At 63.2% G+C, this 57,106-nt stretch carries 50 protein-coding genes and 1 riboswitch (2 of these 51 cut by a window edge); of the genes, 22 read left to right on the forward strand and 28 right to left on the reverse strand.

The annotated features are described in order from the left end of the window. Positions 1-1,449 carry the 5' portion of a RecQ family ATP-dependent DNA helicase gene (locus FO013_RS01870; RefSeq protein ID WP_143920859.1) on the reverse strand. 675 nt of this gene lie to the left of the window's left edge, so 1,449 of the gene's 2,124 nt are visible here — the first part of the coding sequence; it begins with the start codon at positions 1,447-1,449; its stop codon lies beyond the left edge, outside the window. 49 nt (positions 1,450-1,498) lie between these two features. Then, positions 1,499-1,978: a hypothetical protein gene (locus FO013_RS01875; protein ID WP_143920860.1), complete on the reverse strand. Its 480-nt coding sequence runs from the start codon at positions 1,976-1,978 to the stop codon at positions 1,499-1,501. Positions 1,979-2,137: 159 nt separating this feature from the next. Here FO013_RS01875 and FO013_RS01880 point away from each other — a divergent pair, with 159 nt between their 5' ends. Beyond that, positions 2,138-2,728: a TetR/AcrR family transcriptional regulator gene (locus tag FO013_RS01880; protein ID WP_143920861.1), complete on the forward strand. Its 591-nt coding sequence runs from the start codon at positions 2,138-2,140 to the stop codon at positions 2,726-2,728. A gap of 3 nt (positions 2,729-2,731) precedes the next feature. On the opposite strand, the gene FO013_RS01885 is transcribed toward FO013_RS01880, so the two are convergent. Then, complete coding sequence (locus tag FO013_RS01885; protein WP_143920862.1) at positions 2,732-4,192, reverse strand: aminotransferase-like domain-containing protein; 1,461 nt, start codon at positions 4,190-4,192, stop codon at positions 2,732-2,734. A 93-nt stretch (positions 4,193-4,285) separates the two neighbouring features. Between FO013_RS01885 and FO013_RS01890 the strand changes: the two genes are divergently transcribed. Then, entirely contained in the window at positions 4,286-4,990 is a 705-nt protein-coding gene (locus FO013_RS01890) for a pyridoxamine 5'-phosphate oxidase family protein (RefSeq protein WP_143920863.1), read from the forward strand. A gap of 3 nt (positions 4,991-4,993) precedes the next feature. Here the strand turns inward: FO013_RS01890 and FO013_RS01895 are convergent, their stop codons facing one another. Then, a complete protein-coding gene (locus tag FO013_RS01895; RefSeq protein WP_260847915.1) occupies positions 4,994-5,929 on the reverse strand; it encodes an ArgP/LysG family DNA-binding transcriptional regulator in 936 nt (311 codons plus the stop codon). Between the two features lie 69 nt (positions 5,930-5,998). On the opposite strand from FO013_RS01895, the gene FO013_RS01900 reads away from it, so the two are divergent. Beyond that, positions 5,999-6,598: a LysE/ArgO family amino acid transporter gene (locus tag FO013_RS01900; RefSeq protein WP_143920865.1), complete on the forward strand. Its 600-nt coding sequence runs from the start codon at positions 5,999-6,001 to the stop codon at positions 6,596-6,598. Between the two features lie 31 nt (positions 6,599-6,629). Here FO013_RS01900 and FO013_RS01905 read toward each other — a convergent pair whose 3' ends face one another. After that, complete coding sequence (locus tag FO013_RS01905; protein WP_143920866.1) at positions 6,630-6,986, reverse strand: VOC family protein; 357 nt, start codon at positions 6,984-6,986, stop codon at positions 6,630-6,632. A gap of 104 nt (positions 6,987-7,090) precedes the next feature. Further along, a complete protein-coding gene (locus tag FO013_RS01910) occupies positions 7,091-8,149 on the reverse strand; it encodes an aldo/keto reductase (protein ID WP_143920867.1) in 1,059 nt (352 codons plus the stop codon). A gap of 74 nt (positions 8,150-8,223) precedes the next feature. Between FO013_RS01910 and FO013_RS01915 the strand changes: the two genes are divergently transcribed. Both FO013_RS01915 and FO013_RS01920 read left to right on the forward strand, forming a co-directional pair. After that, positions 8,224-8,772, forward strand: coding sequence for a TetR/AcrR family transcriptional regulator (locus FO013_RS01915; protein WP_143920868.1), 549 nt, complete (start codon positions 8,224-8,226; stop codon positions 8,770-8,772). 111 nt (positions 8,773-8,883) lie between these two features. After that, positions 8,884-9,606 carry an AAA family ATPase gene (locus tag FO013_RS01920; protein WP_143920869.1) on the forward strand — a complete coding sequence of 241 codons (723 nt, stop codon included), beginning with the start codon at positions 8,884-8,886 and terminating at the stop codon, positions 9,604-9,606. 89 nt (positions 9,607-9,695) lie between these two features. Here the strand turns inward: FO013_RS01920 and FO013_RS01925 are convergent, their stop codons facing one another. From FO013_RS01925 to FO013_RS01945, 5 genes are all read right to left on the reverse strand, one after another. Then, positions 9,696-11,873, reverse strand: coding sequence for a YhgE/Pip domain-containing protein (locus FO013_RS01925; RefSeq protein ID WP_143920870.1), 2,178 nt, complete (start codon positions 11,871-11,873; stop codon positions 9,696-9,698). 91 nt (positions 11,874-11,964) lie between these two features. Continuing rightward, entirely contained in the window at positions 11,965-12,807 is an 843-nt protein-coding gene (locus FO013_RS01930; protein ID WP_143920871.1) for an ATP-binding cassette domain-containing protein, read from the reverse strand. 520 nt (positions 12,808-13,327) lie between these two features. After that, complete coding sequence (locus tag FO013_RS01935) at positions 13,328-13,909, reverse strand: DUF805 domain-containing protein (RefSeq protein ID WP_186292956.1); 582 nt, start codon at positions 13,907-13,909, stop codon at positions 13,328-13,330. Positions 13,910-14,174: 265 nt separating this feature from the next. Next, positions 14,175-15,485 carry an MFS transporter gene (locus FO013_RS01940; protein WP_143920873.1) on the reverse strand — a complete coding sequence of 437 codons (1,311 nt, stop codon included), beginning with the start codon at positions 15,483-15,485 and terminating at the stop codon, positions 14,175-14,177. A 66-nt stretch (positions 15,486-15,551) separates the two neighbouring features. After that, a complete protein-coding gene (locus FO013_RS01945) occupies positions 15,552-16,028 on the reverse strand; it encodes a MarR family winged helix-turn-helix transcriptional regulator (protein WP_143920874.1) in 477 nt (158 codons plus the stop codon). 175 nt (positions 16,029-16,203) lie between these two features. Beyond that, positions 16,204-16,332, forward strand: a riboswitch (FMN riboswitch). Positions 16,333-16,446: 114 nt separating this feature from the next. On the opposite strand from FO013_RS01945, the gene ribD reads away from it, so the two are divergent. The 5 genes from ribD (at position 16,447) to FO013_RS01970 (ending at position 21,624) form a co-directional block, all read left to right on the forward strand. After that, positions 16,447-17,517, forward strand: coding sequence for a bifunctional diaminohydroxyphosphoribosylaminopyrimidine deaminase/5-amino-6-(5-phosphoribosylamino)uracil reductase RibD (gene ribD, locus FO013_RS01950; RefSeq protein ID WP_143920875.1), 1,071 nt, complete (start codon positions 16,447-16,449; stop codon positions 17,515-17,517). 42 nt (positions 17,518-17,559) lie between these two features. After that, entirely contained in the window at positions 17,560-18,342 is a 783-nt protein-coding gene (locus FO013_RS01955; RefSeq protein WP_143920876.1) for a riboflavin synthase, read from the forward strand. Beyond that, positions 18,335-19,657: a 3,4-dihydroxy-2-butanone-4-phosphate synthase gene (ribB, locus tag FO013_RS01960; protein WP_143920877.1), complete on the forward strand. Its 1,323-nt coding sequence runs from the start codon at positions 18,335-18,337 to the stop codon at positions 19,655-19,657. Before FO013_RS01955 ends, ribB begins: the two co-directional genes overlap by 8 nt. A gap of 75 nt (positions 19,658-19,732) precedes the next feature. Beyond that, positions 19,733-20,203, forward strand: coding sequence for a 6,7-dimethyl-8-ribityllumazine synthase (gene ribH, locus FO013_RS01965; protein WP_143920878.1), 471 nt, complete (start codon positions 19,733-19,735; stop codon positions 20,201-20,203). Between the two features lie 521 nt (positions 20,204-20,724). Then, positions 20,725-21,624, forward strand: a complete 900-nt coding sequence (locus tag FO013_RS01970) for an endonuclease domain-containing protein (protein WP_143920879.1) — start codon at positions 20,725-20,727, stop codon at positions 21,622-21,624. Positions 21,625-21,781: 157 nt separating this feature from the next. On the opposite strand, the gene poxB is transcribed toward FO013_RS01970, so the two are convergent. The 6 genes from poxB to FO013_RS02000 all read right to left on the reverse strand — a co-directional run bounded on the left by poxB (position 21,782) and on the right by FO013_RS02000 (position 31,864). Then, on the reverse strand, positions 21,782-23,497 hold the full coding sequence (gene poxB, locus FO013_RS01975) for a ubiquinone-dependent pyruvate dehydrogenase (RefSeq protein ID WP_143920880.1): 1,716 nt from the start codon (positions 23,495-23,497) through the stop codon (positions 21,782-21,784). Between the two features lie 186 nt (positions 23,498-23,683). Continuing rightward, entirely contained in the window at positions 23,684-24,847 is a 1,164-nt protein-coding gene (locus FO013_RS01980; protein ID WP_143920881.1) for an MFS transporter, read from the reverse strand. Further along, positions 24,844-26,181: a Wadjet anti-phage system protein JetD domain-containing protein gene (locus FO013_RS01985; RefSeq protein WP_143920882.1), complete on the reverse strand. Its 1,338-nt coding sequence runs from the start codon at positions 26,179-26,181 to the stop codon at positions 24,844-24,846. The genes FO013_RS01980 and FO013_RS01985 overlap by 4 nt, the downstream gene beginning before the upstream one ends. Before the next feature lie 15 nt (positions 26,182-26,196). After that, positions 26,197-29,664 carry an ATP-binding protein gene (locus FO013_RS01990; RefSeq protein ID WP_260847916.1) on the reverse strand — a complete coding sequence of 1,156 codons (3,468 nt, stop codon included), beginning with the start codon at positions 29,662-29,664 and terminating at the stop codon, positions 26,197-26,199. Next, positions 29,661-30,404 (reverse strand): DUF4194 domain-containing protein, encoded by a 744-nt coding sequence (locus FO013_RS01995; RefSeq protein ID WP_143920883.1) that lies wholly within the window; start codon positions 30,402-30,404, stop codon positions 29,661-29,663. The genes FO013_RS01990 and FO013_RS01995 overlap by 4 nt, the downstream gene beginning before the upstream one ends. Continuing rightward, a complete protein-coding gene (locus FO013_RS02000; protein ID WP_143920884.1) occupies positions 30,401-31,864 on the reverse strand; it encodes a DUF3375 domain-containing protein in 1,464 nt (487 codons plus the stop codon). The genes FO013_RS01995 and FO013_RS02000 overlap by 4 nt, the downstream gene beginning before the upstream one ends. Before the next feature lie 235 nt (positions 31,865-32,099). Here FO013_RS02000 and FO013_RS02005 point away from each other — a divergent pair, with 235 nt between their 5' ends. Next, the gene (locus FO013_RS02005; RefSeq protein WP_260847917.1) at positions 32,100-33,161 is read left to right on the forward strand and encodes a phosphatase PAP2 family protein; all 1,062 of its coding nucleotides are present in this window, start codon (positions 32,100-32,102) and stop codon (positions 33,159-33,161) included. Between the two features lie 22 nt (positions 33,162-33,183). On the opposite strand, the gene FO013_RS02010 is transcribed toward FO013_RS02005, so the two are convergent. After that, positions 33,184-33,612 (reverse strand): MmcQ/YjbR family DNA-binding protein, encoded by a 429-nt coding sequence (locus FO013_RS02010; RefSeq protein ID WP_143920885.1) that lies wholly within the window; start codon positions 33,610-33,612, stop codon positions 33,184-33,186. Positions 33,613-33,695: 83 nt separating this feature from the next. Between FO013_RS02010 and FO013_RS02015 the strand changes: the two genes are divergently transcribed. Beyond that, complete coding sequence (locus FO013_RS02015; protein ID WP_143920886.1) at positions 33,696-34,685, forward strand: asparaginase domain-containing protein; 990 nt, start codon at positions 33,696-33,698, stop codon at positions 34,683-34,685. 3 nt (positions 34,686-34,688) lie between these two features. On the opposite strand, the gene FO013_RS02020 is transcribed toward FO013_RS02015, so the two are convergent. Next, the gene (locus tag FO013_RS02020; protein ID WP_143920887.1) at positions 34,689-35,711 is read right to left on the reverse strand and encodes an Lrp/AsnC family transcriptional regulator; all 1,023 of its coding nucleotides are present in this window, start codon (positions 35,709-35,711) and stop codon (positions 34,689-34,691) included. Between the two features lie 189 nt (positions 35,712-35,900). On the opposite strand from FO013_RS02020, the gene FO013_RS02025 reads away from it, so the two are divergent. Next, on the forward strand, positions 35,901-37,223 hold the full coding sequence (locus FO013_RS02025) for an Nramp family divalent metal transporter (RefSeq protein ID WP_143920888.1): 1,323 nt from the start codon (positions 35,901-35,903) through the stop codon (positions 37,221-37,223). Next, complete coding sequence (locus FO013_RS02030; protein WP_143920889.1) at positions 37,223-38,665, forward strand: amidase; 1,443 nt, start codon at positions 37,223-37,225, stop codon at positions 38,663-38,665. The genes FO013_RS02025 and FO013_RS02030 overlap by 1 nt, the downstream gene beginning before the upstream one ends. Positions 38,666-38,670: 5 nt before the next feature. Here FO013_RS02030 and FO013_RS02035 read toward each other — a convergent pair whose 3' ends face one another. Next, a complete protein-coding gene (locus FO013_RS02035; protein WP_313900563.1) occupies positions 38,671-39,669 on the reverse strand; it encodes a LacI family DNA-binding transcriptional regulator in 999 nt (332 codons plus the stop codon). Positions 39,670-39,901: 232 nt separating this feature from the next. On the opposite strand from FO013_RS02035, the gene FO013_RS02040 reads away from it, so the two are divergent. From FO013_RS02040 to FO013_RS02060, 5 genes are all read left to right on the forward strand, one after another. Beyond that, complete coding sequence (locus tag FO013_RS02040; protein ID WP_222103561.1) at positions 39,902-41,239, forward strand: MFS transporter; 1,338 nt, start codon at positions 39,902-39,904, stop codon at positions 41,237-41,239. Between the two features lie 5 nt (positions 41,240-41,244). Further along, positions 41,245-41,580 (forward strand): L-rhamnose mutarotase, encoded by a 336-nt coding sequence (locus tag FO013_RS02045; RefSeq protein ID WP_143920890.1) that lies wholly within the window; start codon positions 41,245-41,247, stop codon positions 41,578-41,580. A 76-nt stretch (positions 41,581-41,656) separates the two neighbouring features. Next, on the forward strand, positions 41,657-42,826 hold the full coding sequence (rhaI, locus tag FO013_RS02050) for an L-rhamnose isomerase (RefSeq protein ID WP_143920891.1): 1,170 nt from the start codon (positions 41,657-41,659) through the stop codon (positions 42,824-42,826). A 50-nt stretch (positions 42,827-42,876) separates the two neighbouring features. Next, on the forward strand, positions 42,877-44,919 hold the full coding sequence (locus tag FO013_RS02055) for a bifunctional aldolase/short-chain dehydrogenase (protein ID WP_143920892.1): 2,043 nt from the start codon (positions 42,877-42,879) through the stop codon (positions 44,917-44,919). 11 nt (positions 44,920-44,930) lie between these two features. Continuing rightward, positions 44,931-46,445 (forward strand): rhamnulokinase, encoded by a 1,515-nt coding sequence (locus FO013_RS02060; protein WP_143920893.1) that lies wholly within the window; start codon positions 44,931-44,933, stop codon positions 46,443-46,445. A 151-nt stretch (positions 46,446-46,596) separates the two neighbouring features. Here the strand turns inward: FO013_RS02060 and FO013_RS02065 are convergent, their stop codons facing one another. Both FO013_RS02065 and FO013_RS02070 read right to left on the reverse strand, forming a co-directional pair. After that, positions 46,597-47,619 (reverse strand): NADP-dependent oxidoreductase, encoded by a 1,023-nt coding sequence (locus tag FO013_RS02065; RefSeq protein WP_143920894.1) that lies wholly within the window; start codon positions 47,617-47,619, stop codon positions 46,597-46,599. Positions 47,620-47,696: 77 nt separating this feature from the next. After that, entirely contained in the window at positions 47,697-48,497 is an 801-nt protein-coding gene (locus tag FO013_RS02070) for a ribonuclease FAU-1 family protein (protein WP_143920895.1), read from the reverse strand. 105 nt (positions 48,498-48,602) lie between these two features. Between FO013_RS02070 and FO013_RS02075 the strand changes: the two genes are divergently transcribed. Then, positions 48,603-49,550: an amidohydrolase family protein gene (locus tag FO013_RS02075; RefSeq protein WP_143920896.1), complete on the forward strand. Its 948-nt coding sequence runs from the start codon at positions 48,603-48,605 to the stop codon at positions 49,548-49,550. A gap of 36 nt (positions 49,551-49,586) precedes the next feature. Here the strand turns inward: FO013_RS02075 and FO013_RS02080 are convergent, their stop codons facing one another. From FO013_RS02080 to FO013_RS02105, 6 genes are all read right to left on the reverse strand, one after another. After that, on the reverse strand, positions 49,587-50,126 hold the full coding sequence (locus FO013_RS02080; protein WP_143920897.1) for a DUF421 domain-containing protein: 540 nt from the start codon (positions 50,124-50,126) through the stop codon (positions 49,587-49,589). Between the two features lie 42 nt (positions 50,127-50,168). Beyond that, on the reverse strand, positions 50,169-50,954 hold the full coding sequence (locus FO013_RS02085) for an SDR family oxidoreductase (protein ID WP_143920898.1): 786 nt from the start codon (positions 50,952-50,954) through the stop codon (positions 50,169-50,171). Between the two features lie 115 nt (positions 50,955-51,069). Beyond that, positions 51,070-52,053 carry a hypothetical protein gene (locus tag FO013_RS02090; RefSeq protein ID WP_143920899.1) on the reverse strand — a complete coding sequence of 328 codons (984 nt, stop codon included), beginning with the start codon at positions 52,051-52,053 and terminating at the stop codon, positions 51,070-51,072. Position 52,054: 1 nt separating this feature from the next. Beyond that, positions 52,055-52,699, reverse strand: coding sequence for a response regulator transcription factor (locus tag FO013_RS02095; RefSeq protein WP_009881760.1), 645 nt, complete (start codon positions 52,697-52,699; stop codon positions 52,055-52,057). Continuing rightward, positions 52,687-54,747: a sensor histidine kinase gene (locus tag FO013_RS02100; protein WP_143920900.1), complete on the reverse strand. Its 2,061-nt coding sequence runs from the start codon at positions 54,745-54,747 to the stop codon at positions 52,687-52,689. Before FO013_RS02100 ends, FO013_RS02095 begins: the two co-directional genes overlap by 13 nt. Positions 54,748-54,959: 212 nt before the next feature. Then, the gene (locus tag FO013_RS02105) at positions 54,960-56,237 is read right to left on the reverse strand and encodes a trans-sulfuration enzyme family protein (RefSeq protein WP_143920901.1); all 1,278 of its coding nucleotides are present in this window, start codon (positions 56,235-56,237) and stop codon (positions 54,960-54,962) included. A gap of 217 nt (positions 56,238-56,454) precedes the next feature. Between FO013_RS02105 and FO013_RS02110 the strand changes: the two genes are divergently transcribed. Together FO013_RS02110 and FO013_RS02115 are read left to right on the forward strand one after the other, a co-directional pair. Further along, positions 56,455-56,823 (forward strand): ArsR/SmtB family transcription factor, encoded by a 369-nt coding sequence (locus FO013_RS02110; protein WP_143920902.1) that lies wholly within the window; start codon positions 56,455-56,457, stop codon positions 56,821-56,823. Then, positions 56,820-57,106, forward strand: the 5' portion of a protein-coding gene (locus FO013_RS02115; RefSeq protein ID WP_143920903.1) for an SRPBCC domain-containing protein. 205 nt of this gene lie beyond the right edge of the window; 287 of the gene's 492 nt are visible here — the first part of the coding sequence; its start codon is at positions 56,820-56,822; the stop codon falls past the right edge of the window. The genes FO013_RS02110 and FO013_RS02115 overlap by 4 nt, the downstream gene beginning before the upstream one ends.

Raw genomic sequence — 57,106 nt, forward strand, 5'->3', positions numbered from 1 at the left:
GGGTGTGGGCTCGGGGTCATCAAGTTGGCGAATGAGGAATTCCATTCGGCATTCGCCAGTGGACTCGTAGTCGAGCATCGCCTGCGCCTCAGCAGCGCGCACGGCCGCGACCTTCTCATATCGTTCCCGGTCGTAGGTCCAACCTCGGCCAGTCGAGATGTAACCGCCCTTGATCTTGGTCACGGCGTCTTCGACTTCGAGGGTCTTCAGCAGCAGCTGCAGCCGGGTGCGTTTGGTCCCGACCAGCGTCTCCAAGCGAGCCACGGACAGGGGGCCGTCCGCCTCGGCGAGGGACTGAAGCACGGCATTCGCGTCGGACTGATTGGGCATCGAGGCGGTGGCGAAGTAGTTCCAGATCTCCTGGTCCTCAGCACCGGGCAGGAGCAGGACATCCGCGGAATCCGTGGCACGACCGGCACGACCAACCTGCTGGTAATAGGCGACGGCAGATGATGGCGCACCAACGTGGATGACGAAGCCGAGGTCCGGTTTGTCGAACCCCATTCCCAGCGCAGAGGTGGCCACGAGCGCCTTGATCTGGTTGTCTTTGAGCTGGTGCTCAAGCTCTGCCCGCTCCTCAGCATCGGTGCGGCCGGTGTAGGCATGGACCTCGTAACCCCGGTCCCGCAGAATTCTGGTGATGTCTTCGGCCGCGCTGACCGTGAGTGTATAGATGATTCCCGAACCGGTGAAATCACCGAGGTGGGAACACAGCCATGCGATGCGCGCGCTTGCATCGAGTCCGGGTTGGACCCCGAGCCGGAGGGAGTCACGGGCGAGCTCGCCGCGCACGACAGTGGTGTCGTGGCCGAGCTGTTCGGCGACATCGGTGACGACGCGGGAGTTGGCGGTGGCTGTTGTGGCGAGGACAGGGGTGTTGCCCGGCAGTTCGGCCAGGATGTGTCCGATCCGCCTGTAGTCGGGACGGAAATCATGGCCCCAGTCGGAGATGCAGTGCGCCTCGTCGACGACGATGAGACCAAGAAAGGCCAGGAGTTGGGGCAGGACCTCGTCTCGGAACTGCGGGTTATTCAGCCGCTCTGGCGAGACGAGCAGAACGTCGAGGCTGCCGGCCCTGAGATCGTCGAGGACAGTGTCCCACTCGGTGACGTTGGAGGAATTGAGGCTGGCTGCGCGAACCCCGGCGCGCTGCGCGGCGGCGATCTGGTCGCGCATCAGGGCCAACAGCGGGGAGATGATGAGGCTGGGACCAGTGCCAGCCGCACGAAGCATTCTGGTCGCCACGAAGTACACGGCCGACTTGCCCCACCCGGTTCGCTGGACCACGAGGACCCTCTTCTTCTCCACGACCAGATCGCGGATCGATTCGAGCTGGCCGTCCCGGAACTGCGCTTCGGGATTCGCAGTGAGCTCGGCCAGGATGCGCTGAGCCTGAACGGCGAATTCGTCGGCGTCGATGGTCGTTGCCCTCGGGGTGGATTCGGTCATGGGCACAGTCTAGATGTCGCCGCTGACGCAGCCGCCCAGCCCTGATCCATCACCTCAGAGCGAGTTCGATGCCCAAGGTGGCGAGCACGCCGAACAGCACACCCCACAGGATGATCGAGATGATCTGCCAGAAGGCCACAGCGTTGCGGTCGGCACCGAATCCGACCATGGCCATCGAGGTGATCTGCGAAGGCAGCAGGGTCTGGCCGAGCAGGGAGACGCCGGGGACGCCGAACTTGTCGAACATGCGCTTGAGCCGCTGCCGCTTCGGGGAGGATTCAGCGTCTTTGCCATTGTTCTTCGTCGCTTTGTCCCGGATAGCTCCGGCACCGTAGACGACCGCGAGCATCGAGACCACGTTTCCGATGATGGCCATCATGATCGCGACGACCGGATTCAGGCCGATAGCGACACCGATGACGGCACCGAAGTAGGACTCGACGAAGGGAATCGCGGAGACGAGGATGATGCCTGCCCATTGCAGCCAGTCGGGGATCGATCCGGCGAATTCCTGGATGCTTTCGATCATTTTGGGCTCCATTCTCATTGGTTCGGAGTCTCTGTCGATGCGCTGCATGCCAGGGTCATAGTCGATCTCGACTCAACGACCCAACCTTCTGGCACAGCGTGCTAGTACGTTGTACTATACAGAAGACAGCTATGATGCGCGAGGCCGAGAGGAGCGGACATGTCCCGACGCGATGACATCATCTCTGCGGCGATCCGACTGGCCGAAGCGTCCCCGCCCGGACAGGCCACCCTCAGCGTGCGCGCCGTCGCCAAGGAGGCCGGGATCGGTGCCTCGACGCTGCGCCACTACTTCCCCACTCAGACCGATCTGCACGAAGCCATCGCTCGCAGCTCCATGGACACCGCGGTCCAGGACTTCTCGATTGCCGACCCCACCCTGGATCCGGCCGAGCGCCTCTACGAGTGCTGCGCGCAATTCCTCCCCACACACGAACACCGCGACATGCAGCTCGAACTATGGTTCACGATGCACCTCAGCGCCCTCGGACCCGATCAACGCGCGGTCTCCCGCAGGCTCTTAGAGTACGGCCACGATTTCACATACGTCTGCCTGCAGCGCTGGCTTGGGATCCTGGCCGCCGAAGGTCATATCGACCCCGCCGAGGTGGCTCCATTGTCGACAGCCATGTTCACCATGCTCGATGGCTTGGCCCTGCATTCGATCATCACCCCCGAACGCGTCACCGTCGATGCCGCCCACAACCAGCTCAAGTGGCTCATCGCGAAGGTGCTCACACCACAGGACTGAGGCTCAGCCGAGCACCTCGCTGAGATCGTGGGCGAACTCGCGCGCACGCATGGGCTCGAGGCAGGCGAAACCGACGACCAACCCCGAGGCAATGGACTTCGGCTGACACGGAAACGACGACAAGGTCGAGACTTCCCATCCGAGACCACGTAGGTTCAGCGCCACCTCGGCGTCATCGGCGACCTCCAGGCTCACATGCAGGCCGGCTGCCACACCGAGCACCGGCACCTCCAGGCCGGAGGATTCCATCGCCTGCACGAGGGAGCGGCGTCGATCACGGTAGACCCGACTCGCTCGTGACAGATGCCTGGCAAGGTCTCCACGGGTGATGAAGCCGGCCAATGCGGTTGCGATCACGGGGTTTGCGACCAGGCGTCGATCCCACATGAAATCTGCGAGCTCGTCGAACATTTCTGCAGGTGGGACTGCCCAGGCGAGTGCCAGACTGGGGCTCAGCACCTTCGAACTCGTACCGACATAGACGACGCAGTCACCCGCTCCCCTCATTGACCGCAGCGCCGGCAACGGCGGAACGCCGAATCGGAACTCGCCGTCGTAGTCGTCCTCGATGATGATCGAACCTGTACGGCCCGCCCACGCGATCAGTTCGGCTCGACGCGGCACTGACATCCGATACCCGAGCGGGTACTGATGAGCCGGAGTGACGTAGACAAGACCGGCCTTCGAGGGGAGTTCGCCGACTTGCAGTCCGTCCTCGTCGACACCCACGGGCAGGACGTCGAACCCGGCACGCACCATCTCCTCGTAGGCGGCCCCGTAGCACGGCGCCTCCATATAGCAGCGTCGCAGCCCTCGAGCGTGCGCGAGCTCCGCGATCGCAGCGAAGACATGTGCAGATCCCGGCGCAGTGACGATGGATTCGGCACTGATGCCCCGGTGACGGCGCAGGTGTTCTGCCATCGCCGAGGCGAAAGTCGGGTTTCCGACATCGCGAGGACTCTCGCGAAACGCCGTCTCCACCGCCGCACGCTTGACCGAGGCGGCCCACGCCCTCATGTCCACCAGAGCAGTATCGGGACGCCCGGGACGCAGATTTCGGCTTGCAGACCGCATCGATCTGCCCGACCTCCAAGACAAGTCTTCATGCGAAGTGGGCCCCTTCTCGGCCATAGCCTTGCCACTGAGATGACGGGGACCCCCAGCCGCGCTTGCCGAGCCCGCTTCGACTCCCGCAGCAGCGCCGTTCGCAGCACCCTCGGCCACTCTGGTCCCCGATCCTGGAAACGTCTCCAGATAGCCTGCGGCGATGAGTTCGGCATAGGCGGTTTCGACCAGGGTCCGCGAGCACGACAATTGGTGCGCCAGCGCCCGCGAGGATGGCAGCCAGTCCGCATCACCCAGCTGCCTTTCGGAAATCAACTCGATGACCGCGTCGACCAGCGCGGCCGATCGCGGCTGGTCGAGGACGATCGGCAGATGGACCTCGCGGGGTGCCCTTGGCATGAGGGAATTCTATCGGAGACCATTCAAACTGGCTTTCAAGTTTCGTGAATTCTGGCTGTCCTTGACAGTCCGGATAGATGGTTCGATGAAGACATGCTTCATATCACCAGGAAACCAGAACGTCAGTCCACCGACCTCGAGAAGCTCGAGGGGCTCCTCGACGAACAGTGGTGGGGTGTCCTCAGCATCAGCCGAGACGCCGCTACCGGCCCGGCGGTCATCACCATTCCGACGCTCTTCGTGCGCGTCGGCGACCGAATCCTCGTTCACGGATCCACGGGGGCCGGAGCTCTGGGGACAAACAGCACGACGACCCATGCCGACACCGCTGCGACCATCTCATCAGGCTCCCCCGAAGGCGAGGGATCGACTCCGCCTCCTGCCTCGCTGCCGCTGTCATTGTGTGTGACGTCGATGGACGGTCTCGTCCTTGCCCATTCGACGTTCGACTCCTCGGTCAACTATCGCTCGGCCGTCGTCTACGGGCACCTCGAATCAGCTGCACCCGCCGACCGCGAGGCCCTGCTCCTGAGCTTCACGGACCGACTGGTCCCCGGGCGCAATGCCGAGGTCCGAGCCATGACCCGGAAGGAGATCGCAGCCACGAACGTCTCGGTTCTGCGGATCACGGACGGTCAGTGGGTCTACAAGGAAAGAACCGGCGACGTCGGAGTCCCTGATGAGAACACCAAGGCATGGGGTGGCGTCATTCCGTTCACCACGAGCTATGCCGAGCCCCAGACCGCCGAATGGGCGCGAGGACGCGAGATCCCAGATTCCGTGCGTCAGCTCCGGTGACATTCACCGCATCCCAGCCGCGGCACGGTGAAGGGCCTCGGTGAGTCGGCCGAGCTTCTCCGAGGCGAGATTCCAGTGGTGCCAGTAGAGCGGGACATCGATGTTCGGTTCAGATGAGAGCGGGACGAGGTCTGTGCTGAGATCGCCCAGCTGCATGATGGGGATCAGCCCCCACCCGACTCCCGCCTCGACTGCGGCCGCGAACTCCCACGAGCTGGGCACCACCGACATGGGCGGAATCGTCGAAACTCCGGCGCGCCTGAGATAGGCGAACTGGAGGTCATCGTCCTTGCCGAAGTTCACCATCGGCAGGGACCCGAGGTCCACCTCGGCGATTGATCCGCGACCACCGCTCATACCGTACTTCGCGAGCAGGTCCCTCGCTGCGACGGCGACATAGCGCATCGTGCCGAGCTTCTGCACCTGGGTGCCGTAACCGCCGACTTCCGCCGAGGTGATGGTGCCCAGCACCTCCCCCGAGGTCAGCAGCGGCAGGGCCTTGTCCTGGTCCGCGACCTCGATGCGGATGGCGATATCGTCCCAGTTCGCCACCTCGGCGAAGATGGGACGAAACCATGTCGACAGCGAATCGGCGTTGACACCGATGCGCAGCACCGTCGGAACTCGTCTTCTCTGGCCAGGCGATTCACCAGCGGCCATGCCGATGCCGTCGGGAGCGTCGACGTCGATGCCGTGCAGGCGGTCCATGGTTTCGGACTCGAGAAGCTCGATCTCCCGCGCATATTTCAGGACCGCCTCCCCCGCCTCGGTGACGGTGATGGGATTCGTGCGGCGGATGAGCACCTGCCCGATGCGGGATTCGAGCGTGCGGATGCGCTGGCTCGTCGCCGACGGCGTGACGCCCAAGACGAATGCTCCCCCTTCCACAGTCCCCTCGTCGACGACGGCAGCTAGAGCCTTGACGTGATCGATGTTCATGAAGCAATTGTGCATCAGATGAAGATTATGTTGTTTTTCTTATCTCTTCGCGCGTCATAGTCTGTCTCCGTGCTCACTCATCTCATCAGCGGAACCCTTGCCGGTTGGTCGCTCATCATCGCCGTCGGCCCGCAGAACGCGCTCGTCCTGCGCCAGGGGATTCGGCGTGAATACCTTGGCGTGGTGCTCACGATCTGCATTCTCGCCGACATCGCACTCATCGCGGCGGGCACGGTGGGCATCGGTGCGATCGTACTGTTGGCACCCTGGGCTCTGGAGATCCTGCGGTGGCTGGGAGTGGCATATCTGCTCTGGTATGCGTGGGGAAGCCTGAAATCTGCGCGCGAGGCATCGGGGCTCGAGGCGGATACACATCAGCGCAGCCTGAAGTCCATCATCGCGACGACCCTGGCTCTGACGTTCCTCAATCCCGGGGTCTACCTCGACACCGTCGTCATGCTCGGCAACCTGGCGAATCAGCAGGGTCCGGACGGAACATTGCCGTTCACGCTCGGGGCGATGTTCGGATCTCTCACCTGGTTCCTCGGCATCGGCTTCGGCGCCCGAGGTCTCTCGCGTTATCTTGCCAAGCCGCGGGTGTGGCAGGTCCTCGACATCCTCATCGCGGTGGTGCTGGTGATCCTGGCGCTCCGGCTGGCCTTCGGATGACGGCGCACTGACCCAGGCAGAGTGGAGGTCATCAGACTCGGATGCAGAAGGGGCGGCCGGCCGGATCGCGCAGAACACGCGAGCGCTCCGGACTGGGCTGCTCAGCTATCCTTGTCGCTCCAAGCCGAACGGCCTCCTGCTCACCAACGTCCAGATCATCGACTGCCAGGTCGAGATGGATCTGCTGCGGTCTTTCATTCGATGGCCAGGTCGGAGGAGTGTACCCATCGACTCGCACGGCACCGATGAAGACCTGTTCCGTCTTGACGGCGCAGAAGTCCGGGGTTTCCAAAGCGACTTCTCCCGCGAGCATCTCGGCCCAGAAGCGAGCGAGGACGGCCGGCTCTGCGCAGTCGAGATTGATAGAGGAAATTCGAGCTGAAATCATTGTTTTCTCCTGAGCAGACAATTGGTGACTTCGGCGGCGACTGCCGAGGGAAAATGAGATTTCGCGGACAGCCCCCTAGACATGTGACCGGTACGACCGGGTAGTCATGTCACCGGTACGATCGGGACGTCGAGCTGATCCCGATCTCCATCAGACCCGTGCTCCAATGCCGCGGCAACGGCCTCGTGGGGTGCGCCCAGTCGGATCCCACTTGCCCTGTCCAGCATCTCGTAGTGTTCTGAGCCGAGGTTGACGTCCAGCGCGGCAAGATAACCCTCGAGATGAGCTGGCGTGCGTGGCCCCACGATGGGGATCAGAGCGGTCCGAGCACGCTGCGCTCGATGCCGCAGCCAGGCAATTGCCGTCTGGACCGGACCCGTTTCCGCCTCATTCGCTACGGCCAGCAGAGCGTCCAGTATCGACTCGCTCCGGTCACGGCCCGCGCTTCCGTTTTCGGCGGCCTCCCGTTGCCCGCTCAGTCGCCCCGACTCTCCCAACCGGTACTTCCCGGTGAGCAGACCACCGGCCAGGGGAGAATAGGCGAGCATGCCGAGACCATGCGCCTCGGCCATCGGGATCAATTCACGCTCGGCGGAGCGCTCGACCAGACTGAACTCGGACTGAAAGCCCGCCAGCGGCACCCTGCCGTTGAGCTCGGACCGCGTCGCTGCTCCGGCAATTCGCCAGGCCGGAAAGTTCGACAAGCCCGCGTAGCGAACCTTGCCGGCCTGAACCAATCCTTCGAGCGCGTCCAGGATTTCGACCGTCGGAGTGAGCCCGTCGGGAAAATGGGGCATGAACACGTCGACATAGTCGGTGTTCAGCGATTTGAGGGTCCGTTCGAGTGAGCGAACCATCGTCTTCCGAGAATTGCCAGCGGCCCCGGGGTGAACCTGCTCCCCTCTGGTTCCACCGTACTTTGCGATGATCACGTACTCCTCGCGGTCCTGTCCCAGAAGGCCGCCGAGAACAGCTTCGGCTTCGCCCTTCTGATAGATGTTCGACACGTCGAAGGTTGTACCGCCGGCTGCCGTGAACGCGTCGAAGATCTCTTTCGAGCCCGCGAGCCCTGCAGAAGACACAGATGAACCGAAGTTGGCTGTGCCCAACACGTATTCCGAAACTCGCAGTCCAGTTCTGCGGCCGAAGACCTTATATCGCATCCAGAATTCCTCACGTGAGTCATGATCGGGTACAGTCGGGAACGTTATCATATAAAACGAACGGTCACTCTTTTATGCCCAAGGTCAGTCAAGCCCACCTCGACGCACGCCGCCAGCAGATCCTCAATGCTGCCCGAATACGTTTTGCCAACCATGGATTCGCTCGAACATCCATGACCGACCTCGTCGACGCCTCAGGGCTGTCCAACGGAGCGATCTACAGGTACTTCAAGAGCAAGAATGAGATCATCTCGGCGATCTGCGATGAGTCGAGCCAGACTCTGCCCACAGAGTTGTCTGCCGATTCGATACGCGACTTCCTGAACGACATCCGCACCCTGGCTCGAGATCAGGATCATGCACGGCTAGTCGCACAGATCTATGCGGAGGCGGTCGTCTCCCCCTCCCTCGCCGCAACCGTGCAAAGTCAGCTTCACGAGCTTCGCACTGCCATCGCAATCGCACTGCCGATCCGGGACCAGGCCACGGCGGATCAGACCGCCGCAGCATTTGTGGCCCTCTGCCACGGCTACACCCAACAGCTCGCAGTCCGCGGCGACCTCGACCCTGAACCTTACGTCACAGCACTGATCGCACTCGTGGAGGCTGCTTCAGACAGCTGACGCAATGCCGGCAGGCGACGGCTCCTCCACGCACCCTGGCGTAGGTCAACCTGGCACCGGTCACCCTGCCGTCTCCGTGCTATGTCCATGCCGTTGTGTACGGTCACTCCCATGGACCCTCGTGTCGACTTGCCGCTGCGATCCGTCACCAAACATGTGCACTCCCCACCCACACTCAGCCCCTGGCTGCGTGACCTGCCTGCTGCCCGTGACTTTCTCGACGGCTTCGAGTTCGAGCGCACAACCGTCTTCGTCGGCGAGAACGGCTCGGGCAAATCGACACTCATCGAAGCACTGGCCACCGCCCTCGATCTTCCGCACGGAGGCGGCACGGGATGGGAGGTTCGAGACCACGCCGAGGAGGTCCCGGAGTTGAGCGAGCACGTGCAGATTGTGCGCGGTGCGGCTTCCAAGCGCGGCGCGTTCTTCCTCCGTGCCGAAACTATGCACGAGAACATGGCCTACCTGATGGAGATCGGTGCTGGCCGCGGCCAGCACTACTCGCAGCAGTCACACGGTGAGATGTTCATCGAGATGCTGACGGGGAAGTTCATGGACTTGGGGCTGTGGGTCCTCGACGAACCGGAAAGCGCCCTGTCCTTCACCGCCTCACTCACCCTGCTGCAGCTCATCCGAGCGCGAGATCGCGCGGGGCTGCAGACCATCATGGCCACCCACTCCCCCGTCCTCGCCCGTGCAGAGGGCGCCAAACTCGTCGAAGTCGGGGAATGGGGGCTGCGCGATTCCACATGGGATCGGCTCGACATGGTCGACCACTGGAGACGCTTCCTCCAGGAACCACAGCGATACCTACGGTATTTCGACGACGATTGACCAGTTCGCCACCCCGGACGACGGAGACGACGCGACGACGGGGACGACGGTGCGCGCCGACGCACCGCCGCCTCGGCGAGGATGGGGCCTTATAGCGAAAGGCTCGGGTGCAGCTGGGTCAGCGTGACCGTGCGCTTCCGGCCGCAGACGAACATGGTTGCCACCAGACAGATCGCGGTCATCAGCAACAGGACGACTGCCGACTGAGCGGCGATGAACATGTCCCCGCCGGCGATCAGAGTCCGCAAGCCGTTGACTGCGTGGGTCATCGGCAGGAAGGGCGAGATGATCTGGAAGATGCCAGGGGCTGTCTGCACCGGATAAGTGCCTCCCGCCGAGGCGATCTGCACCATGAGCAGGACCAGAGCGACCAGTCTGCCGACTCCGCCCAAGGCCGCGACGCAGAGCTGATGGACCGCGTGGAAGCTGGCTGCCACGAGGATCGAGAACAACAGGGTCCACAGCCAGGCGCCGGCGGAGAAGTCGAGAGCAAACGTGAGCACTCCGTAGAGCACCGCGACTTGGGCTATCCCGAACAGGAGACCGGGCACATAGCCGGCCCAGGCGATTCGGGAGGATTTCGCTGATGACATCAGTGCACGGTACGGGATCGCATTGATGACCATATAGGTGATCATGCCGCCGATCCACAGTGCCAGGGAGACGAAGAACGCGGCCAGGCCCTCGCCGTAGGCGTCTACGGAGTTGTCCTTGAGCTTCTCGGCGTCGACTGGCACAGCAACGACGTCCGAGCGATTCTCGCGGTCGGACTTGTCATAGGTTGGGATCTGCTTGAGGCCATCGGCCAGCTTGTCGGCGAGGTCCCCGGAACCGTCGACGAGCTTCTTCGCGCCCTTGTCGAGTTCGTCCGAGCCGTCAGCCAGCTGTGAGGATCCGTCCTTGAGATCTGCGGCGCCCGTCTTGGCCTTCTCGGTGCCGTCCTTGAGCGCGATAACGCCGTCGTTGAGGTCGCCGGCGCCCTTGGCCAGGTCGCCTGCACCGGCGTCGAGTTTGATCAGCCCGGAGTGCAGGTCGTCAGCTCCCGTGGCCACCTTCTGTGCGCCGTCGTCGAGTTTGCCGATCTTCTTGTCGGCCTCCCTGATCTTGCCCATGACGTCGTCGACGGCGTTCTTGACCGGATCCTCGAGATCCTTAGCCTCATCTGCCGCCTTCGACGCTCGCCCGTGGGCCTTATCCAGATCCCCGCCGAGGTTGTCCATATCGTCGGCGAGCTTCGCGACATTCGGATCGTCGGGGTAGTCTTCGCGCAGCTGTGCGACCCGGTCATCCATATCGCCGTTGACCGTGTTCCGCGCCGAGTCGAAGTCGTCCTCTGCCTGGTTCAGCTTGGGTCGTGTTCCGTCCACGAGGTCGTCAGCCTTGTCTTTGAGGTCCTCGGCCTTGTCCGTGGCCTCGTCAGCTGTATCGCGCAGCTGGCCCGTTCCATCGGCGACCTGCCCGGCACCGTCGGCAACCTTCTTCGAACCGTTCTTCGCCTCGGTCGTGCTCTTGGCCAGCTTGTCTGCGCCGGTCTTCAGATCGCCGCTGCCCTTTTCCAGCTCACCAGCCCCTTCGTCGAGGTCACCGATGCCGTTCTGCAGCGTGCCGACTCCCTTGTCAAGAGCATGAGCGCCGTCGGAGAGCTCGCCCGTTCCGTCGTGAAGATCGACGGCACCGTCGTTGAGCTGCCTCGCCCCGTCGACGGCCTTTTTCGTCGAGGAGTGGATGTCATTGAAACCGAGGTAGACCTCGGAGACGTATTCGGCCGTGGTGGTCTCGTTCAGTCCTGATTTGATCTCGTTGAGGATGGTTCCCGCCATCTGGCCGACGATGAAGTTGTGCGCGTCATCGGTGCGCAGGTTCAGTCCTGCCTGCTCGGGATCGTCTCCTCCAGTCGACACGAGTCGCTCGGAGAAGTTCTTCGGTATCTCGAGGACGGCGAAGTACTTGCCTTCGGCGAGGCCGTCGTTGGCTTCCTGAAGCGAGGTCTCCTGCCAGTCGAATCCACCTTCGCCTTTGGGAGTGATCTGGTCGACGAGCTCATCGCCTGCGTGGAGTTTCTCGCCTTCGGAGCTGGGCTTCTCAGCACCTTCGTCGGCATTGACCACGGCCGCCTGGAGCTTGTCGAGGTTGTCGGTCGGCGCCCAGTTCGAGGCCAGGTACAGACCGCCGTAGATCGCGGGGATGACGGCAACGACGATGATCGCCAAGCGAGTGATCGTGTGCCGTTTGAAGCGAGAGAGTTCGAGCCAAGGCAGAGAGAACATCGCAGAAACACCTTATTGTCGGATCAGATTCGGAAAGCTTGTGGAGGCGGCGACTGCTGAGTCGCCGACCTCTGCCGTTGAGGTGGGTGCCTCAGTGCCGGGGATGCCGGGTGAGCTGCAGTGTGCTCACCGAGGCGGGCGAGACCTCCGTACGCAGCGCGTCGAGGACGAGGTCGACATCGGAGGAGTCCTCACAGGAGGCGATCACCGTGAGTGGACTCTCGGGGTCGCGTTTGCGGCGCACCTCCTGGTAGATGAGGATGGCCGCCCAGGCGCGAGCACGGTCTTCGCGTTCACGCAGATAGTCGATGTTGTCGAGGACGACGACCGGGGCCTGGGCGAGGCTGGCGAGGCCGAGTTCGAGAAGGAACTTCTGCAGCTCGCTGAGTTCCGAGACGAAGGCCTTGCCCTCGTCATCGATGAGGAAGTCGGCATCCTTGACGTCAGATGGGGAGAAGTTCCCCTCGGGAAGACGGTCGATCACCTCGGTGGCGGACGTGAAGGTCTCGCGGATGACGTCGATGACCTCGTGCAGGGAGGACTTCGAGACCCAGGGTTTGTACCAGGGCTGAAGCATGATGAGCCGCTCGGCGAGGTGCTGGGCGAGAGTGAAGTCGTTCTCGAGGTCGGTGAGGCCGGCGACGTGGCCGACGGTCACCTGTTCACGCACGCGACGGGCCTGTTTGCGAATGTCGAGGTCGCCCACGTGCCCCTCGCCGGTGTCCACGTGCATGCGTCCGGCGATCGAGAGCAGGAGAGATGTTTTGCCGGACCCAGCTGCGCCTTGGATGACGGTGACCGAACCGCGCGGCACGTCGAGGTCGATTCCGGAGAACACGTCTCCCTGCTTTCCCGACATTCCCCAATCGCGGAGGCTGACTTGGCTGATTGCCCGATCCGTCTCGTCGACAAACGCCTGTGACGTGCTCTGCATTTCCACTGCTCCCAAGGTGTGCGACTATGTCGACCGTTTGTGCTGGCCACTGACGCCGGGAACGCGGTTGAGACACGCTCCGCTGCCAAACACACTACGCCGTAAGGGCTCTGACAAAGCCGCTCTGTCTGACGCAGGTCAAGTTACTCCCAGGTAACTATACTGGCCGAAGCTGAATATTCCGCCTAAATTTCCTCGAATGTCTCGAATACCACAAAAAATCGCCCTCGGCCGCTGCGAGGGACTCAACTCTGTCCCGGGGAGCAACACACCCAGCCAGTCTCACGACATACAGTTGCAGCGGTAGGTTTCAGCATCCCCGGGGCCTCTTGCGAAACGGACTGGATGAGTTAGCGGGAGCTGTGCGAAACGGCACGGAGTGTATGACTTGGCGACGTACCTACGGACGGCGTGGCATTGAAAAAGCTGCCGCATGCAGGGTGTGCATGCGGCAGCTTCAGGTCGTTCAAGTGGCGGGCCGTGTGATCAGAGCCCAACTCAGCCGAGAGCGCTCAGACGATCACACGTCGAAGCGCTGGCCTTCAGGCTTGGAAGGCAGGAGCATCAGAACGAACACGATGATTCCCCCGACGCCTGGGATGAAGGAGAGGAACCAGAATGGACCAGCAAAGTTTGCATCGTGGAGACGACGCCATGAAAGGGCCAAAGTCGGAACGATAATGGCAAGGCCGATGAGGAGCATCAGAATTCCACCGATCGCAGTGAGTGCAAGCGCCCCACCGGAAGGTCCTGCCGACATCTGAGCACCGTAAGGGTCCGCTGCGGCCATCGAGGCGGCCCCGGCCGTCATGCCGAGACCAATCGAGTAGAGGATGCTGGGAATGAGCTGGATCAGGAAGAGGAACAGTGCCGCCCACCAATACTCGCTGCGCGATGCACGTCCGGAGAACTTGGCGTACTTCTTGAAGAAGCGCTTGACGGCCTGACCGAATGATGCGCCGTAGAGAGGAAGCGAGAGATCATCGGGGCTGGCCGCCCCACGGATCTGGCCACCAGGACCCATAGCACCTGGGCCAGCGGCACCGGAACCAGCAGGATAGGCGTTGTTCGCGTTGTAGGCGCTGTTCGCGTCGTAGGACATGGTGACCTTCGTGTAGGAAAAATATCGTCTCTGCACAGGGAGTGCAATACCAATTGTGCTACAGAGTGGCCGGAATCCGCGCATTCGCGGTGTTCCAAATCTGGAACGTGAAGTGAACAACTGATTGAACTGTTCGATTGGACCAACCACAACGGCACTTCCACGCAAGAAGCGCCCGAGAAGACTCACCTGTTCGAACGCCGCTGCCGGATCATCTCAGACGAAAATTCGGAGCGCGCGGCTCTTCGCCGCCAAAGCTCTCAATTCAGGCATCTCCGCCGGTCAGCGCATAGGCTTCGTCAACCGGTGCTTCGTCGATGTGGCCATCGACGCGGCGCAGAGTCTTCCAGCCGACGGCGATGACGACGACGGCCAAGAACACCACTGCAGTGCCGAAGAAGTACGGTGCTCCGGTGCCGATCGATTCGGAGACGATGCCGGCCACAATCGGTGCGACGGCGCCGCCGATGAAGCGCACACCCGAGTAGGTCCCCGAGGCCACAGGACGAGGCAGGTCACTGACCTCCATCGCCGATTCGGTGAAGACAGTATTGAGCACGCCCAGAATCAGACCGGCCACAATGACGCAGACGATAATGCCGACGAATGACTTGACGAGGATTCCCATCACTGCCAGCAGCACAGCCAGTGCGATCAGCGCGACGACGAGGCTGCGGCGACGTCCGATGCGCTTGGTCAGAAGCGGCGCCCCGAAAACGGAGGTGATTGCCACGCACATGCCCCAGCCGAAGAAGACATAACCGAGGCCCATGGCCCCGAAGTCCTCGATGCCGGCCGTCGCCGCGGCCGCCTCGACAGGGAATGGGCTGTAGGCCAGGAGGATGAAGAAGCCGAAGTTGTACAGCAATGCGGCGATGCCCAGCACGAGAACGCCGGGACGCGCAAGCGCCCGGAAGGTGGCACTGAGCTTGATCGGCTCGGGCGAGGTCTTGATGCCGGTGTCGGTCTTCCCGCCGGGCAGCAGGATCACGATGGCGATGAAGCCGATGGCCATGAGGACAGCGGTGCCGAAGAACGGTCCGCGCCAGGAGATTCCGCCCAGCAGGCCACCCAGCAGAGGTCCGGTCGCAATGCCGATGCCCAGAGCCGCCTCGTAGAGGATGATTGCCTTATCGGCACCACCGGAGGCAGCACCGACGATGGTTGAGAGCGCGGTGGAGATGAAGAGGGCGTTGCCCAGCCCCCAACCGGCTCGGAACCCGATGATCTGGTCGACGCTGCCAGAGAAACCGGCCAGGGCAGAGAACGCGACGATGAGGATGAGGCCGATGAGCAACGTGGTCTTCGCACCAATCCGGGAGGACACGAAGCTCGTGAAGAACATCATGCCGCCGGTGATGAACAGGTAGCTGGTGAACAGCAGCATCGACTGCGACGGGGATGCGTGCAGTTCGGCGGAGATCGCAGGCAGAATCGGGTCGACCAGACCGATACCCATGAATGCGATGACCGCGGCGAACGCGACTGCCCATACTGCTCGTGGTTGACGCAGAATAGATGGTTCCGCGCCCTCCCCATCCTTCGTCTGTGGTTCGTTACCTGGTGACACGCTCATTGCTGTTCCTGCGCACCCTTTCGTCGATATTTCGTGTTTCGCTGTTGTTGGCCTGATGTATGTTCGTCAGTCGGTGTGCGTCTCGTCTTGTTGGACTTCGTCAACATCCACGGGATGCTGTTCCTGCAGATACTTCGAGACCAGTCCCAGCGCCCGATGGACGCTGAGCCTGTCGTCGGGAGTCAGAGCCTCGAAGTAGGGCTCCATCCGCTCGACCAAGATGGTGCGGTTCTCGGCCAATCGTGCACGGCCCGCCTCCGTCAGTGAGAACTGTGAGGCCCGCCTGTCACTCGGGCTGGCTTCGCGAAGGACGTATCCGGCCTCTTCGAGTCGGCCCAGGACTTTGGTCGCAGCAGGCTGCGAGCACAGGTATCCCTGCGCGAAATGCCCCACCCGGACAGGCTGATACTGCTCGACTACGCTGAGCGCACGCAATGCGACAAGGTCACTTTCATTGCCGACAACTCGCCTCATCGCTCTGGTCAGACGCGAGGAGACAACGACAAGGTCAGTGACGAGCTCCGCCGAATCAACATCATCCATAACTCCTTTATATACCTTAGTTATGCAATTCCACAAGGATTGCATCAGCAGCGACGGTGCCGCCGCCCACGACCGCACCCGCGATGCTGGCCCGGCAGAACTGCGGCAGGGCACCTGCGCTTCTCATGTGACGGACATCATGGCCACCTCGGCGAGGGGCATGCTAATCTGTGGTCACATGTTCCGGGGACGGTGAAAATCCGTACCGGCGGTGATAGTCCGCGAGCCGACTGCATTCGTGCAGGAGGTTGACTTGGTGAAATTCCGAGACCGACAGTCAGAGTCTGGATGGGAGGAGCATGGCGACCGCGGTCGCTGTGATTCGGTGCATCCCAGTGCACTGTCGCACACGTCCGCACGCCCTGATAGTTGCACCCGCAATATCCTCCCTCCCGGCATCAGTTCGGGAGGTTTTTTCATGCACGCGGGGTTCACCGATCTCGAAACGACCGCGATGTCCGCTGCCCTGCAGGCCGCGCGAAACGGTCACCGGGGCGCGAATCCTCTCGTTGGAGCCGCAATTCTGACGAGGGACTCGCAGATCGTCGTCGGCCATCATGCAGGCGCAGGCAGTCCCCACGCCGAGGTGGACGCCATCACCACGGCCATCGACCTCGGCGTCGACCTCGCCGCATCCACCCTGTTCGTGACCCTGGAGCCGTGCAATCACACCGGCCGGACCGGGCCGTGCGCCCAGGCGATCATCGAGGCCGGCATCCCCGACGTCGTCTTCGCACTGCCCGATTCCAACGGCGTCGCCGCCGGTGGTGGGGCCACCCTCGCCGAGGCGGGGGTCCGGGTCCGCTCGGGCCTTGGCCGTGACGAGTCCTCGGCTCTCAACGCCAGGTGGCGTCGTGCCGTCGATGCCGAGCGTCCCTTCGTCACAGTGAAGATCGCGCAGAGTCTTGATGGCATGGTCGCGGCCTCCGATGGGACCAGCCAGTGGATCACCTCGGCACAATCGCGAGAGCATTCACATGAGTTTCGGTCCCGAGTCGACGGGATCCTCGTCGGCTCCGGAACGGTTCTGGCCGATGACCCCCGACTCAATGCCAGGGGACCGAGCGGTGAACCGCTGGAAACCCAGCCGATGCCCATCGTGCTCGGGCTGACCTCCCTGCCGCCGGAATCTTTCCTCGCACTCAATCCCGACACGATTCACCTTCGCACACGCAACATCACTGCAGCACTGGGCGAACTGCATGCCCGCGGTCTGCGCCACATCCTTGTTGAGGGTGGGCCCAGCGTGCTCGGCGCCTTCTTCGCCGCCGGTGCAGTCGACGAAGTCTTCTGCTATCAGGCTCCACTGCTGGTGGGCGCGGGGAGATCCAGCTTGTCGGGCCTGGGCACGTCGACGCTGAGTGAGGCGGTCGGTCTGGTTCCCGACGAGACCGCCGAACCTGCAGTCGCGCAACTTGGACCCGACGTACTTCTCCACTTCGTCACCGGCGACACCAGTTTCGGCACCACTGACAACTACACCATCTGACGCACCATCTATTCACTGATCGCACACTCACTCGGAGGGCACATGTTCACCGGCATCATCGAAGACCTCGGCATCGTCGCGGCCATCGACCGTAGGGACGATTCGGCTGTCATCACCATCGACGCCAAGGGACTCGTCGACGACCTCGGCCTCGGCGGTTCACTGGCCGTCAACGGCGTGTGCCTGACCTCGGTCAGGGACGAAGCATCCTCACCGCCCGACGGTGCGCCTTCCGAGTCGCCGGGTGCCTTCACCGGCGAGGTGCAGGGACCCTTCACCGCCGAGGTGATGGGCGAGACCCTGCGACTGACCGGGCTGGGAGCCTTGCGCACCGGGGACCGAGTCAACTTGGAGAGGTGCACACCCGCCTCGGGGCGCTTCGATGGGCATGTGGTGCAGGGACATGTCGACGGGTGCGGTGAACTGCTGAGCCGCGACGACTTCGATGAGTGGTCGACATTACGCATCGGCATCCCGAACTCCCTGGCTCCCTACACCGCCACCAAGGGTTCCATTGCCCTCAACGGCGTCTCACTGACGCTGACAGCCGTATCAGAACCCAGCGAGACCAGCGCCTGGGTCGAGGTCGGACTCATCCCGGCCACGTTGACTCACACCACGTTCGGCGATCTGGCCCCCGGCGACCCGGTCAACGTCGAGGTGGACGTGCTCGCGAAATACACCGCCCGCCTGCTCTCGTTCCGCACAGAGGTCACCGCTCCTGCGGACCCTGACGCATCCGCCACATCTGCGACATCTGCCGAGACAACCATTCTCTTCAACTCAACTGACAGCAGTACTCGACAAGGAGCCGACAATGCCTGATACCGACCCAACCGCTGCGCGGCTCGATCCGATCGAGGACGCGATCGCTGCGTTCGCTGCGGGCCAGCCCATCGTCGTCGTCGATGATGAGGACCGCGAGAACGAAGGTGACCTCATCATGGCAGCCGAGTTCGCCGAGGCAGCCACCATGGGCTTCTTCGTCCGTTACACCTCTGGAGTCATCTGTGCACCCATGGATGCCGAGCGTGCCGCCGCACTCGAACTGCCGCCCATGGTCTCTGCGAACGAAGACCCGAAGGGAACCGCCTACACGATCAGCTGCGACGCAGTCGGCGTGACCACCGGAATCAGTGCCGCCGAGCGTGCCCTGACCGGACGCCACCTTGCTGCGGCAGTCCCCGATCCGGCATCGATCACACGCCCCGGGCACGTGTTCCCGCTCATCGCAAAGTCCGGTGGTGTCCGTGAACGCCCAGGCCACACCGAGGCTGGAGTCGAGTTCGCACGGCTGGCCGGGGCTACGCCTGTGGCGATGATCGGCGAAGTCGTCCATGACGACGGTTCGATGATGCGCTTTGACTCCCTCCGCGAGTTCGCCGACGCCCACAAGTTGGTCATGGTCTCGATCGAAGGACTCATTGACTACCTCAACGAGACCGATACGAACCCGCGAGCGATCGAAGCCTCAGCAGAAGTTCCGCTGCCGACCAAGCACGGGAGCTTCAGAGCACGTGCATTCACGATCGACGGTCACGACCACCTCGGCGTGTTCTCCCGGATCGAGTCTGCCGCTGTAGCCGACGAACCGAGGGCTCAGGAGTCGTCACCGCGCGGGCCTGCACCTCTGGTTCGGGTGCATTCGGAGTGCCTGACCGGGGATGTGTTCGGATCTCACCGCTGCGACTGCGGGGAGCAGCTGGATCTGGCACTGCAGCGCATCTCCGACGAGGGTGGTGCCGTGATCTATATGACCGGTCACGAGGGCCGCGGAATCGGGTTGAGCAACAAACTCCGCGCCTACGCCCTGCAGGATCGGGGACTGGACACCGTGGATGCGAACCGTGAGCTCGGCTTCCACGACGATGACCGTGACTACCGTGCAGCCGCGGAGATCCTGGGCTCCATCGGCCTGACTCGCATCCGTCTGCTGACGAACAACCCGGACAAGACCCGGGCGCTCGAAGCCCTGGGAATCACGATCGAGGCCGTCGTTCCGCTTGAGATCCCCGCGCGGCCGGAGAACTCGAACTACCTGAACACCAAGCGTGAGCGCATGCACCACTCGCTGACCCTGCCCTCTGTGGTCGGCAGTGCTTCTGCCTCAGCGACCATCGCTGAGAAGCATCACTGCTGAGCGGCCGCTTCAAACACTCCCACTTCTGACCACTGACTCTTCCGGCCACCAGGGCCGGCACGAAAGGACTTACCCATGGCACATTCCGGAGCACCCGACCTCGCCGTCTCCGCGGCCGATACTCGAGTCGCCATCATCGCAGCATCATGGCACACACAGATCATGGACGGCCTGGTCGACGGCGCCCAGCGGGCGGCCACCGAGGCTGGAGCCCAATCCACCCTGGTGCGAGTCCCCGGCAGCTTCGAGCTGCCCATCGCCGCAGCCCGACTGGCACCGCACTTCGACGCGGTCGTCGCCCTCGGCGTCGTCATCCGTGGCGGCACCCCACACTTCGACTATGTGTGCCAAGCAGCCACCGACGGCCTCAACCGCGTTGCCATCGACTCCCGCAAACCAGTCGGCTTCGGGGTGCTCACCTGCGATACCGAGCAGCAGGGACTCGACCGTGCCGGACTCGAAGGCTCTCAGGAAGACAAAGGCCACGAGGCCATGACCGCAGCGCTGGTCACCGCGCAGGCTCTGGCGGAGTATCCGATCGTGTGAAATGTGAATCGTCCGATCGCCGCGGCGAATGTGAGCGCGGCTAGTCAGACCGCAGTGAGCGCGACACGGGCTTCCTGCGCCAACAGGACAGGGGCTTCCTGCGCCAACGGTTGGTAAGTTCGTCGCGATCCTGAGCTCTGGATCGCGACGAACTTACCAACCGTTTCAGCAAAAGTCCGCAGGTATGTCGGGATTCCGTCTCGCCGGACATGCGAAAGTCGACTCATGCGCTTTGCAGTGTGGATGAACCCTGAGCTTTGGAACATTGTGAGACCGAGAGATTCGTGCTGGGGCAGCGAGCAACAGCTACGATCACAGGAGTACCGCTCAGGGTCAGCGGAAATCGCTGCTCGAACCGAGTGCGAATCTGTCCACAGCTGGACCTGACTTGGACGTAATTCCCCTGGGGATGCCGGGTCGTTATCCCCAACACTCCCAAGCCACTTGGAAAGCGTGCCGTTGGCCGCCCGATACTGATCAGCATGTCGTATTGGCGCTCGAAACCGATGACTTTCAGGCAGATGCCGACCCCATTCACCCGCGCCGATTTGGCCGCTCGGAAGATCACTTCGTATGCGTTGCAGCATGATCCGCGCTATATCCAGATGGTCCATGGCGTTTGGATCGACAGTACCGAGGACATCGTGGCTCCCACACCGGTCTGGGCAGGAGCCGAGTGGCAGAGAGTTGCGACGCAGCTGCGAGGCTTTCGTCTGCGACGCCCTGACGTGGCCGGCACATTCTGGACCGCTGCTCGCCTGTATGGTTTGCCGATGCCGAATCGAATCCGGGACCAGGATCTTCACGTTGCCGGAGACACAGCCTGCACCCGAGTCAATATGCGGCAGGTCATTCTTCATCGACATCGTCAGCTCAAGCAGATCGACTTCTTCGACCTGCAATTGGTCACGGTTCCACACCTACTCGTCGAACTCGGCTCTCACCTCAGTCTGCTCGAACTCGTGCAATTCGGCGATGCGGTGGTGTCGAAGCGATTCGGCGGTCCGAAGACCACTGTCGAATCGCTTCACACCGAACTCTCCACTCGTCGCCAAGTCCGCAGCCGCCGAAGGATAGAGAAGGCGTTTTCGCTCATTCGCCTGACCGTTGACTCCCCTCGTGAGACCTGGCTACGGCTATGGCTCATCGACAACGGCTTTCCCGAACCTGTAGTTCATCCGCGGGTTCTCTGCAGGATCAAGAATGTGATCCTGCAGCCCGATCTGGGATATCCAGAGCTCAAGCTGGCAATCGAATATGAGGGAGACCATCATCGATCGTCAGAGGGACAGTTCAACACTGACATCGAACGGCAACAACTGTTGGAAGCCGAAGGGTGGACCGTCCTCCGAGTCACGAAGAAGACAGATATGGCGACCTTTGGGAAGCTCCTCGACACCCACCTGAACAATCCTGCCTGAATCTGCAGCTGGCGGCAGCTGAACTGGCGGCAGCTGAAGAGGTAAACGGTTGGTAAGTTCTTCTCGATCCAGGGCTCCGGGTCGAGAAGAACTTACCAACCGTTGACGCGGACAGGCTTCAGCGACAGCTCGGCAGCCCGACAGTGCCCAGCGACCCTCAGAACAGCTGGCGGATGTTCGTGCGCGCCAGGTCGATGAGTTCGTCGCCCTTGCCGGAGAGCACCGTGCGGACGGCGTAGAGCGCGAAGCCCTTGGCCTGTTCGGCAGTGATCGTCGGCGGCATGGACAGTTCCTGGCGTTCAGTGACGACGTCGAGGACGGCCGCACCGTCGTAGGCGAGGAATTCCTTGACGACCTTCGGCAGGTCCTTCGACTTCTCGACGCGGAAGCCCTTGATGCCGACCGCCTCGGCGATGGTGGAGAAGTCGGGGTTCGACAGCTCGGTACCGAAGGTGACGAATCCGGCGGCCTTCATCTCCAACTCCACGAAGTTCAACGAGGAGTTGTTGTAGACGACAGTCTTGACCGGCAGCTTGTTCTGCGTCAGGGTGATGAGCTCGCCCAACAGCATGGCAAGGCCACCGTCGCCGGCGAGCGCGATCGTCTGCCGATCCGGATGAGAGGCCTGCACGCCGACACTCTGAGATAACGCATTGGCCATGGAGCCGTGGCTGAAGGACCCGATCAGCCGGCGTTTGCCGTTCATGGTCAGATACCTGGCAGCCCAGACCACAGGTGAGCCGACGTCGGGGATGAACACGGCGTCCTCATCGGCCATCTCGTCGATGAGGCGAGTCAGGTACTGCGGGTGGATCGTCCGCTTCGACGGGGTGGCGAGTTCATCGAGGTCCTTGCGGGTCTTGCCGTAGTGCTTGGTCATCGACTTCAGATGCGCGCTGCTGCGGCTCGGTTTGATCAGCGGCAGGAGCTCGCCGACAGTGTCGGCCACTGTGCCCACCAGTCCGATGTCGACGCGTGTGCGGCGGCCGATCTGTGAACCTCTGACATCGGCCTGGATGACTGTCGCGTCATCGGGATAGAACTGCTGATACGGCAGGTCAGTGCCCAGCATGAGCAGGGTGTCGCAGTCTTTGAGCGCATGGTAGCCGGAGGAGAATCCGAGCAGCCCGGTCATGCCCACGTCGTAGGGGTTGTCGTATTCGATGAACTCCTTGCCGCGCAGCGAGTGCACGATCGGTGCCTGGAGCTTGGCAGCGATGGCGATGAGTTCGTCATGAGCGCCCTGCGTTCCAGCGCCGGCGAGGATCGTGACCTTCTTGCTTTTATTCAGCGCCTTCGCAGCCGCTTCAAGCTGGGATTCGGCAGGGATCACACGGGGCGCATAGGACCGCACCACCTCGGCGGCGGCAGAGATATCGGTCAGCCCGACGTCACCGGGGATGACGAGAACGGCAACACCGCGCTTCTCGATGGCCTCGCGCATGGCGATGCGCAGCAGGCGCGGCATCTGCTCCGCGGTCGCCACGTGTTCGACGTAGACGCTGCATTCGCGGAACAGCTCGGTCGGGTGGGTTTCCTGGAAATAGTTGGAGCCGATCTCATCGCTGGGGATGTGAGCGGCGATGGCAAGGACCGGCACCCGGGAGCGCTGGGCGTCGTAGAGTCCGTTGATGAGGTGGAGGTTTCCCGGTCCGCAGCTGCCTGCGCAGACGGCGAGTTCACCGGTCAGTGCGGCCTCGCCGCTGGCGGCGAAGGATGCCGCCTCTTCATGGCGGACGTGGACCCATTCGAGCTGAGGGTTGACGCGCAGGGCATCGGTGAAGCCGTTGAGCGAATCTCCTGGGATCCCGTAGACCCGCTTGACTCCGCTGGCCACGAGCGTATCGACAATGTTTCCGGCGACGGTGGGCATAGGATTCCTTCCGTTGGAACACATGGAGCTCTCACAGCTCCTGGGTGGACCTCCATCAGCATCCCAGTCAGAGTGCTGACACAGGCTGGTACCGCGGTTTCAGTCTATCCCCGAGGTCAGCGGTCGGGCATGTGAAGTCAGAGACAGCGGACATGTGCACAGGCGTCGTTGACGTCCGCGCCGAATTCACGTCCGCGCCGACAACACCGTCGCCCCGGTCAGCAACGCAGCCATCACGATCGCCATCATCGGATAGCCCCCGACGACCCCGGCCAGCGCGGGACCGGCGACCGGGGCCAGCGCGGTGCCGACGGTGATGGGTGCGACGAATACCCCGTTGATCGCACCGAAGTTGGTGGTCCCCCACCTGTCGGCGACGGCTGTCGCCTGCAGCAAGGTGATGCATCCACGCACGCCGCCGGTGAGCATGCCGATGCCGATGAGCAGCCAGATCGGGCCAGAGACGAACGCCAGCAGCCAGAGCCCGATCGCTCCGCAGGCGAACAGCAATATGGTTCTGGCCCGTGAGGTGGTGTGGCGTTCGAGTGCGGGGTAGAAGAACCGGCCGGCGACCTGCCCGAATCCGACGGTCCCAAGAGCGATTGCGGCGAGCGAGTACCCGGCTCCACGCTCGATGATGAGGGGAATGATGTTGATCGTGACGGCGAAGAGGGTGAAGGTCGCTAGCGCGACGGCGAGTTGGAGGAGGACGAACTTCGGGGATCGAGTGATGCTGCGGATCTCCGCGCGCGACGGCACCGTCGAATTCCGGGACATGTCATCAGTCCACCCGCGGTTGAGGAAGAACCAGTGCATCGGCAGAGCCGTCACTGCCAGGATGCCGGCAAGGATGACATAGGCCGGTCGCCAACCCCACGAGTCGATGAGCCAGGCGATGATCGGGGCGAACACCGTCGAGGCGAGGCCGCCGACCAGCGTGATCGTTGTCAGTGGCTTGGTTCGCTCAGCTCCGTACCAGCGGGGGACGACAGCGAAAGCCGGCGGATAGAGGGTGGCAGCCTGGGCGAATCCGGCCAGCACCCACGCGAAGAAGAAGACGAAGAGATTCGGTGCTGCTGCCACGAGCAGCAGCGCGACGATGCCGATGAGAGTGCCGATGCTCATGAGTGTTCTGGGTCCGTGAGCGTCGAGCAGCTTTCCGACGCGGACACCGGCGAGCGCGGAGACGATGAGCCCTAGGGTCAGTGCCGCAGTCACGGTGGTGTGGCTCCAGCCCATATCGGCAGAGATCGGAGTCACCGCCACCGGCAGCGAGTAGTAGAGCAGTCCCCAGCTGGCCAATTCGGCAATGCAGAGGGCGGCCAGCCCTCCGCGGGGCCGGTCGGTCATCCCTGTGCCCTTCGTGGGGCTGCGGGTTCGCTCGCCGAGGTTGTCGGCTCCCCTTGCGAGGCCGAAGACTTATTCGACGCGTCTGCAGACTCCCCCGCCGAGGCGGCCGTTGCCTTCAGTGCGGCGAGCGCGGTGGCCCACGGAATGCGCTCCTGCTCGAGTCGAACGTCGCCCTCGGCACGCAGGCGGGCGAGCGCCCGCGTCTCCGTCCCAGTCAGCTCCGGTAACACTCCTGTGTGGGGTTTCGGCTCCTGGACCCACAGGTCCTTGTGGTCGATGAGAGTGCCCTCGGCCATGAGCGTCGAGTTCACGTGCGGCAGGTGCTTGCGCAGCCGAGAGAGGATCGCGAAGCCGTGCGAGTCGAGATCGCCCCAGTAGATGACTCGCGCTCCGTGCACCCAGGCCTGACGGGCGACGTTGTCCACCGCGTAGCCCGATCCGTGCACAGCCACAGCATCGGCCCAATCGGGCATCGCGAGCACAGATTCCAGGTTCTCGAACACGAAGACCAGCCGTGGCGCAATTGCCAGCTCACTTAATTGGGTCACCGGCGCGGTGACGTCGCTCAACCCCGAGGGAATGAGCTCCGGGTCGAGGATGCGCAGCCGAATCCGAGGTTCGGCGTCAAGGACGTCGACGGCTTCGGGTCGCCCAGTTGCCTCCAGCAATGCTGTGACTAAGGACCTGTGGGTCTCGAACCATTTCGAGTCGACCCCGCGGATGGGCAGTTGCCGTGGGCGCAGGGTTCCCACGGGATTGTCGCGCAACCAGTCGACGACGTCGAGGAGTGTGGCGAACTCGGCCTCGGCCAACCCGAGGATCCGTTTCGCGTGTGCTCTGATAGCCGAGACGAGAGGATCCACGCACGCCGCGGCGTCCTCGTTATTCGCCACGACGTCCTTGACGCGCGCCGAGGCGGCCGCGTGCTGGTCGTCGAACCGTGACCGGATCGTCGCGGTCCGGTCCCGCAGCCGACGCCACCATCGGGCCTCGTCGCCGCCGACGAAGTTCGCCACCGCGTCCGGTGTTCGCAGACGAAGGCGGAGCGGGATCTGTTGGCGGCCGACCCGCGCCCAGGAGCGTTGAGCCCAGTCAATATTCGGGCTATTGAGGTTCTCCGGCTTCGAGTCGCTGGCTTCGGGGGCGGCGACCTTCCGCCAGGTCCCGGCCCATTCCATGGCGACTGCCTGGTCCTCGAGCACCTGTTTCTCAGTGGGTGGGTGCAGGGCGATCTCGACTACCACCGGGTCGGACTGCGTGGCCCAGGTCGACATCGACGAGCGCAGGCGGGTACGCGCCTTCGCCCGCGCCTCGGCAACGGAGAGCATCGTCATCGACACCTCACCCGGTCAGCTCTCATCGTCGCTCTCACCTGTGCTGGCGCTAGCGCCGTTAGGCACTTCATCAGCGACGGCAGCCCCTTCCTCGCAGACGGCTTCACCGCTCGATTCTTCCCCGACTTCGGTGTCCCACACCATGGTCGAGGCCACGGTCTTCTGTCGGCTCGGGTTCTCGATCGAGGTCGCCGCTCCGACATAGGGTTCGATGGTCTGCAGGAGTTTCTGCGGGGTGGCCAGGACCATGTGGAATCCGAACTCGATGAAGATGTTCAGAGCCATGCGCGTGTACCTGGTGTCGGCCTTGTCGAAGGCCTCATCGAGGATGATCGTGCCGTACTTCGAGATCGCCTCATCGGGGTCGGCCAGCTGGTAACGCAGGGCGGCCGCGAGACAGAAGATGACGAGTTTCTGCTGCTGGCCACCGGACATGGCCGCGCCCGAATCATAGGTGGCATGTGCTCGCCCATGGTCGTCGATCTCCTCGGCCAGGAAGGTTACGTGCAGACGGGTGTCGAGGCATTGGTTCTTCCACACCTTGTCCACGTGCTCGCTCGAGGAGAACCGACGCATCACCTCGGCGAGGGTGTCGTATTTGTCCTCCGCCGTGGTCATATCCTCTTCACCCCAGGTGCCGCCGGCGACCCTGCGGAGGTCGGCGATGAAGGCGTTGACGGTTTCACTGCGCCGAGTCTTGACCTTCAGTCGCAGATAACGGCCTTCATCGAACTGGGACCGCAGGAGCGAGGAGTTGATCGGTGCGACCCGGTCCTCGATCTCACGTGGGGCGGCATGGATCTCGTTGAGGAGTTCGCCGATGAGGTCGCGGGAGCGCTCACTCAGCAGGTCCCGGAACCTGTTCTCATGATCGGGCAGTCCGTTGGCCAGGATCTCGTCGAGCATCATCAGGTAGTCGTGTCGGTCGGCGACATCGGCGGTGAGATCGGAGGCAACCGAGGACCACGCGGCCTTGAACTCAGCGGCCAGCCTGGTCACGGCCTGACCGGCTTCGCTCGCCACAGCTTGTGCTCTGTCCTTCGCCGACTGCAGAGTCTGAGATACCTGCTGGCCGATTTCGGGCAGAGATTCGCGCTTGATGCTGCGCTGAATACGCGTGAATCGGGCCTCGAGCTGCTCGGCAATCGTCGGATCCACTTCTGGGATGTGTCCGGCGCTGACGTCATCCTCGAGACGGCTGAGACCTGCCCGCAGACCGGTGATCTCTTCGTTCGCCCGACGCAGGGCATAGTCGCAGTCGCGGGTGGCGACCTCGGCTGATTCCTTCGCCGCACGGGCTTCGCGTTCGGCTCCGATCGCCTGCTGCAGGTCACCGTCTGCGTCCTCGAGTTCGCGCAGCGCCTTCTCCAGGGTGGCGATCGTCTCCTTGGCCCCGGCCAGGTCCACATCTCGCCAGGACTGTTCACGGATACCGGCGAGGATGCCCTTCCGTCGGTGAGCCTGTGCGGTCTCCGCGTTCGCGGTCTCGACGATGGCCTGCGCCTCGGCCAGGTCCGCCTGGGCGTCTTTCAGTGCTGTGATGAGTGCTTCGAGTTTGTTCTCCCGGTCACCGAGCACCCACTGGCTGCGATCGTCGATGCGACGCCGGTCATCCTTCTCATAGCGAGTCCGTGAGGTCTTGACCTGGCCCTTCATAGTCACAGCACGAGGATGGTCATCGAGTTCGTCGGGGCGCTCGACACAGGCGAAGTCGAAGCGTTCGGACAAGGTGGAATGCACCCACTCCCCGAATCCGGTTTCGGCGACAGTGACTTTGTTGACCAGGGACTTCGTGCTGTTGACGGGTCGTGGTTTCGCGGCGTGCGCGGGGATCTCCTCAAATACGAGTCGCCCCTTGATCCGATGGGAGTCGACCCAGGACCGGACCGCACCGAGGTTCTCGCTGCGCACGAGGACCGTGAGAGCCAGCGGACGCAGCACACGTTCGATCGCCCCGGTCCAGGCAAACTGGTCGGGGTCGACTTCGATGAGTTCGGCGGCGAAAGGCAGCGCCTTCTCGCTCAGCCCGGTGCCTTCTGCCAGTTCCTGACGGATCTGGAGCAGGTTGCCCGGCACGGTCGAACCGGAACGACGCAGGGAGTCGATCTCGGCTTCAAGGTCCCTGACACGTGCCCGAGCCTTCGAGAAGCGGTCGTGGTCGGCATGGCTGGGTCCCGCGGCTTGTGTCTCGTCATCGAGGGTGGAGGCGATCCTGGCCTGGAGTTCGGCGAATTCAGTCGCCGAGGTGGGCACCTGCTCGATGTCTGCCTGCTTCAGCTGTCGCTCCAGGCTGGCCCACCGGTCGGCGATGGCCCTGCGTTCGGTCTCGGCCGTGTCGATGCGCTGTTGCAGGTGTTCGGCTTCCGAACCGCCGAGGTCGAGGGTGGCCCGACGGGCAAGGTCGTATTCGTCGACGGCAGCGTCGTAGTCCTTCTTGGCCCGGTCTGCCGCGACTTCGATTTCGACGAGCTCCCTGCGCTGGGATGAGAGATCTGAGCGGATGAGGTCGAGTTCGCGCCGCTTCTGGAACGGCAGCAGGGCATCGTTGAGGGCGATCGACTTCGCTGCGGACTCGTGGGCGAAGTCGTATCGGTTCGAGGCCTCGCGGAGTTGCAGAAGGTGGTCGCGTTGACGGCGCAGTTCGACCACGTGGTCGTGGGCGTCCTTGAGGTCTCCGAACTGGTTGACCGCGGTCTCTGCCAGGTCGAAGGTGACCGGCGGTTCGAGCATGTGGTCGCGGAAGAGGCGGTCGAGACTGTCGAGACTTTTGGCCGATTGGGTCTTGTGCAGCAGCTGCAGCGCCGATTCGCTGGCCATTCCGAAGACCTTGCGCATCCGGGCGTAGAACCTGGCGTGTGAACCGTTTGAGGTGATGAGTGCTTCAGGATGCTCGGTCTTGAGCTTTCGGGTCTCGAGACCGGACCGCGCGTACTGCTGCAGGTCGGCGAGGTCGAGGCCTGCCCGTTCGAGGATGCAGACATCGGACAGGTCGGTCATCTTCGTGCCCGAGCCCTTGATGAAGAAGAGCCTGGCCAGCGACAGCGGACGGTCCGTGCCATTGTCGTAGCGGAGGATGATGCCGCTCCACGTGGCACGCGGACGCAGGTACTTGCTCACGACACGGTCCTCATCGGAATCCGCCGTGCGGGTCCACGCGCCGCGGACATAGCTGACGAGACTGCGCTGATCGACCCGACTGCCCGCAGTCTGGGCTGCGACGTTGAAGCGCAGCCACTTGTCCGGGGTGAGCACGGCGGCGATGCCGTCGAGCAGTGAGGACTTACCCGAGCCCGAAGGTCCGGTGATCAGGTGGCCTTTGTGGGAGACAGGGATGCGGTGGATGTCCGCGTCGAAGGTGCCCCAGTTCGCGATCTGTATCTCGGACAGCCTCCACTGGCTGCCGACGTCGGGACGATCGGTGCCGCGGGCGCGGGCCTGGTCAGCGATGAGCGCGGCATCGAGCGGGAAGAGGGCTTCGGTCACGCGTCGTCCTCCTCGGAGTCGTCGGTGCCGAGTCCGGAATCAGGATCGGAACCTTCGGGTTCGTCAGGATCGTCGGTCGCATGGGAACTGAGCCCCGCCTCGGCGATGGAGCCCTTGGCCTCTCCCGAGGCGATGCGTTCGTAGACGTCGATGAGCTCACGCACCTGGTCCTCGTCGATGAGGAACTTCACCATCGGCGAGATTTCGAAACGCTCCTCGCCCGCCTTGTGAAGGACGCGCAGACGGTTGCTCATCCGGCTCCAGGCACCATTGAGATTGCGCTGGAAAGTCGACTCGTCGCCTGTGCGATAGATCGCGAGGCGTTCGTAGACCTCCTCGCGATCGACGATCACACGCCGCTCGCCGGGTGCGGCCAGCAGCAGCTGCCGCAGGACGAGAAGCATGGCGGTATCGAGGAAGGTCAGCCGCTCGCTGCGCACTGCAGCGGGCACGTCGATCTCCTCGGAGACGACCTTGCGGGTGAAGGCGAATTCATCGAGCTTGTCGATGACGAGCTCCAAGAACAGGTCGTGCAGCCGTGATCGCACAATGGACTCGTCGGCGACCAGAGCCGACCACAGCTGCGGACTCTGTGCGCCGGAGACATAGGGGCCCTTGAGCAGTTCGAGCAGAACCCTGCGGGTGCGCTCACCCAAGGTGCCTGTGTCCTGAAACCACAGCCCACTCGGATTCTGGCCGGACTCCTCAGACTCGATAGGTGCGTCTGCGGAGTCGTTCATAGTGTGATGCCTTCGGTGAAGTAGTAGCGGCGGATCGTGGCGCTGCGCCCAATTCCGTCGACCCCGGCCCATTCGAGTCGGTCTCGCGCTTCGGAATCGATGTGTCCATAGGTGCTGGCCAGCGACAGGAGACCGACGACGCTCGCCAGGCCCTGTGAGGCCGGGAACTGGTCGAGCACCTCGGCGACGGAGATCTGCTCGGCTCCGTGGATGGCCTGATTGACGTTGTCGGAGAGTTCGGAGAAGTCGATCTCGGATTCCCTTGCGACGGCGATGAGTTCAGCGAAGTCGACCTCGGTCTCGGTCGCCTCGCCCAGTTCGGCGCCGGCATCGAACTCGGTGGGGTCGTGGAGGATGACCTCCCCGACGCTGGCCAATGCGACGCTCGAAAGCTCGAGATCCACGCCGAGGTTGTCGTAGGGTTTGCGGACCTGTGAGACCGGGGCTGCCGCGGCCAAGGCATCCCGGGTCAGGGTGCGCATGACGCGATCGCGTTGGAATTCGTGGGAGTGGACGTAGCGGCGCAGACCGCGGGCGAATTCGGACAGGATGTCGGAGACTTCGCGTGAGCCGTCCTTCATCTGCCGCATGAGGGTGCGCAGTGAGCGGCGGGTCTCGGCCGTCAGCGTGGCTGAGAAGTCGCGGTCGAGGATCGCTGCGATATCTTCGTCGAAGGCCGAGGCCTGCTCGGGATCGCGGACGAGTTGAGAGAAGGCGGAGAAGGTTCTGCCCTCATCAGAGGATTCGATGAGGTCGACTCCGCGGAACACCTCGTCAAGCACCTGGGACTGTGAGTCCTCGGCGGCGAGGATCGAGATCCGCAGGTCCTGGTTGAGCTCTTCGAAGCGGGCGCGAACACGTGCGAAGTCGGCGGGCAGACCCTGCGCCTGTTGGAGGATGTCGCCGACGCGCTCATTCGCCCGGCGCCGATCGAGGACGATCGAGCGGGGGTCTCCGCGGCGGACGCGGGCGATCTCAGCATCGATGCGGTCACGTTCGGCTCGCAGGGATTCCAACCGACGGGAGCTGTCCGGGTCGGTGTCGATGGCCAGCTGCCGCACCGATTGGGCGAGGCTGACCAGTCGTGATTCAGTCGCAGTCTGCGGTGGAGTCCGCAGCTGTTCGAGCATTCGGATGGCGTCGAACCCCGCCGCGGAGAGTTCGTAGGTCTCGCCCCTCGCCGAGGTGGCCGGTCGGCGGACGAGGATCTCCGCCCGACGCCAATCGTCGCAGTAGGCCTTGGCTGTCCGCGTGGACAGCTCGAAGTGGTCGCGCAGCTCCTCGAGGTCCGAGTCGATGGACTCGTGCAGGTCTTCAGTGGAGATTCGGGTGCCGGGCTTGCCAAGGTGAGTGCCCAGTGTCGCTGCCATAACCGGGAGATGATCGGCCCGCAGCATGCGCATGGTGGCATTCGTTTCAAGCAGTCGCCGGTAGGCGAACGCGGAGCTGAGGGCGGACATATCACCCATTCTCTGCGCCGGTGGGGCCCGTTGCCAATTTCGGGTGCACGGACCACGATGATCGAAGCTTGCACGCCTCTCGCATCGCGCACGATTCGTCGTCGGGCGGCGCACAGGTCGTATTCGGACTGCGCACAAGTAGTCGATTATTGGGTCATTATTCATGTTTTGTTCAGCTCGTGACACCGGCCACTGGATTCGGCATAACGATACCGAATTGTTATACCGTGTGCCGATGACTCGGATACGACGATGGCCCTACACCTTCGCCATGCTGCTCTCTATTGTTGTCGCCATGGTTGCCCTTGCTTCTTCGATCTACCTCGGTCGGCCGCTCCGGGACCCGGACGGCTTCCTCGGACCCGCCTACATCCGGATGCCGTTGTTGGCGCTGCTGTTCTTCGGCGTGGGCATCGTCGTGGATGCGGTGAGGACGAGCGGTTGGAAGCATCTGCCCAGCGGGATGCTCGAAGTCGTGAGAAACGAGTGGAGTCTCCGTCGTATCCTGTGCATCACCGCGGGCATGATGAGTTTCTACATCTGCTATCTCAGCTACCGAAACCTCAAGAGTGACCTTCCGACCTACCGGGAGGGAGTTCTCTACGACCAAGAGCTTTCGCATTCCGATCTGTGGTTCAGCGGGGGAATCAATCCCGCTGTGTTCCTGCACGATCTGTTCGGCACCGGGTTCATGGCCGAAGTGTTCTCTGTCGTCTATCTCGCCTATCTCCCGCTGATCCCCATCAGCCTCGGGGCAGTGCTCATCCTCAATCGCAACCTCGCCATCGGTGCCTGGTATGCCACGACGCTGTGTCTCAACTGGGTGCTGGGCACGGTCAGCTACTACATCATGCCTGCTCTTGGGCCTGCATTTGCCCGGCCTGAACTCTACCGCGGCCTGGCCGATACCGGGGTCACCGAGTTGCAGCAGTCACTGATCTCCACTCGTCTTGATGTTCTTGCCGACCCGGTCGGCAGCGGACAGATTCAAGGCGTGGCGGCGTTCGCCTCGTTGCACGTCTCCGTGACATTCGCAGCGGCCCTGTTCATGATGCACACCCGGCAGAAGCCTGTGATACAGACGCTGATGTGGATCTTCTTCGGGGCCACGGTAATCGCCACACTCTACTTCGGCTGGCACTACATCCTCGATGACATCGCCGGCATCGTGATCGGCTGGGCCGCCGTCACTCTGGGTGCTTGGGTCACTGGGAACCGGAGAAAGCGACCTCAGCAGAGCGCAGAACCGGGCGCCGTCGAACATCGCGAGGAAACGGCACTCGTCGACGCCGCCTGACGGATGCGGGGCGCTGACCGATTCATGTCGCGTCCCTCCCACCGAAGGTCTTCGGGTCGACGGGTCGGTCCTTCTTCGGCAGCTTCGCCACAACGAGGCAGTAGGACTCGAGGACGAGATCATGGAGCAGGTCAGCGTCGAGGATGTTTCCCGCCGCACCGTCTGGGCTCTCGCTTTCAGCCGTGCCAGCACCCGCCACGGTGATCCAGTGCTTCTTGCTCATGTGATATCCGGGAGTGATCTCCGCATAGGCATCACTGAGCACCTCCCCGTCCAGCGGATCGATCTTGAGATTCATGCTGGGCACACCGCGCAGCTCGAAGGTCATCATGAACATCTTTCCGCGCACCTTGTACACGGTGTTCTCCGGCCCGAACGGGTGGTCGATCTCCACCGACGGATACTGGATCGCCTGGTCATGAGCGAGTGCGAGCACGGTGTCAGGGTCCATGCCTGGAGATTAGCAAAGGGCCATGACACCGAACCCGCTCACCAGCGCCGAACCTGCAGAGCAGTGCCGATAGAATCTTGCCCATGTCGCAGAATGCTCCCCACCTCCTTGTCGCCGCCCTCGGCGGAACCATCGCATCGACCTCGAACCAGTCGGGAGGCGTGACCCCGGCCCTGAGCGGAGCCGAGATCGCCGCAGCCGCCGGCCTCGACCAGATCTGGCCGGACCTGCAGGCTGACTTCACCCAGGTGTCACAGGTCTCGAGCGCCAATGTCACCCTCGATATGCTCTTCGAGGTCCGAGAACTGGCCCGCGCGACCGTGGCCGACGGCATCGTGCTCACTCAGGGCACCGACACTCTTGAGGAGAGCGCCTTCGCCCTCTGGTTGCTCAATGACTCCGCTACTCACATCGCAGCCACCGGAGCCATGCGCAACCCGACTCTGCCTGGCGCCGATGGACCGGCAAACGTGCGCGCCGCCGCGCTGACGGCGCTCTCTCCGTTGAGCGGTGGACTGCCCTCAAGTCTGGTCTTCAACGACGAGATCCATGACCCGCGTTTCGTCCGCAAGTCCCACGTGACCTCGACAGCAGCATTTTCCTCCGGCCCGGTCCTCGGCGCGATCGGGTGGATCAGCGAGGACACAGTCCGCCTCCCCCACGCGCCCGCCGCGAGTGTCTCCCCGTTCGCAGGACTGCCCCGTCCGGACACGGTTGCGAAGGTCGCCCTCGCCGAGGTGGGGATGGGCGAACCCGGGGAGACACTGACCCAGCTCCTCGGCTCCGGTTTCTCCGGTGTCGTCATCGCCGGTGTCGGTGGCGGCCATGTCCCTGAACATCTGGTGCCGGCGGTGACCCGCCTCGGCGAAGAAATGCCCGTGATCTTGGCATCGCGGCCAGGCTCGGGCGCGAGCCTGACCCGCACCTACGGCTACCCCGGAGGCGAGATCGGGTTGCTCGAATCTGGCCTCATCCCGGCCGGGATCCTCGACGCCCGCAAGGCCCGCATCGTCCTCAGCCTGGCGCTGAGCTTCAACCTCGACCCCGCCGAGGTGTTCGCCTTCTTCTCTTGAGCCTCAGACCTCGAATTGGATGCGGGAACGCTTTGCCGATCTCAGCACGACCGCGGTCTCGACGCGATCGACGTGCTTCATCATCGGATGGTTCGCGAGCACGGTTCGCAGGTCGGCCCGTGAAGCGACGTCGAGTTGGATGAGGATGTCGAACCGGCCGGTTGTGAGCATCGCATTGCGAATCCTCGCTTCGGCTGCCACCATCTGACTCACCTGAGTCAGATGGCGCGGCGTCACCGACAGACGCATGACTACCGTCATCGGCAGCCCGACGCGACGTGGTGCGAACACTGCACGGATCGCTATCTGGCCGCCGGCGACGAGTTTGGACATTCTCCTCCGCACGGTCGATTCCGAGACGCCCGTGGTCCGGCTGAGGTCGACGAACGTCGCGCGTCCGGACCGAGTGAGCTCGGCGCAGAGCTTCTCGTCGACCGTATCGAGTCCTGGTACGTTCGGCCGCACCTCATAGGCTGGGGTGACGAACTCGTTCTGCTCGGCCAGGTTCTCCGACTCCGCTGGTGCGAGGACCCCCGGATCCCAGTCCTTGGCTACTCTCAGGTAGTCGAGCGAAGGATTCGTCCGCACTCTTCGCGCACCGGGAATGGCCTGCAGTTCGTCGATGACGACCTCAGCAAGACCGATGTCGGGAACCGTGACTTCGCCGACGAGGTCCGATCGTCCGGTGGTGAGATGGAGCCAGCTGACATCCGGTCGATTCGCGAGCGCCTTGGCCGCCATCCTTACCGATCCCCGCTCTGTTTCGACCTCGACGATGGTACCGGGTGCTCCGGCAGATACGGCCACCACGCGCACAAGACCGCGATCGATCATCTCCTGCCCCCGTCGCGCGACGGACCTCTCGTGCAATCCCAGTGCTTCGGCGATCTGCGGCCAAGAAGCGCGGGGGTGTATCTGCAGAGCGGCAAGGATTCGCGCCGAGTCCGGGTCATCGATCGGCTGGAGGGACCGACGGCCGAGCGGATGACGAACTTCCGCCACCGGGTCCTGCGATGTGGGCGACATAAGTCATCATTCTGTCAGATTCCACCACTGGCTCCCACAGTCATGTCGAATATCGGCCACTGACCTACGGTGGGGACACAACTTTCCGTCGCAAGGAGAACTCGCACTCCACCGGCGCGGGTGCGTCGATGGCACCGGTGCGGCAGGAGCATCTCAGTAACACCACCGATCTCAGCAAAGGAGCAGATCATGAGTTCAGGGACGACACCGATCACCGGCGCCGAGGTGCCGACGAAGTCACGAGTAAGCGAACCTCCGCGAACCTGGGCGGGCAAGATCCGCATGATCGGACCCGGCATCGTGCTCGCTATGGCCAGTGTCGGTGCCGGTGACATGGTCACGACGCTCAATTCCTCCTCCCAGTTCGGACTGGGTCTGATCTGGGTCTTCGTCGTCGGTCTCATCCTCAAATACGGCCTGACCGAGGCCATCGCTCGGTTGCAGCTCACAGGCAGTCGCACCTTCCTCTCCCACCTCACGGACCTCGGCGGACGTTTCCTGCCTGCAGTGTTCCTCGGCATCGTCTTGCTCGTCGGGTTCTTCTACGGCTCCGGACTCACCGCCATCACGACGCTGACCATGCAGGCGCTCATTCCGGGTCTGCCGTATTGGCCGACCTTCGTCGTCATCGTGGCCTCGGCTGTGGTCCTCATCGGGATCGGTCGCTACAACATCGTCGAGTCCTCAATGCTCGTGTTCGGCGTCCTCATGTTCTTCGGCATGATCTGGATTGCGGTCGCCTCGGCGAAGGTGGACGGAGCCTCCCAGGCAGCTGTGGAGACGATCGCGCCCACTCTCCCTGCCGGCTCTTTCATCACAGTCCTCTCACTCATCGGCGGTGTCGGCGGTGCTGTCGGAATCATCGCCTACGCCTACTGGATTCGGGAGAAGGGATGGAACGGGCCGCAGTGGAAACCCGTCGTCCGGATCGACACAATCTCCAGCTACATCTTCATCGGCGTCTTCGCAGTGGCGATGACCGTTGTCGGGACCTTCCTCCTCCACACGACGAAGACGTCGATCGGTGGAAGTGATGCGATCATCCCGCTCGCCGACTCGCTCGTCCCTCTGGCCGGCGACATCGGCAGGCTCGCGTATCTGCTCTGCCTGATAGCCATCGTCTACTCTTCGATCCTCGGTGGCTTCTCGGCGATCGGGTACCTCATCTCCGACGCTGTTCGTGTCCTTCGGCGCATCGATGACTCAGAGGCCGATCGGTCGATGGCCCCGTCTTCGCTGCCGTACCGGCTCACGCTCGTCTACGTCCTCATCTGCTCGCTCGTCGCCTCGACCCTCGGCGAACCGGTCGCCCTCGTCATCGTCTACGCAACGGTGAGCGCATTCGTTCTGCCGATCCTCTCGATTGCTCTGCTCTTCTTGCTGAACCGCCGCACGGTTCCCACAACACTGCGCAACGGCTGGCGGTCGAACACCATCCTCGGTGCCTGCTTGGCACTGTTCGGCTTCCTGGCGATAGTCCAAGTTCTCGAAAGCTTTGGAGTGACACTTTGATGACCCGCACACCTGCAGATGCCCTCGCCTCTCCGTCCGAGCTCGTCGACTCGACCGCAAGCAACCTCGTGGCGCTCATGAAACGTGGAGAGGCCTCGGTCGTCGAGGTCCTCGAAGCACATCTCGCACGTATCGATGAGACGAACGAGCGCGTCAATGCGATCGTCGCGCTCGATCCCGAGCGGGCGCTGGAAAACGCACGGCAGCTCGACAGAGCGTTCACCCGCGACCGGGAAGAGCTGCCTGCTCTGTACGGGTTGCCGATGGCTCACAAGGACACTCTCCCCGTGGCTGGCTGGGTGTCGACCTCGGGGTCGACGGTGCATGCGAATCGTGTTCCTGCGGTGGACCACATCGTCGTCGAGCGCGAACGTCGCGCCGGTGCGGTGACCATCGGACGCACGAACGTTCCCGAGTTCGGCCTCGGATCGCACACGTTCAACCCCGTCTACGGGCAGACGCACAATCCGTGGAATCTCGCACGCAGCGCCGGCGGCAGCAGCGGTGGAGCGGCAGCGGCGCTGACGGCACGCATGCTGCCCATAGCCGACGGCTCAGATACAGGCGGTTCGCTTCGCACACCCGCATCGTTCTGCAATGTCGTGGGTCTGCGGCCGTCCGTGGGCACCGTCCCGAGCTGGCCGGATCCCACACCCTGGTCGCGGCTGTCGGTCAAGGGCCCGCTCGCACGAACCGTACGCGACCTCCATCTCCTCCTCTCCGTCCAAGCAGGTGAGGATCCACGCTTTCCAGGTGGTCGCCACGTGGCTCTGGGACCGTTGCACCACAGCCCGTCCATCCGCAGCGTCCGTGCAGGCTGGAGCACCGACTTCGGCCTCGGACTTCCCGTCGAACCCGAAGTCCGCATGGCACTCGGCTCTGTGATCGAGACGATTGCGACCGCCGGAGCCGCGATCACAGAGGAGGTTCCCGATCTCTCGGGGGCACCGCATGCCTTCTCGGTGCTGCGAGCCTGGCAGATGGAGGCGACGCTCGGACCAATCGTCGATGCGCATCGTGAAGAGCTCGGCGCCGCGGTCGTCTGGAACGTCGAACTCGGCAGAGCGCTGAGTGGACCTGAGGTGGGCGCGGCAGAACTCCACAGCGCGGTGATCAGCGAACGGATGCGCAGGTACTTCACCGAGTACGACTTCCTCCTGAGCCCCGTCGTTCAGGTCGCCCCATTCGACGGCCGTCTCGACTACCCTCACGAAATCGACGGGGTTGACATGCACGACTATCTCGAGTGGATGACTCTGCCGTCGACGATCACGATGACCGGCTGCCCTGCTTTGTCATTGCCGGTCACGTTCACGACTGACGGGTTACCGGTCGGTCTTCAAATCGTGGGTCCGCCGGGCAGCGAGCAGGGGCTCCTGGAGTTCGCCGCCGCAGTCGAGGAGATCTTCGACGTCACTGGCCGCCTACCGTCGATCGCCTGAGGTCCTCAGACAGCTCGGGTCGACTGCCGAACGACGAGTTCGGGTGTGAACTTCTCGTCCCGATGGATCTGCTCACCCGAAGCGTTCTCCGCCAGCAGGGATTCGACGGCGGTGCGTCCGAGCAGGTCCGCCGGCTGCCGAATCGAGGTCAACGGCACGATCGCCGAAAACGCGTAGTCGATATCGTCGTAGCCGATGAGCGCAAGATCCTCAGGGATGCGCAACGCGGAGAACATGATGACCGCCTGCATGAAACCCACAGCAAGCAGGTCGTTGGCACAGAAGACAGCATCGGGGCGCGCTTCTTCTGGTAGGGAAACGATGCGCTCACCGATCGAGCGTCCTGCGAGTATCGTCAGCTCACCGGTTTCGAACACTGCCATGTCGAGATCGGACTCGGCTGCGCGCTCCCGCGCACCACGGGCGCGATCACTGACCTGCGGCAGAGTGAACGGTCCCCCGACGAAAGCAGGCTTCGCACATCCACCGGCGATGAGATGATCAAGCGCCATTCGTCCGCCGGCGGCGTTGTCGACGGTCACCGAGGACAGCGAGTAGCCACCGGCCTCGCGGTCGACGAGCATCACAGGGGTCCCGCGGGATGCGATTCCCTCCAATTTGCTCAGGTCGGCACCCGAAGGGGTCACCAGCAGACCGTTGACCCTCTGCTCGGCGAACAGGTCGAGGTACTTTGATTCCCTGGCCTCTTCCGTTCCAGAATCACCGATGAGGAGTGACAGACCTGCCTCATCGCAGGCTTCTCTGGCACCGTGGGCCACCGAGGCGAAGAACGGGTTCGCAGTGTCGAGGACGACGAGACCAAGGCTGCTGCTCCTCCCGGAACGCAGCTGCCTAGCTGCGGCGTTTCGGACGAAGCCGAGTGCGTCGATCGACCGGCTGACCTTGGCGATCGTGTCCTCGGAGACCTTCTGGGACCGGTTGACGACATGGGAGACCGTACCCACGGAGACACCCGCATGGGCGGCGACTTCTCGCATGCTCACCTTGTCCAAGCGGCCCTCCTTCATCTGTCATCTCCCGCACGTTCCGTCTGAGCGGGTCTGACTGAGCGGGTCTGTCCTATTCTGCCCGACTTCCGAACAATATCTTGATGTGACTCAGGTGACATGATACTGTCACCAACAGCCTGATTGAAACGTTTCAATTCGTTTCAGACCCCCGGGCCGTCCCGGCGGATCGACATCCACATCACCAACCGACAATTCGGAGAGACACATGACGGACACAAAGACGTCGTCCAAATGGAAAGCCACCATCGCGGTGGCCATGTCCAACTACATCGAAGCCGGATCGATCATCGCGATCGCCACGAGCATGAGCCTATGGCAGACCGAGTTCGGGCTCGACAGTCTAGCCGTCGGCCTGCTCAGCGCTCTCAGCGCAAACGCCTTCGGCGCAGCGATCGGTGCGGCGATCGGTGGTCCGCTGTGCGACCGCTACGGCCGCAAGTTCATCTACACCTACGACCTGATCCTCTACATGTTCGGCACCCTGTTCGCGATCTTCGCGATGAACTTCTCGATGCTGCTCATCGGCTTCGTCCTCACCGGAATCGCCGTCGGTGCCGGAGTCACCGCCGCCTGGACCTATATCGCTGAAGAGGCACCCGACGGTCGCCGTGCCGGTCACGTCGGCGTCGCCCAGCTCGCCTGGTCGATCGGACCGATGATCGGGTTCCTGCTTGCCGCACTGCTCGAGCCCATGGGACTGCTCGGGTCGCGCATCATCTTCGCCCACCTCTTCGTCGTCGCCTTCATCACCTGGTGGGTCCGGCGCGGACTGGCCGAGTCACGACGCTGGAAGGCCAAGGACGCCAATCCGAATACAGTCGGAACCTATCGCGGCTTCTTCGAACTCTTCACGAACAAGAAGAACCTCATCGCCCTGCTCTTCCTCATCGGCGTCTACGGGCTGTGGAACACCGTCGCCGGGCAGGCAGGCATCTTCCAACCGCGCATCTATGAGGCGACCGGTCTCACCGATGCCCGCTCCCAATACCTGCTCCAGGTCCTCGTCTGGGGACTGACCAGCGCTTCCACCTTCTTCGGCTTCATGCGCTACGGCGACAAGGTCTCCCGTCGCTGGCTCTACGGCATCGGCGCCGGGCTCGGAATCATCGCCTGGGCGGTCCTCATCTACGGTCCCGCCGGTTGGTTCTCGCTCCTGGTCTTCGCCATCGGCTGGGGCATCTCCTCCGGCCTGGGAGCACAGGCATTCTACGGGCTGTGGGCGGCAGAGCTCTTCGCCACCCGGTACCGCGCATCTGCGCAGGGCTTCATGTTCATGATCGTGCGCGTCATGGTCGGCGTCCTCTCCCTGTGGTTCCCGCTCATGCTCGACAAGACGGGCCTGCACGGCGTCGGATTCCTCATCCTCGGGCTCCTCGTCGCGGCCCTGCTCATCGGTGTCATCTGGACGCCGAAGACCCAAGACAAGACTCTCGAAGAGATCGAGATCGAGCGCTATGGACGACTCTTCGATGCTGATGTCGACGACGAAGCTGCCGCCGGGAATGTCTCGGCAAAAGCGCAATCCACAGTAGGAAAGGACTGAAGGCGATGGAACGCGTCTGCTTCCGCATGCAGGTCGATACCGCCCACCTCGGCGAATACATCGAACGTCACCGTTCGGTCTGGCCGGAGATGCTCACGGCGCTCCAGAACACGGGGTGGAACAACTATTCACTGTTCGCCGACCCGAGCGGAATGATCATCGGCTACCTCGAGACCGAGGACTATGAGGCCGCGCAACGCGAAATGGAGCTGAAGGACATCAACGCGAAATGGCAGGCGTCGATGTCCGAGCACTTCGCCTCCGGAGGGTCCTTCGACGACGGCCCTCTCCGCCTCCAGGAGGTCTTCCACCTCGAGGACCAGACGGCCCGGACATCGTGACCCACCACGTTCCCTGCACTCCCGCCTGCTCCAACGCATCAGACACCTGAACTCTCGAAAGGACGATGAATCGCCCATGACCGCACCCACAGGCTTCACCGACATCACCGACGAACTCGCCGCTCAGGCGATCGAGCTGCCCTCATGGGCGTTCGGCAACTCGGGCACCCGTTTCAAGGTCTTCGGCACACCCGGCACACCACGAGACCCTTTCGAAAAGATCGCCGACGCCGCGAAGGTCCACGAACTCACCGGACTCGCACCACAGGTGGCGCTGCACATCCCCTGGGACCGCTGCGATTTCGAAGCGTTGGCGACACATGCAGGGCAACTCGGAGTTCGTCTGGGAACGGTCAACTCGAACACGTTCCAGGACGACGACTTCAAGTTCGGTGCACTGACACACGTCGACGAACGAATCCGCTCAAAGGCCATCGACCACCACATCGAGTGCATCGACGTCATGGATGCCACCGGTTCGCGTGATCTCAAGATCTGGCTGGCCGAGGGATCGAACTACCCAGGGCAGGCGGACATGCGGGGCCGCCAGGATCGACTCCACGACTCACTTGCGAAGATCTACGACCGCCTCGGAGAGAGTCAGCGTCTCGTGCTCGAATACAAGTTCTTCGAACCGTCCTTCTATCACACGGATGTTCCCGACTGGGGCACGAGCTTCGCCCAGGTATCTGCCCTCGGCGACAAGGCCAAGGTCTGCCTCGACACCGGGCATCACGCTCCCGGAACGAACATCGAGTTCATCGTCATGCAGCTGCTGCGACTGGGCAGGCTCGGCTCCTTCGACTTCAACTCCCGCTTCTATGCCGATGACGACCTGATGGTCGGTGCCGCGGATCCCTTCCAGCTCTTCCGCATCATCCATGAGGTCATCCGCGGCGGTGGGCTCAACAACCCGGATGTCGCGTTCATGCTCGATCAGTGCCACAACGTGGAGAACAAGATAGAAGGGCAGATGCGCTCGGTGCTCAACGTCCAGGAGATGACGGCCCGCGCGCTCCTCCTCGACACTGCCGCCCTGACCGCGGCACAGGAATCCGGCGATGTCATCGCCGCCAACGACATCTTCATGGACGCCTTCTACACCGACGTCCGGCCTGCCCTGGCCGAGTGGCGGACTTCGCGTAGGCTGCCCGCGAATCCGGTGCAGGCATTCCGCGAATCCGGGTACCAGGAACAGATCGAGGCCGAGCGAGTCGGCGGAACCCAGGCCGGCTGGGGCGCGTGAGCGACGCACGTTCACGGCCCGTCCCCAACAGACATACTCCGAGGAGAAACATGACCACGACCAACCCCACGGTGACCGAGCTCATCCGACGCTCCAACTCATTGGGCTCCGATCGACGCAACACGAACTTCGCCGGAGGAAACACCTCCGCCAAGGGCAGCGACCTCGATCCGGTGACCGGTGAGAAGGTCGAGCTGCTGTGGGTCAAGGGTTCCGGCGGGGACCTGGGAACGCTGACGCCCGAGGGATTGGCCGTCCTCCGCCTCGACCGTCTGCAGGCTATGACCGGCACCTATCCCGGCGTCGATCGCGAGGACGAGATGGTGGCGGCCTTCGACTACACACTCCATGGCAAGGGCGGTGCCGCACCTTCCATCGACACCGCCATGCACGGCCTCGTCGACGCCGCCCACGTCGATCACCTCCACCCCGACTCGGGCATCGCCATCGCCACGGCGGCCGACGGGGAAGAACTGACGAAAAAGGTCTTCGGCGACACAGTCGTCTGGGTGCCCTGGCGACGTCCCGGCTTCCAACTCGGACTCGACATCGCCGCGATCAGACGCGACAATCCGCAGGCCATCGGAACCATCCTCGGCGGCCACGGGATCACCGCGTGGGGAGACACATCGGCGGAATCAGAGGCCAACTCACGATGGATCATCGACACCGCTGCACAGTACATCGACGACAACGGGCGGCCCGAACCCTTCGGAACGGCCCGCCCGGGGTATGCGGCTCTGCCCGAATCCGAACGCAGGGCCAAGGCCGCTGCCCTGGCACCGCACCTGCGGGCCATCGCCTCGGCGGACAGAACCATGGTCGGTCACTTCACGGACTCCGAGCCCGTCCTCGAGTTCCTCGCCGGGCAGAAGCTGGGCGCATTGGCAGAACTGGGCACAAGCTGTCCCGATCATTTCCTGCGCACCAAGGTCAAGCCACTGGTCATCGACCTGCCCGCGAACACCTCGGCGGAGGACATCATCGCGGCGCTGCCCGATCTCCATGCCGCCTACAGGGAGGACTACCGCTCCTATTACGAGCGTCACGCGGAGTCCGATTCGCCTGCGATGCGCGGGGCCGACCCGGCGATCATCCTGGTCCCCGGCGTCGGAATGTTCTCCTACGGGCCCGACAAACAGACAGCGCGCGTGGCCGGCGAGTTCTACGTCAACGCCATCAATGTCATGCGCGGGGCGGAAGCGCTCTCCAGCTACGTGCCGATCTCCGAGGCGGAGAAGTTCCGCATCGAGTACTGGGCGCTCGAAGAGGCCAAACTCAAGCGCAGACCCGCACCTCAGCCGCTCGCCTCACGAGTCGCCTTCGTCACCGGGGCCGCGAGTGGCATCGGCAAGGCCATCGCCACGCGCCTGGCGTCCGAGGGCGCCTGCGTCGTCATCGCGGACCTCGACCGCGACAAGGCGGAAGCTGTGGCGACCGAACTCGGGTCGACCGATGTCGCCGTCGGGGTGGCCGCGGATGTCTCCGATGAGTCTGGTGTGCAGGCGGCCCTCGCCGAGGCGGTGCTTGCCTTTGGTGGAGTCGACCTGATCGTCAACAATGCCGGGCTGTCCCTGTCCAAATCCCTGTTCGAAACGACGGAGAAGGACTGGGACCTGCAGCACGATGTCATGGCGAAAGGATCGTTCCTGGTGTCGAAGAACGCCGCAAGGATCCTCGTCGACCAGGGACTCGGAGGCGACATCGTCTACATCTCCTCGAAGAACTCCGTTTTCGCCGGACCCAACAACATCGCCTATTCCGCGACCAAGGCCGATCAGGCGCATCAGGTGAGGCTGCTCGCGGCCGAACTCGGCGAGCACGGAATCCGGGTCAACGGGATCAACCCCGATGGAGTGGTCCGCGGTTCGGGAATCTTCGCCGGAGGATGGGGAGCCCAACGTGCCAAGACCTACGGCGTTGAGGAGAAGGACCTGGGAAAGTTCTATGCCCAACGCACGATCCTCGGCCGTGAGGTGGTCCCGGAGAATGTGGCGAATGCCGTCTACGCGCTGTGCACCGACGACTTCTCGCACACGACTGGACTGCACGTGCCGGTCGATGCCGGTGTGGCCGCGGCCTTCGTGCGCTGAGTGGCGGGCTGATGGACCACAGTAATGATTCGAGAACCTTCAAGTTGGCGGCCGTTGATCTCGGAGCGACCAGCGGCCGCGTGATCCTCGGCGGGATCGAAGACGGCGTGCTGCGGATGAAGCACGTCGCACGGTTTCCGAATACGCCGCTCGCGCTGTTGGAGGCCACCGGCGAAACGCGCATTTCTGTGCTCGACGGAGATGCAGGCAGTGCTGAGGGGCTGTACTGGAACATCCAATCCCTGTACGCGGCGGTTCAGGACGGACTGCGGGAAGCCGCGCGATTCGCTCCCGGTCTGACCAGCATCGGAATCGACTCCTGGGCCGTTGACTACGGTCTGCTGCGCAAGGGACGACTCGTCGGGTCCCCACATCACTACCGCGACGAGCGAACAGCGCGAGGAGTCGAGCTCGTCCATTCCCGAGTCGCTGCCACTGAGCTGTACGAGCGCAATGGCCTCCAGCATCTCGACTTCAACACCGTGTTCCAACTGGCGGTGGAGTCGGAGACCGGATTCCTCGACCTGGCCGATGAGGTTCTGCTGATTCCCGATCTGCTTGCCTACTGGCTGACAGGACGATCGTATGCAGAGATGACGAATGCGTCGACGACAGGACTGCTCTCGGTCACGACGCGAGCTTGGGACACCGAACTGCTCGACGAGCTCGGACTCAAGCGAGACCTTCTGCCACCACTCCTCCGCTCTGGTGAAGTCATCGGACACATCACCGACGCGACTGCACGACGGCTGGGAGCAGATCATAGTGTCCAGGTCACGGCCGTGGGCTCACACGACACCGCCTCGGCGGTGGTGGCCGTACCCTTCGCATCGAAACGATCAGCCTACATCTCGAGCGGCACCTGGTCCTTGGTGGGCCTTGAGCTGGACGAACCGGTACTCTCGGGCGCGGCTCTGGAAGCGAATTTCACGAACGAAGGCGGGGTTGATGACACCGTCAGATTCCTCAAAAACGTCTCAGGGCTGTGGCTGCTGAGTGAATCGATGCGCCATTGGCAGGCCGGTTCGAACGACGCGCAGCGCAGTGCCGACCTCCAGACGCTGCTGGCAGATGCCGCCGCCGTGAAGTTCCATTACGAGGTATTCGATCCCGCCGACGCGCGGTTCGTTCCACCTGGTGACATGCCCAGCAGGATTGCAGAATGGTACACGGAACACGGCCTGCGGCCTCCGGAGTCCCCCGCCGAGGTGGTCAGGTGCATCCTCGAATCCCTGGCCGAAGCGTACGCCAGCACCATCGATGCCGCCGAGGCGTTGGCCGGGATGACGGTCGACACGGTGCACGTCGTCGGGGGCGGATCGCAGAACGCACTGCTGTGCCAGCTGACGGCGAACCGGACGAGCCGCCCCGTCATAGCCGGACCAGTCGAAGCGACCGCGATCGGCAACCTCCTCATCCAGGCCCGAACCATGGGCCTAGTCGAGGAGGACGCCTCATTGTCGGATCTGCGTGAGATCGTGCGGCGCTCGTTCCCAGTCACGAAGTACCTGCCTGTGACGACCTGACCCAAAGGCGACATTCGGGCACGAGAGATGGCCTGAAACTGAAACAGTTGGTAAGTTCTGGTCGAAAATCATACGAAATTCGACCAGAACTTACCAACTGTTGATGTTGCCTGAAGCGCCGCGGGGCTGCCTGAAGCGCCGCGGGGCTGATTCAGCTCTCGGCGCCGACGGCCACGACCATCTTGCCGAAGTTGCGGCCAGCGAGCAGATCGTTGAAGTACTCGGGAGCCTTGTCCAGTCCCGGGCGGATGTCCTCGCGGTAGCGGACCTTTCCTTCCTTGATCCAGCCGCTCATGTCGGATAGGAAGTTCTCATGGTGCTTCTCGACGAACTCTGTCTGGATGAAGCCGCGGACGTTGAGTGACCTCGTGAGGATGTTGCCCATGAGCGCACCTGAACGGTCCGGGCCTTCGGGCAGTTCGGTGAGGTTGTAGTTGGCGACGAGTCCGCAGACAGGTACGCGTGCATAGGTGTTCAGACGTGGCAGCACTGCCTTGAACACGTCTCCGCCGACGTTCTCGAAGTAGACGTCGATGCCCTGCGGAACCGATTCTTTGAGCTCGTTCTTGAGGTTGCCCGTCCTGTGGTCAAGTGCCACATCGAACCCGAGCTCGTTCAGGTGGGCGACCTTATCGGGCCCACCGGCAATGCCGACGGCCTTCGCGCCCTTGATCTTCGCGATCTGGCCGACGACGGAGCCGACGGGGCCGGTAGCAGCAGCGACGGCCACAGTCTCGCCTTCCTGCGGGCGCCCGATCTCAAGGAGTCCTGCGTATGCGGTGAAGCCAGGCATGCCCAGCACACCCAACGCGGTGCTGACGGGGGCGACTTCGGGATCGAGGCGGCGCAGGTATGCAGCCTTCTCAACGGAGTACTCCTGCCATCCGCCATAGCCGAGGACTGTGTCTCCGGTGGAGAAGTCTGACGAGTTCGATTCGACGACCTCTGAGACTGTGGCGCCAACCATGACATCGCCGACCTCAACCGGCTTCGCATAGGACTTCGCATCCGACATCCGACCGCGCATATAAGGGTCGAGTGAGAGGTACAGGGTCCGGAGCAGAACCTCACCGTCCTGCGGCTTCGGCAGTTCTACCTCGTCGAGCAGGTAGTTCTCAGCAGTGGGTGTTCCTACGGGTCGGGAGTTTAGGAGAATCCGGTGGTTAGTCGTCATGGACATGATTCCTTTCATCGACGCCGTGCACTGTCTGCGCACGGTCGCTGCTGGTCTGCGGGCTGAAACTGTAGTGTTCAGATCCAGTCCTTGGTGTAGCAACCACTTCGAATCCGCTGATGTTCCTGATTCTGCGAAGAATTCGTTGTCGTCCGCGACACCAGACTGCGTGCCATCGTCTCCCACTTCGAATCGAATGCCCAGGTGAACTCGCCGAGGTGGTCAAGCAGCTTCGCACCATTGCTCCGGATGATGTCCGTCCACTCACGCGGCCAAGCACCGTAGTTCGCTGCGGCGGCGAGCTCGTCGACGTCTTTGAACACCGCCCCGTTCGGGTTGAGGCCGGCCGTATTGTGCAACGGCATGCTCTCGACGGGGAACGTGATATCGAGGATGTGATCGCTGGTGTACAGGGCAACACTCGTGCGGCGATGGGTGGCTTCGAGGTTGACATACCAATCCGCACGAACTGTGCCATCGACACCAGGTTTGAGCAGCACCCACACGGAGAACGGAACTCCGGGCGGGACGATCTTGAGCACCCCGAGCCCGCGCCACCTGCCGGGAACATTGATGCGCCGAGGCGCCTCGGCGGGCGGGCGGAAACGGGCACGCAACGGAACGTCGTGGGGATTCGAATCCTCCCAGCCGACGATCCTCGTATCGGTGGTCTCGGTTCCTCCGGCCATCCACAGCACGGCACCGTCCGGCCCGTCCTCGATCACACGCATCGGCCGGCGCACCTCGGCGTGGTCGCGGTCGAAATCGAATCGTCGAAACGACCACGTCACGGTATCGCCGGGCCTCCAGAAGGGCCCCTCACCCACGTGACGTGTGCCGGGTGGGACGTCGATCTCGTACGGATCGGTGAACTCCATACCGGCAGTCTAAGTTCACGTCATGAGTGAGGGCTGGACACACACGAAAGCTCATTTCAGCCACCGTTTCAGCCCGCTCAGCGGCCACCGCCTAAGGTGGTGGGCATGGACGACTTCACACTTCCCGATCGCAAGGACGCGACTGATCACAGCGAGACGACCGCGGCCGAACCTCCACGCACCGATGCCGACATTCCGGGCTACCTCGAGACTCTGGGCATCCCCGGCCTCGCCGATATCCACATCCACTTCCTGCCGACCAACGTCCTCGACAAAGTGTGGGCATACTTCGACGCCGCCGAAGCCAGCTATGGCTATCCGTGGCCGATCCACTACCGCTATGACACGGAGACCCGCCTCCAGATCGTCCGTGACCTGGGCGTACGTGCCATCCCGGCACTGACCTACCCGCACAAACCAGGCATGGCCGCCTGGCTCAACGAGTGGAACCGCGAGTTCGCCGCCGCCCACGATGACGTCATCCACTGCGCAACGCTCTATGCTGAGCCGGAATCCGCTGGTTATGTGCCCGAGGCGTTGGCGGCCGGAGCCCGGCTGTTCAAGGTCCACATCCAGGTGGGCGGCTTCTCCCCCGATGACCCTGTGCTCGATCGCGCATGGGCTGCACTGGCCGAGGCACAGGTGCCCATCGTCATCCACGCTGGCTCCGAGCCGCTGCCCGGCACCTACACCGGACCGCAGGCGGTGGCCAAGGTGCTCGAGCGCTACCCATCCCTGCAGCTCGTCATCGCCCACATGGGCATGCCCGAATATGGTGCGTTCGCGAGCCTGGCCGAGGATTACAGCGGAGTCCACCTGGACACGACGATGTACGTGTCAGGGTTCTTCTCCTCCCCCGCCGAGGTGGACCCGGCTTACCGTAATCGCTTGGCTGGTCTGCAGGACAAGATCATCCTCGGCTCGGACTTCCCGAATATTCCCTACCCCTATGCGGATCAGATCTCGGGGCTGGCAGGGCTGAGACTCGGCGATGACTGGATACGCTCGGTGCTGTGGCGCAATGGTGCGCGGGTCCTCGGGCTCGATCGCTGAGCGGCAGAGATCTCAGTCTCTGCGTGGCCGCGGGGCTCAGCTCTCGTGGGGAATTCGCTCAGCTCCGATGACGCCGCGCAGCATCTCGTCATCGATCGGCACCCCTCTCCGGGTGACGCTGATCTGACCTGTGGGCTCGAGGATCACGCATGCCACCTCGGCGCGCTGTCGGATTCCCGCCATTCGCAGCTTCGAATACACTTCGGCGGGGTCGACATGGGCCCTGGCAAGGTTGTCGAACAGCAGCTCGCTGCCTGCCATGAGTACAATCGCGGGACTGTTGACGACGCCGGCAATGCGATGGAAACGGCGGGCCTTTCCGGTCAGAGCCTGGAGGATCAGCAGAGTGGCCAGGGCCAGGAGACCAGCAAAGAGGGTCGGAGTGTCACCGAGGATCGAACGACCGACGATCGCACCCAAGGCGATGATGGCGGCAAGGTCGAAACTCGAGAGGCTCGCGAGCGTCCTTTGGCCGAATACGCGGACGAGAATAATGATGCCGAGGTAGAAGGCAATGCAGGATACGACTATCCTCACCGCATCGGTGCCGTCGAGTCCGAATTCCAGCCAGTCCATGTATTTCCTCCCGACTGGATACTACAACTTCATGTCTGCAGCTCAGCGGGAACGGATCCATTCATCGACGGTGACGGCGGAGAGCCTCGGCGAATCGGGGATGAGGCCATTGCCGGACATCGATCCTGGGATCGGAACGGAAACGATCTTCGGGATACCTCTCGTACGGGGTCCCCCACTCGGACCTGCTCCGTCACTTACGGCCGAGTCTGCGTCGGCCGCCGCGGTCCTGCGCGCGATCGTCGGAAAGTCGCTGACCTCGGGGCCGGCGACCTCGATGGTTCCGCGTTCTCCTGCATCGATGGCCTCGGCCATCATTCGAGCGGCCTCGTCCGCGGCCAGGGCCCGGACTCGCATCTTCGGCACGAATGCCACCGGACCTGCGGTGAACGTCATTGTGTCAACAAGCTCGAACCATTGGGCTGATCTGAACATGAGCAGCTGGTCGGCGGGGATCAGTCTGCGATAGACCCGTTCCTGCAGCTCTTTGGCCTGGTAGTAGCCGAGCAGCTTGGACTGGGCGACCTCAGGCTTGAAGGCGATGGACAGACACACCATCGCTGCTCCTGGGTTCTCTGCCGCGGCCAGGGCGATCGACCGGGAGCTGCGTGAGAAGAAGTCAAGTGCCTTGTGCCGGTTGTTCGTCATGAAATTGACGCAGTCGACGAGGACATCGCTCCCCTCGGCAGCCTCGGTGACTCCCTCTCCGGCATAGGTGTCGACCCCGATTCCGCGGTGGGCCGCGATCACCGAGTGCTCACGTTCACGCAGGTGTGCCACGAGTCTGCGGCCGAATGTGCCGGTGGCTCCATAGACGGTGATCTGCATGTCTCATCCCCTGGATTCGGTATATCGGCGACTGTCGAGTCACAGGGCCAGCGGAACGCTGACCGAATGGCGGTGCCCGCCGGCGGTTGCGCCGACGGGCACCGTAGGCACCAGTCTAGTTCTGCTCGATGGTGATCGTACCCATGTCGGCGCTTGCGGAGACGGGGATGACCGTTTTGCCCTCGGCACCCTTCGAGGCCCTCGCAGCGTCGTACTTCTTGAGGTCCCTGGCCAGATCCACGCTCCCCTCATTCGAGTTCGCGTTGATGCGGTAGAACAGATCCTTGGAGTCAGCGGCACTGCCGTCGTCATCCTTGGAAGCGGCGGCCTCGGCGGCCATCCTCTCCTGGGCCAGGTCCAAGCGCGGCAGGCGGATGTCGATCGTGCCTTCGTCAGCCTTGGCAACGATGCCGGACATCGGAACCATGTCGTTGGAGAAATCGAGATCGATCGTACCCGTCGAGGTCACCGCGTCGACGTGATCGCGAACATTGAGATTCGAACCGTTGAGTGTGCCCACACCGGTCTTGGATTCGATGGTGTCGAAAGTCCCGCTCAGGTCAGTCATTCCGTAGTCGGTCGACGTCTGCAGACGCTCGGCCGAGCCGCTGACATCGACGGCGCCGCCATCTGTCTTCGCGACGATCTCCAGGTAGTCACCTACGACGTCGATGGCACCGTAGCCGCCGTTGAAATCGAGTTTCATCTCCTTCGAGGTCTTGGCAGGAAGGGTGACCTCGATCTGGGCGTTCTCGAGGTTCCGCTGATCGTCGACGGACACTGTCGACGCGTCCCCGGTCCCTCTCACCTGCAGCGTCGGTGCTTCGTCGCGGGGCCCGGTGGCGGTGAGCCGGACGGTCGGCTCATCGGTCTCGGTGGTCTTGACGGTCACCGATGCGGTGGTGTCGAGGAGGAACTTCAGGTCCGTGACCGAGGTCGACAGCGGCTTCGAGACGTCGAGCTTCGCGTAGTTCAGACGAGAGGCTCCGTGCGCGACGCTGAAGGCGATCGGGACGAGGAGGACGACGAGCGCGGCGATCGTGATGATCACTCTCATGCTCGCGCGGGTGGATTCGCTGACGTGGACTGTGGCAGGCATTCTATGCTCCGAGGAATGTGAGGACGGCGAGGATGCGTCGGTTGTCCGAGGTGTCGGCGGTGAGGCCGAACTTGGTGAACACCGAGCTGATGTGCTTCTCTACTGCTCCGGCGCTGAGGTAGAGGGTGCGGGCGATTGCGGCATTCGATTTGCCCTCGGCCATGAGCTGGAGGACTTCGAGTTCGCGCGGGCTCAGGGTTGAGAGCCCGTCCTTCTTGCGTGTGCGCACGAGGATCTGCGAGACGACCTCGGGGTCGAGGACCGTACCGCCGGAGGCGACCTCGTCGACTGCGGCGAGGAAGTCCTCGACATCGGCGACCCGGTCCTTGAGCAGGTATCCGAAGCCACCGGTGTTCTCAGCGATGAGTTCGGATGCGTACTGCTCCTCCACGTACTGGCTGAACACGAGCACCTTGACGTCGGGGTTCTGCTTGCGGATGAGGACTGCGGCGCGGATGCCTTCGTCGGTGAACGTCGGCGGCATGCGCACGTCGATGATGGCGAGGTCCGGCGGAGTGTTGTGGACCGTCGCCAGGAGCTCGTTGGCATCGGGGACGGCGGCGATCACTTCATGCCCGGCATCGACCAGAAGCCTCTCGAGTCCGGCTCGCAAGATCGCAGAGTCTTCGGCAATTACGATGCGCATGGCACCTCCACAACGACAGTAGTTGGCCCACCTGCGGGGCTGGTCAGGTTCAGTGTCCCACGAGCGGCTTCGACGCGATCGACCAAACCGGCGATCCCGGTGTGGCGGCCCGATCGGTCGATGCGCGCACCGCCCTGACCGTTGTCGGTGACGACGATCTGCAGGCCGGCCTCGATCGGAGCGATGAAGACTCGAGCATGTGTCGCACCCGAGTGCTTGGCGATGTTCGTCAGGCACTCTGCGACGACGAAGTACGCAACGGCTTCGGCCTCCCGATCGATGCGCCCAGCGAGTCGAACGTCGACCTCGACGGGAATCGTCGAGCGTCCGGCCAATGCGGAGACGGCCGCGTCGAGGCCACGGTCTGTGAGCACAGCAGGGTGGATTCCACGTGCCAGTTGGCGGAGTTCATTGACGATGCCCTTCGCCTCTGCGTGGGCTTCGGAGACGAGCTCTTTGGCTCGTTCTGGATCCTTGTCGATCTTCGACTTCGCCATGCCCAGCGTCATGCTCAGTGCGACGAGTCGTGGCTGGGCTCCGTCGTGGAGGTCGCGTTCGATGCGCAGTCGCTCCGCACCCGCGGCTTCGATTCCGGCCATGCGGGCCCGATCGAGATCGGTGACCTCGGCCTGCAGGGCAGCGGTGCGTGCCGGTGGCAGGAGGCTGCGGTCGAGTGCCCTGTCGAGGTACGGGGCGAACCACAGGATCGCCAGTGAGCTGGCAAGGACGATGAGAGAGCCGATAGCGATGCCCGTGCGCCCCAGCCCACCGGTGGTTCCACGGAAGAAGAAGTCGGTGATGCCCTCAGGATTGATGGCGCTGAAGATGCCGATGATTGCCCCGCAGATGCCGGCGATGGTGCCGCCGACGATGATCGCGCCGAGCAACATCTTCACGTAGTGGTGGGCGGTCGATCGCCAGAAGGACCCGGACTTCACGTGCAGCCAGCGGTTGTGGAAGAAACGGCCGAAGGCGGATTCTCGGGTGCTGCGTTCGATCTTCGGGACCGGGATCCGGTCGCCGTAGATGAGCTCGGCGCGGTAACGTTCGAACACGTTCGCGCCCTGTTGGACGACGACCCAGGCAACGAGTGCGAGCACGCCGAGGCCGAGGGCGAAGATGCCGCCGAAGCCGGTGAACAGCAGCCCGAGCGGGATCCAGGCCCAGACCACAGCCATCACGGCGGAGAGCACGAGGTTCGCGACGCCGACGATCCCGACTCGCTTCTGCGGCCATTCGATCGGACCGTCGGCGGGAATCTCGGTGCCTTCCTCACGCGTCAGCGGCATCGCCCCGGTCGCAGGTGCGTACGTGACGTTCTCCGACTTCGGCTTCTTCCGCCGAGGTGGCTGCATCGGCTGCATCGGCATCTGACCGTTGGGGCCGGGCACGGGCGCAGGGAGCTGCTTGGGGTGCTGGCCCTGCTGTGGGCTTTGCTGCTGGGTGGAGTAGGTGCGCGGCTGGTAGCCGGGCTGCTGCAGGGTGCCAGGCTGTTGGAGTGCGCCCTGTTGCTGGAGATTGCCAGGTTCAGAGGAGTTGGCGCGTTGGGACGGGTACGCCTGAGTGGGGTGTTGTGAGGGTGTCTGCTGCGAGAACCCCTGCGGGGAGTTCGCATTCATCACGCGGGTCTGGGGATAGGCCCGCGTGTACTGCTGCGTTGGGTGGTCAGTCGCCGGCGATTCCTGATGGTGAGCCGATCCGTATTGCTGAGCGGCACCGTGCTGTTGAGCCGAACCGTACTGCTGAGCGGCACCGCGGCTGAAGGGAACCTCCAACTCCATCGGAGCCGTCCGAAACTGTCCGGCCTCCGTCGCCAACGGCGCGTCTGCGGACTCGTCGGCTGCGCCGTTGCCCGAAGGCTCGGAGCCGTTCGCGGTGTCGGGGGCCTCCGCAGCCGCGGGAGTCTCTGCGGTTGGGGGTGCGTTGACGATCGACTCGGCGCCGATCGGCCTGTCCGATTCCGGTGCTGCTTCTGGTGTCTGGGACTCCAGGGAATCGGCGCTCTGCGGCTCCGATTCGTGTGGGTTCGTGGGGGTGTTCTCACTCATAGCAATAACGCTACGGGAGACGGCAAGCTGCCGACAGCACGTTGACCGCCTACCCTGCGTCGGGTTTTCCCCACGCCCCGTGACCACGCGCACACGCGCCACGCACCGCCAGCTGCGATTCCTACCGCCCCACCGCGCACCGCCAGGCGTGAATCCTACCCAGAGCTCCACGCGCCACCGCTGGCACTGTGCGTGGCACTGCGGGCATCAATTCATACCGTTGCAACGGGGTGTTGAAGAGTTGACGGTGAGGGATCCGCAGTTGGAAAATCCGCACCCAGCGCCTCCGCATCGGAGCTCACGCCGTCCGGAGTCTGCGCCGCCGCAGTGAGCGCCGATTCGAGGTCGGCGAGGATGTCGGCGATGTCTTCGATGCCCAGGGACAGGCGGATGAACGTCGGCGAAACGCTGAGTTCGCAGTCGGCAACCGCCAGATGAGTCATGGTCGCAGGATGATCGATGAGGGACTCGACTCCGCCGAGCGATTCGGCCAGGGTGATGAGTTTCGTGCTCTTCACCAGCGACAGAGCTCTTGCCTCGGTGTCGGTGCGGAATGAGACCACTCCCCCGAAGCCGCTCATCTGCTTCTTCGCGACCTCGTGGCCCGGGTGAGATGACAGACCTGGGTAATACACTTCAGCGACCTCGGGGCGGCGCTCCAACCACTGCGCCACGGCCTGCGCGTTCTCACAGTGCTTGGCGATGCGCACCGGCAGGGTTTTGATGCCGCGACGGGTCAGCCACGCATCGAAGGGGGCGATGCCCAATCCGACGGATGCGAGGTAGGACTCGAGTCGTTCGACAACCTCGGCGGCACGGGGACAAGTCGAACCGTCACCGGCGAGAACGGCACCGCCGATGACATCGGAGTGGCCGTTGATGAACTTGGTCGTCGAGTGGATGACGACGTCGGCGCCGAGCTCGATGGGGCGCTGCAGAATCGGGGTGGCGAAGGTGGAGTCGACGGCGAGGATGGCGTTCGCTGCGTGGGCGAGCTTGGCCGTCTCCTCGATGTCGACGATGTCGAGACCGGGATTGCTTGGGGTCTCGACCCAGACGATCGCGGTCTTGGCCGAGATCGCGGCGGCCAGCGCCTCGGTGTCGGTGAGGTCGACGGTGCGGATGTGCACACCCCAGCGCTCGTATTCGTTGACGAGCAGCCGGTAGGTGCCGCCGTAGATGTCGCGCGGGATGATGATCTCGTCGCCGGGACCCAGTAGCGCGGAGAAGACTGCGACCTCTGCAGAAGTCCCCGAGTTCACCGCCGCCGCGAAGGAGGCGTTCTCCAGTTCGCACAGCACCTGTTCGAGGTCGCTGCGATTCGGGGTGCCCGTGCGCGCGTAGTCGAAGCCTGCGCGGGTCTGGCCCGGGGTGTCCATCATGAAGGTCGAGGTCTGGAAGATAGGGGCGACGACCGAACCGGTGTGCGATTCAGGGTCGGCGCCCGAATGCACCGAGCGGGTTGAGATTCCGTTCTGGGTGATGCTCACGGCGGGTCCTTCCTTCACTGATGACGCTTCGACTTCGCTGCCGAAGTTCCACCAGTCTCAACCGCTCGTGGGCTCGTTGTCTTCGAGCACGACCTGGGATGTCACCAGCCGTCATGTGAGGGTCTTCCGGCGTCATCTTCTGTCACGAAAGGGTCTGAGCCGGAAAATTCCTCGATCTGTGGGTCTTTTATCTCCGAGCCATGCGATACTTAGCTTCATGGCTAAGTATTCGGAGGAGCTCGATGCGATGTTCACCGCACTTGCCGATCCCACGCGGCGCACCGTGATTCATCGCCTCGGCCACGGACCGGCGAGCATCGGAGAATTGGCAGAGCCCTTGTCGATCTCGCTCCCGTCTTTCATGAAGCATGTGCGCACCTTGGAATCGTGTGGGCTGATTCGGACACGGAAGTCAGGACGAGTGCGCACCTGCGCACTCAACCGCGATCGCCTGACACTGCTCAATGATTGGCTCGCCGAGCAGAGACTCATCTGGGATGCCAGCACAGATCGTCTCGAGCAGTTCGTCACCGGCGACAGCGACACCGGCGACAGCGACACCACTCACAGTAGGGAAGACTCATGACCGCACATCTCGCTCGCACCCGACACATTGACCCCGATCTCGACCTCTCGATCCGCCGAGTGATCCGGGCACCCAAAGACACCATCTGGTCCGCGTGGACGGATCCCGAGAAGCTGGCGAAGTGGTGGATTCCAGAACCGCTCACCCTCCGCGTCGAAGCGCTGGAGCTGCGCCCCGGAGGGGCCTTCTCCACCATGATGAGCGAGGACGGCGAATCGTTTGTGCCGCACGTCGACGCAGTCTTCCTCGTCATCGAGGACTTCAGTCGCCTCGTGTTCACAAA

Origin of the sequence: Brevibacterium aurantiacum (assembly GCF_007558825.1) — a bacterium.
In the GTDB taxonomy this organism is placed as follows: Bacteria; Actinomycetota; Actinomycetes; order Actinomycetales; family Brevibacteriaceae; genus Brevibacterium; species Brevibacterium aurantiacum_A.

What these genes read in the sequence shown, in the direction of transcription:
- FO013_RS01875 (WP_143920860.1), bottom strand. Translation starts at nt 1,978, where the DNA reads ATGATCGAAAGCATCCAGGAATTCGCCGGATCGATCCCCGACTGGCTG.
- FO013_RS01880 (WP_143920861.1), top strand. Translation starts at nt 2,138, where the DNA reads ATGTCCCGACGCGATGACATCATCTCTGCGGCGATCCGACTGGCCGAA.
- FO013_RS01885 (WP_143920862.1), bottom strand. Translation starts at nt 4,192, where the DNA reads ATGCCAAGGGCACCCCGCGAGGTCCATCTGCCGATCGTCCTCGACCAG.
- FO013_RS01890 (WP_143920863.1), top strand. Translation starts at nt 4,286, where the DNA reads ATGCTTCATATCACCAGGAAACCAGAACGTCAGTCCACCGACCTCGAG.
- FO013_RS01895 (WP_260847915.1), bottom strand. Translation starts at nt 5,929, where the DNA reads ATGAACATCGATCACGTCAAGGCTCTAGCTGCCGTCGTCGACGAGGGG.
- FO013_RS01905 (WP_143920866.1), bottom strand. Translation starts at nt 6,986, where the DNA reads ATGATTTCAGCTCGAATTTCCTCTATCAATCTCGACTGCGCAGAGCCG.
- FO013_RS01910 (WP_143920867.1), bottom strand. Translation starts at nt 8,149, where the DNA reads ATGCGATATAAGGTCTTCGGCCGCAGAACTGGACTGCGAGTTTCGGAA.
- FO013_RS01915 (WP_143920868.1), top strand. Translation starts at nt 8,224, where the DNA reads ATGCCCAAGGTCAGTCAAGCCCACCTCGACGCACGCCGCCAGCAGATC.
- FO013_RS01920 (WP_143920869.1), top strand. Translation starts at nt 8,884, where the DNA reads ATGGACCCTCGTGTCGACTTGCCGCTGCGATCCGTCACCAAACATGTG.
- FO013_RS01925 (WP_143920870.1), bottom strand. Translation starts at nt 11,873, where the DNA reads ATGTTCTCTCTGCCTTGGCTCGAACTCTCTCGCTTCAAACGGCACACG.
- FO013_RS01930 (WP_143920871.1), bottom strand. Translation starts at nt 12,807, where the DNA reads ATGCAGAGCACGTCACAGGCGTTTGTCGACGAGACGGATCGGGCAATC.
- FO013_RS01935 (WP_186292956.1), bottom strand. Translation starts at nt 13,909, where the DNA reads ATGTCCTACGACGCGAACAGCGCCTACAACGCGAACAACGCCTATCCT.
- FO013_RS01940 (WP_143920873.1), bottom strand. Translation starts at nt 15,485, where the DNA reads ATGAGCGTGTCACCAGGTAACGAACCACAGACGAAGGATGGGGAGGGC.
- FO013_RS01945 (WP_143920874.1), bottom strand. Translation starts at nt 16,028, where the DNA reads ATGGATGATGTTGATTCGGCGGAGCTCGTCACTGACCTTGTCGTTGTC.
- ribD (WP_143920875.1), top strand. Translation starts at nt 16,447, where the DNA reads ATGCACGCGGGGTTCACCGATCTCGAAACGACCGCGATGTCCGCTGCC.
- FO013_RS01955 (WP_143920876.1), top strand. Translation starts at nt 17,560, where the DNA reads ATGTTCACCGGCATCATCGAAGACCTCGGCATCGTCGCGGCCATCGAC.
- ribB (WP_143920877.1), top strand. Translation starts at nt 18,335, where the DNA reads ATGCCTGATACCGACCCAACCGCTGCGCGGCTCGATCCGATCGAGGAC.
- ribH (WP_143920878.1), top strand. Translation starts at nt 19,733, where the DNA reads ATGGCACATTCCGGAGCACCCGACCTCGCCGTCTCCGCGGCCGATACT.
- FO013_RS01970 (WP_143920879.1), top strand. Translation starts at nt 20,725, where the DNA reads ATGCCGACCCCATTCACCCGCGCCGATTTGGCCGCTCGGAAGATCACT.
- poxB (WP_143920880.1), bottom strand. Translation starts at nt 23,497, where the DNA reads ATGCCCACCGTCGCCGGAAACATTGTCGATACGCTCGTGGCCAGCGGA.
- FO013_RS01980 (WP_143920881.1), bottom strand. Translation starts at nt 24,847, where the DNA reads ATGACCGACCGGCCCCGCGGAGGGCTGGCCGCCCTCTGCATTGCCGAA.
- FO013_RS01985 (WP_143920882.1), bottom strand. Translation starts at nt 26,181, where the DNA reads ATGACGATGCTCTCCGTTGCCGAGGCGCGGGCGAAGGCGCGTACCCGC.
- FO013_RS01995 (WP_143920883.1), bottom strand. Translation starts at nt 30,404, where the DNA reads ATGAACGACTCCGCAGACGCACCTATCGAGTCTGAGGAGTCCGGCCAG.
- FO013_RS02000 (WP_143920884.1), bottom strand. Translation starts at nt 31,864, where the DNA reads ATGTCCGCCCTCAGCTCCGCGTTCGCCTACCGGCGACTGCTTGAAACG.
- FO013_RS02005 (WP_260847917.1), top strand. Translation starts at nt 32,100, where the DNA reads ATGACTCGGATACGACGATGGCCCTACACCTTCGCCATGCTGCTCTCT.
- FO013_RS02010 (WP_143920885.1), bottom strand. Translation starts at nt 33,612, where the DNA reads ATGGACCCTGACACCGTGCTCGCACTCGCTCATGACCAGGCGATCCAG.
- FO013_RS02015 (WP_143920886.1), top strand. Translation starts at nt 33,696, where the DNA reads ATGTCGCAGAATGCTCCCCACCTCCTTGTCGCCGCCCTCGGCGGAACC.
- FO013_RS02020 (WP_143920887.1), bottom strand. Translation starts at nt 35,711, where the DNA reads ATGTCGCCCACATCGCAGGACCCGGTGGCGGAAGTTCGTCATCCGCTC.
- FO013_RS02025 (WP_143920888.1), top strand. Translation starts at nt 35,901, where the DNA reads ATGAGTTCAGGGACGACACCGATCACCGGCGCCGAGGTGCCGACGAAG.
- FO013_RS02030 (WP_143920889.1), top strand. Translation starts at nt 37,223, where the DNA reads ATGACCCGCACACCTGCAGATGCCCTCGCCTCTCCGTCCGAGCTCGTC.
- FO013_RS02040 (WP_222103561.1), top strand. Translation starts at nt 39,902, where the DNA reads ATGACGGACACAAAGACGTCGTCCAAATGGAAAGCCACCATCGCGGTG.
- FO013_RS02045 (WP_143920890.1), top strand. Translation starts at nt 41,245, where the DNA reads ATGGAACGCGTCTGCTTCCGCATGCAGGTCGATACCGCCCACCTCGGC.
- rhaI (WP_143920891.1), top strand. Translation starts at nt 41,657, where the DNA reads ATGACCGCACCCACAGGCTTCACCGACATCACCGACGAACTCGCCGCT.
- FO013_RS02055 (WP_143920892.1), top strand. Translation starts at nt 42,877, where the DNA reads ATGACCACGACCAACCCCACGGTGACCGAGCTCATCCGACGCTCCAAC.
- FO013_RS02060 (WP_143920893.1), top strand. Translation starts at nt 44,931, where the DNA reads ATGGACCACAGTAATGATTCGAGAACCTTCAAGTTGGCGGCCGTTGAT.
- FO013_RS02065 (WP_143920894.1), bottom strand. Translation starts at nt 47,619, where the DNA reads ATGACGACTAACCACCGGATTCTCCTAAACTCCCGACCCGTAGGAACA.
- FO013_RS02070 (WP_143920895.1), bottom strand. Translation starts at nt 48,497, where the DNA reads ATGGAGTTCACCGATCCGTACGAGATCGACGTCCCACCCGGCACACGT.
- FO013_RS02075 (WP_143920896.1), top strand. Translation starts at nt 48,603, where the DNA reads ATGGACGACTTCACACTTCCCGATCGCAAGGACGCGACTGATCACAGC.
- FO013_RS02080 (WP_143920897.1), bottom strand. Translation starts at nt 50,126, where the DNA reads ATGGACTGGCTGGAATTCGGACTCGACGGCACCGATGCGGTGAGGATA.
- FO013_RS02085 (WP_143920898.1), bottom strand. Translation starts at nt 50,954, where the DNA reads ATGCAGATCACCGTCTATGGAGCCACCGGCACATTCGGCCGCAGACTC.
- FO013_RS02090 (WP_143920899.1), bottom strand. Translation starts at nt 52,053, where the DNA reads ATGCCTGCCACAGTCCACGTCAGCGAATCCACCCGCGCGAGCATGAGA.
- FO013_RS02095 (WP_009881760.1), bottom strand. Translation starts at nt 52,699, where the DNA reads ATGCGCATCGTAATTGCCGAAGACTCTGCGATCTTGCGAGCCGGACTC.
- FO013_RS02100 (WP_143920900.1), bottom strand. Translation starts at nt 54,747, where the DNA reads ATGAGTGAGAACACCCCCACGAACCCACACGAATCGGAGCCGCAGAGC.
- FO013_RS02110 (WP_143920902.1), top strand. Translation starts at nt 56,455, where the DNA reads ATGGCTAAGTATTCGGAGGAGCTCGATGCGATGTTCACCGCACTTGCC.